Below are 57266 nucleotides of genomic sequence, written 5' to 3' on the forward strand. Positions count from 1 at the left end.
GAGTCAATTAATAAACTTTTTGGAATAGTTAGGTGATGAAAGTAAACTGTTTTTTAGCTTTTTATTCGCAGCTCGAACTTAACTTTTCTCAAATTCCTAATTTCTTTTAGTATCAGCAGTATTGTAAATCCAGTGACTATGGAAACTTGATTCTCTGGGGTGTACAAATATGGATATTTTGTTTTCACAATCCATAGCATTGAAAGGAGCAGTATTGTACCAACGGCAACATCTCTTAAAGCTCTGAAGCTCAGCCTCTTTTCCCCGGCAATCAACAAAGCTGTTCCCACGAGTAAGAGATGCTCATACAGCAATCCGGCCGCTAAAACAACTACTCCGATGAGCTGGAGCAAATTAAACTTTATTTTAAGCTCAGCTCCGCTTAAAATTTCCCTAAGCACGGGTATTGAAGGAACAATGATCACCAGAGCTTTTAAAGATTCATATGAGATAAAATCCCTTACATGAATTTCACCAATCAGCAGAACTCCATAGAAGAAATATATCAGCAGAGCCAAATCCCTGCTCTTTCTTGAAACTAAATACGCCACAACCAGTAATATCACAGCCCATGCTTTGAACGCTATTCCCCCAATGAGTGAAGCTATCAGCCAGATCATTGGTCTAACCCCTTTAAATTGTGTGCATAGCAACCTGAGGTTTTCACATTCCTTTCATAGTCTCCTCTTTCAGTTTTTCAGCGCTGTCAATTAGTACTATTCCCTCTCTTTTGCAGGGATACTCAAAATCGTCGTCAAGTGAAACTAAATATTTAACCCCGTAGAACTTGCAAGTTGCTAAAATCAAAGCATCATTTGGGAGCAAACCATATTTATCAATTAAATCGCGAGAAATGCGGTAAACGAACTCGTTAGCTTCTAAAAACTTGAAAAGATTCTTGATTGTTAATTCTTGTAAGAGATTTCTTGCATTCGGATTTCCCTTTAGATGCTCAATTAAGACACTTGAATCAATAAAGGCTTGAAAGCTCTTCATATAGATCAACCTTCAGTTCTTTTGCAGATTTTTTAGTTTTAATTAATCCAAAAGTCTTGTCCAAAATATCTTTCCTCCTTTTCAGCTCATTGATCATTCTCTTTGCCTCTTCTTCAAGACCTTCAGGAACAACAACCGTTATTTCTCCCATTTTTATACCACCTAAATAGTTCTCCCTTAGTACGTTTGGTCAAAGACATTCATAAACTTTGCTGGGATTTCAGAGCTTCCGGAAGAGAAGATTAATAAAGTGAAGGGGATTCTTAAACTTCATTTAAATAATTTCAACACACTTTTTCAGCTATAAAGTTTTCAACCAGTTTATTTTATCTGTTCATCGATTAATTAGAGCCTCAACAATTGAAATCATTCTTTCACGATTTTTAATCTAGGGTAGGCTTTTTGGATAAAATTAAAGTGCTTATCCCGGGTTGCGATGGTGAGATCTCTGTTCAGGGCAACTGCAGCCATCAAAGCATCAACTGCCGGAACAGGAGTACCTCTCTCCACCATTGTCTGTGAAATCTCAATAGCAAGGAGATAATCATCTAACGATGGAGTTAAAACTATCAGGTCAAGTTCTGAACCTCTGGGAAACTCTACAAGATTCAGAATTGTCGTGTATCCTTTGAGCCTTTCAGATGACTTTATGGCGTTTATAATTACATTCGTGTCGTAAAGCTTTTTAGGCGCTTCCATTCTGCTTCCCTCGCTTTTTTGTAGTATTCTTCATATTTTTCAACTGGTGTTTCCTTAATCCTTTTTCTAAAATCGTTTCCAAGCATTTTGAGGAGCTCTTCGCTTGGGATTTCAAGCCCCCCTTTTTCCACTTTCTCCAGGTACTCTATTATTGCTTTCCTTGCAACTTCGCTCCACTTAATCTCTTTGTGTTTCTTCATCTTTTCGTATATTTCGGGAGGGATTGATAAGGTCATATTGGGCATGATATCACCAGTACTGACTATGTGTATTCACTTATTTAAGTGTTTTCACTACAATATTAAGAGGCTTGTGAAAAGAGAAAGTTTGATATTATTAAACCATAACAATGATGATGCTGTAGAAATTATTATACTTTGCCATTATTTCTCCATCCTCCTAACAATCTCCCTCAAATAATCGCTCGGTCCCAAATCTATCGTTGGAATTACTGAATTAAACTTCTTGACGGTCTTCTCCCTCTCCAAGTACTTCTCGTATAAGAACTTCAAAGTTTCTTCATCAAGCTTATCTGAATAAAACAGAATTGGATTTGGAGACAATATTATTCCCTTGTGCTTCTTTCTTATCATGAGCATTAACCTATAAAGCTGAGATGTGTTGCTCATCAGGTCTGTTATTAGAATTAGATAAGAAGGGCTCTTAATGTTCAGCAGAGCCTCTGCAACACTCCTTCTTTTCCTCGGAAAGAGCTTATCCAGAAACTTCCTACCTTTTTCACTGAATTTTACAGTTATGCTTCCTTTGAGGCTCAAAAGGCCTTTTTCTGGCTTAAACCTTATTGCGTTCCTTATTTTGTTGAGCTGCTCTCTTCCTCTTGAGGGCTTAATTACCTTGAATCTGTCATCCCAATAGATTATCATTCCAACCCTGTAATTCTTCTTCAGCAGCAGGGTTGCTAGATGCAGAGCTAAAGTTGATGCATAATCAATCTTTGCCCTCTTTATTCCTTTCCTCATTTCCCTTGTAGCATCCAGTACAATGTAGACATCACCCTCCCTTTCCTTTAAGAACTCCTTAACTATTAGCTTCCCTAAACGTGAGCTCGCTTTCCAGTCTATCCTCCTCAAGTCATCTCCTGGCAGATACTCCCTCAGTCCATAGAGCTCCATACTCTCTAAACCTAAAAGAATGCTCTTCTTATATACTTCGCTGATCTTAAAGTTGTAATCTTCCTTGGCTGCTTCCCTTATGGAATCCACAGAAGGTAAAACTTCAATCTTGTACTTTCCAAGGACAATCTCTTCAAAATACAATTCACTCAAGTCATAAACATAAATTTTAGTCAGCAGCTCGTACTCTCCCTTCTTCTCCGGGATTACGGAATACTCTATGGATTTCTCTTCGCCAGGTTTTAGAACAACTTCATCAGGGATTTTAACTTTAACTTCCTTAGGAGCTTCTTCTTTTACTTTAACCTTGAGGGCACTTCCCAGATTTTTAACTTTCAGAACAACTCTGCACCTCTTCCCTTCTTCCAAGCTTCTCTCATATATCCTAGAAACCTCAACCTTTGGATTGAACCTTCTCTGAGAATAAATAATGTACGCACTAATACCCAGCCCAAAGATGGCACTGAATACATTACTTGCTAAATATCCATGCAGGAAGCTCAGCCCAGCTAGAGTCCACAGCACATCTTCCCTGTTCATACTGGCACCTCAACACTATCAAGGATTTCCTTAACTATGTCTTCGCTCTTCACTCCTTCGAGCTCATATTCCGCTCTAACTATGAGCCTGTGAGCCAGAACATTAACGGCAACTTCTTTTATGTCATCTGGAATCACATAATCCCTTCCTCTCAGAAATGCGAGGGCCTTTGAGGCATAAAGCAGATGTTCAGCAGCTCTTGGTGATGCCCCCACTAAAAGCCTTTCGTCTTTCCTTGTTCTCGTTACTATTTCATAGAGATAGTTCAGCACAGCCTCGCTTGTTTTAACTTTCTTGGCCTCCTTTATGAGGGCCAGTATCTGTGCAGGGGTGAATATCTGCTTGACTTCTCTGAAATCTCCCTTATCCTTTCTCAGCAACATGATGATTTCCTCGTCTCTGTTTGGGTATCCAACTTTTATTTGAAGCATGAATCTATCAACTTGAGCCTCTGGGAGGTTGTAAACTCCCTCGAACTCAAGCGGATTCTTGGTTGCTATCACTAGGAATGGCTGTGGCAGAGGTATTGTTTTGCCTTCTATTGTGACCTGCCTTTCCTGCATTGCCTCAAGTAAAGCAGACTGTGTCTTTGGCTGGGCTCTGTTTATTTCATCAGCTAGCACAATGTTAGCAAATATTGGACCTTTTTTGATTTTGAATTTTCCATCACGCTGATCATAGTATACAGTTCCGAGTATGTCAGCAGGAAGCAAATCCGGAGTGAGCTGGATTCTCGAAAACTCCAGGCCTGTAGCATTTGCAAAGCTCTTTGCAATTGTTGTTTTTGCAACTCCGGGGATTCCCTCAAGAATGACGTGACCCTCAGCCAGCAGTGCAACGGCTAAAAGCTCTATAACATCATCCTTACCAACAACAGCGTTATGCATTTCCTTTTTGAGCTTTTCAAGGAATTCTTTTCCGTTCATTTTAATCACCTAACTTTTTGCCGGTTGTTATTTCTCTTATTATCTTTTTCAAAATTTTTTCATCATAACCCTCATTTTTCAATTCCTCTATTATATCCTCTAAACTCTTCTCTTTTTCTTTAAAGAATTTGTCTAATAGGAAGGTTATTGTTCCGTTGAAAATTCCTACAGCGGCACCGCTTTCAATGAACAAAGCAAGGACTGCAACAATTAAAACAACATAAAATGCCTTCACTCTATCTAAACTTCTGTGTATGACTAAGGTTCCAATATGGTAGGGATTGAAGTTAGAATGATGTGCCTCGTCGATATATATCACATCCGAGTGTATGTAATCGGCAAAGTTCCTTATGAATGCCTCATTTTCGTCAAACATGTCATTTATAAAAACACTGGGATCTGAAAATAGGACTATTCTGCCTTTTCCATACTCTATCTCTGTCATTATTGGGTATTCTCTTTGATTTTTACCAAGCAGAGTTACTTTGCTCGTGTATATCTTTCCTTCTGCGTTTAATATAGCTGAAGGGACGTTCAAAATCAGCTTATCAACTCCAGCTCCGAGTTTGGGATCTAAAATCCTCACCAGCTCTGGAAAGTTGTAGTTTTTTGAGTAAAACACATCAATGAAACCTACTCTTGAAAATCTTGCTGTTAAGTTCAGCCCGTTCAATATCCGATTCCCTGTTCCAAAATCGTCTATCAACACTAAAGTTCCACCATTTTCCAGGAATTTTCTAATCTTCTCTATCTCAAGGTTTGAATAGCCCATGTCCGGCCCAATAATTAAAAGAGTTCCATTCATTTTCTCAAAATCTACCACATTAAAGGAAGATATTATCGGCACTATCTCTGATTTCTCATACAGAAGCTTCCCGAACTTTGACACACCATTCCAGTTTGTATTAAAGACGCTGAAATCAGCACTTGAAGTGAAGATAGGGATTGATAAGGGCATTATTAGGAGGAATATTCCGAAGGCTATCAGCAAACCATATATTACCCTTCTCATAACTCTCCCCTCACTATGAAGGAGACTATTATCCTTCCGGCGGATTTTATGTACTCAATTATCTCATTTCTTTTCAGTCTCTTCCTTCCATAAAAGTACTTCTCATGGAGTTGTGTGAGTCTTTCCAAATCATAGGAAAAGCTTTCATTTCGGAGCTTTCTTAATAATTCCCGGGGAGTCAAAGTTGGCTTTAGGTTATAATAGCTAATCAACTTGTAATAAACTTCTCTGTAAATATCGCGAAGTCTCTTGACTTTTTTACCTTCTTCTTTGACTTCTAACGCTTCCAAGGACTTAATAAGTTCCACAAACTCTTCATCACTTATTCCTTTTCTCCGCTCTTTCCTAGAGGATACAAAAACATAAATTACGAGGAGAGATATAAAAGCCAGTGCAATTATTAGAATTTCCCTAAAACTGTATTTGATGACACTAATTTTCAAAAGATTTGACCTAGCTGGAGCATAGTACTCGTCTCCAGGGAAATAGGCATAAATCTCGTGGGTTCCAGTGCTGTTGAAGCGCAGTTTAAAACCAAAGACGGTTTTAGTCAGCCACTGCTGATACAGCTTGCCATCAACATAGACTGAGATTAAAATTGGTCTTTTCGCTCCCTTTACCTCACCGAAGATATAGAGTTCTTGTCCTATTTTAACTCTGGCTTTATCAGTTTTTATTTTTATATCGATGGGATATCTCATAAAGTAAACATTCAAAGATGCAGAGCTCCCAGCATATATTTCGTTTCCTAGATAAGTGACATTAACTAAATATCTCCCTTCTTTTTTTCTGCTTACCTCAAAGGAAAAGCTTCCATTTTTCAGTGTTTTTAAGGTAAACTTTTTCCCGTCGAAATTTACCCTGATTTCTTGAGCTCCAACAGGATTTCGGTAATAATCCAAGAGAATTCCCTCTATCTTAAGCTTTTGATCAACGTATGCACTTTTTTCCGATGAGAGAATCAAACTTGTCGGGATCTTTGAAACATTTATCAGAAGAATATTTGAAGTTTCTAATTTGCCCTCCTTCATTCCAGTTGCGAAGACTTTATAACTTCCGACTTGTTTGAAAACATGCTTGAGTGAAAAATAGTTGTTCTCAATTGGAACTGTAAATGATTCATTCCCTATGTGTATTTCAACCTCATTAAATCCAAGGGCATATCCATAAAAGGTGACGCTCTCATAAACGAAGGGATTGAGTTTTGAAGCATAGATAGTTAGTTGCTTTGGAATTGGGATTATTTTGTTTTTTTCTAGGAATTCTTTTGTATCTACTGGTTTTCCTGTTTTCTCTTCTTCTCTTTTGATAAGTTTCTGTAACTCTTCCGGGGGCAACACCTTGTAGGCACTGAGAGTCTTCTCATAAACTAGATACACCCTCTTTATTTCTTCTAGCTTTTCTCTAAGCTGAGTGGTGTCCAGCTTCACAGTAATGTTGTTTTCATCGAGAAATTCCAGCACGTCTATTTCATCCAAAGCTTCCTCTGAGAGTGAAATACCCTCTTTTATGAGATTTAAACCTTTGGTGGCGTTCATATAGGCGTAGTAATCCTTCTCCAGTTTTACTTTTTCAATGTTATCTAGGAAAATCTTCTGCCCTTCTGCGATCTCTTTAATTCCCTCTCCTAACTTCAGAAAAGGAGGCAAGTATTTTTCGATTTTACTTTCAATTCCCATTGTTTTGTAAAATTCGACTTCTTCTTTTGTCATGTTGAGTCTTTCTTCTAGCTTTAGGGCATAGTTTATTGACTCATTATTTTCATTTATGATATTGTCCAGAGTAATGCCAGAATATAGCAAGATTGATTTTAAATAAATGTAAATGCCTTTGTCATTTTCACTCGCACTTTCATAAGGAACATGTCTATCTAGAGCCAACCCTAAGCCGTTTACAGCAATGAGGATGATTATCATAAAAACCAAAACTCTCTTCATTTTCCTCAACTTCAAAAGAGAATGGTAAACATTTTAAAGTTAATGGTTATAAAAGGGAGGGGAAAAGACATGAAGGTTGAACGTTTAACAAGTTTGATTCTAATCATGATAGGCTTAGGTATCTTGATATATGGTGCTGTGCATGCTAACCAAACCCAAGTTAATTTGGGGCTTGCTGGGATCTTTTTGGGCATTATAGTCTTCACTTTTAAAACATCTGAGTATGTAAAGAGGGAATCTTTAGACAATTTGGTTTTCCCCTATGTTAAAATGCTTCAAAAGATTGTTAGGGATTTGGGATTAGAAGGAAAGGCGGTATATATCCCCCCATATGAAAATTTGCCTGAAGGTGGGACTTTCATTCCCCTCCATGAAGAATTTGACTTAGATCTGGGAAGATTAGATGAAGAAACAGTTTTTCTAACAAATGTGGGCAATGAGAGACAGATGGGCCTTTCAATTAGGCCTCTAGGCTTGGACCTTCTCAGGAAATATGAAGAGCACCTGGAGTATTCCCTTGAGAACTCGAATTATAAGGAAGTGGAAAGCGTATCTTCTTCTGTTTTACGAGCTTTAGGACTTGCCAATACTTTATACATTGAAGAGCAAAACAATAGCTTCAGGATAATTGTATCTCCTACCAACAAGGACATCTGCAAAAAGAACATAGAGCACTGCGATCAGATAGCGTGTCCAATATGTTCCTCAATATTGTTAAGTCTCGCTAAGGCAACCAATGAGGTAATAATGAGCGAGAAGTTCTCATTTGGCAAACATGGAATTGAGATAAAAGCTAAGAGGCTCGGAGGGATTAGAGAGTGGATGTAGAGGATTATATTGTTCTCTTCCTATCTTTCTGGATTTTAATCTCTGCTTTAGCAACGAAAACTGTTGATGTATTCTTGACGTTAACATTGATAGGTCTCCTCATAACTTTGGAAGTTGGGGGATTATTCTTGAGCAAAGAGCAGAAAGAAAATATGAAGCCAATAGTCGAGCTTTTGCTGTTTATATTTGCATTGATTGTTATGAAAAAGGTGTATGAAGTATTATCAGGGTGAAGGCAATGAAGTGGAAAGATTACTGGGATTTAATAACAATTATTGCTCTTTCACTTCTGTTAGATTTCCTCATAGCATTTTTCCCGGACAGCTTGCTTAGAAAAGCCTTGGGCTTGGCATTTGTCCTCTTCTTTCCTGGTTATGTCTTTATAACAGCCCTCTTCCCAAATAGGAAAGAGCTTGACAACCTCGAGCGCTTGGCTTTGAGCTTTGGGTTGAGCATAGCAATCGTTCCCCTCATAGGCTTGGGCTTGAACTACACACCCTGGGGAATAAGATTAATTCCAATATTGGTCAGCTTAACGATATTCAACTTAGCATTTGGAGTTTTGGCAATCTACAGGAGAGCAAAAGCAATTGATCCGTGGATTCCAAGGATTGACATCGAAAAGCTCAAAGAAGAGCTCGAATGGGACAAAGCAAGCAAATTGGACAAAGCTTTGACAGTAATTTTGATAGTCGCAATAATTTCTTCAATTGCAACTCTCGGTTATGTTATAACCCATCCGAAGCCTGGAGAAAAGTTCACTGAATTTTACATCCTCGGCCCAAATGGAAAAGCTGCTGATTATCCAACGGAGCTCTTTGTTGGAGAGAATGCAACCGTCATTTTGGGAATAGCCAACCATGAATATAGAAACGTCACCTATTATGTTGAAGTCTGGCTTGTTAACTTAACCTATGATTTCAATACAAACACCACTCATATTTACAACATGTATCTCCTCGACCGCTTCAACGTTACTCTACCTCATAAACCAGTGAACATTGAAGGTAATTGGACACCTCAGTGGGAAATGAACTATACATTCAGCATTGATAAGCTTGGAAAATGGCAGCTCTGGTTTTTGCTCTTCAAAGATAAGGAACCTCCTTTGCCTCAGCCAATAAACGGCGACTATGCCCAAACAAATGCAACTCAGAGAATCCTTGATGCCATTGATGGAAAGATACTGAGCTTAAAGCTGAACATTGAAGTTAAGAAAATTTAATTCTTTTTGAATTTTATAGTCTCAAAATTACGAAATCTTTTTATATTGCTATTTTCTATTATTAATTGTAAGAAATTTGAATGGGTGAAGTTGTATGAGAAAAGTCTTAATGGTAGTGCTATTTGTTGGAATAATCTTAGGGGCAACAGGAATTCAAGTTGGAAATGCTCTTTTCAGTGACAAAAGCATCTCAGAAGACAATGAGATTTCAACCGGGGAATTTGATATCAGGATAAGCAAGGATGGAAGTAGATTCTATGATGATGTCAAGCTCTTTGAATTTTCCAATTTAAAGCCCGGTGACTCTAGAGAATTCAACTTCTATATAAAGAACAGTGGAGATATAAGTATCTCAACATTAATGCTTTCCTTCAACGTTGAGGATCTGGAAAATGGAAAATTGACAGATGCTGAATCCCTTGTTGATAACACCACTGACACAGGTGAGCTGAGCAAGAACATAGTTATAACAAAACTCTCCGTAACAAAAGAAGGTCAAACCTACACATTGGATCAATACATTGGGAAATCACTGAAAGAGCTTAACAACCAACCAATTTCTTTGCTTAAAGAATCTTTAGCCCCAGAAGAGCAGCTTAAAGTTGCCATTGGCTTTAAGCTCAAAGAAGAGGCTGGAAATGAGTGTCAAACAGATACAGCAAGAATAACTTTAAACATTTATGCCGAGCAGTGAATTTTTAAACCCTCTCCTCCTTTCTCTTTTGGTGTTGGCAATGCTTGGTATAATTTTTGATATGGACGGTGTGATTTATAGAGGAAACACTCTCATTGAAGGAGCCAAAGAAGTGATTGAGTATTTAAAATCAAAGAACATTCCCTTTGTATTTCTTACGAATAACTCCACTAGAAATGCGGAGATGTATAGAGAAAAACTCTTCAGTTTGGGAATTGATGTTGAAGAAGAGCGAATAATCACTTCTGGCTATGCAACCGCTCGCTATATGCAAAAGCACTTTAAAAAAGGCAAAGTTTTTGTAATTGGAGGAAAAGGTCTCGTTGAAGAAATTAAAAACATTGGCTGGGAGATAATAAGCGTTGAAGATGCTAAAGAGAGATGGAAAGAAATAGACTATGTTGTTGTGGGACTTGATACACAGCTGACTTATGAGAAGTTAAAGTATGGAACTTTAGCAATTAGAAACGGTGCAAGGTTCATTGGAACAAATCCAGATACAACTTACCCAAGCGAGGAAGGTCTCTTGCCTGGAGCTGGTTCAATTCTGGCAGCGTTAAAAGCGTCAACAGATGTTGAACCTTTAGTAATTGGAAAGCCAAATGAGCCTGTTTTTGAAGTGGTTAAAGAAAAGCTCACCGCGGATGAAATCTGGGTTGTTGGTGACAGATTGGACACGGATATAGCATTTGCAAAGAGAATTGGGGCAAAAGCAATAATGGTTTTAACTGGTGTCAGCACTCTAGAGGATGTTGAAAAAAGTGAGATAAAACCCGATTTAGTTCTGCCAAGTATAAAAGAGCTTTTGGGGTATTTAGAAGTTCACAATGATAGTGGTTAAGTATTTTAACTTCAACTGCAATATTCTAAACGAGGGGAGCAATTGTGAAAGACTTTGAAATTGAGAACGAGGTTGATGAGAAAGTTAACAGAATTTTGCAAGAACTTATCAAGGAACCCATTGATAGAATACTCAGCTATGCATTAAAGGGTGAAGAAGATGCTGTGCAGCTTTACACATTTCTATCTGAAAAAATCAATGAACCACATGTAAAGATGAGATTCAAGCAGTTTGTTAAAAGTGAAGAGCAACATAGAGAGACAATTCTTGATATTCTCAAAGAACTGTCTCCTGACAAAAAGCCACAAAGTGTAAAAGATGAATCATGGTTCGAAATTTCTATTAGAGACAAATGGGAAATAAAATCTGTTGAGGACTACTTGGATATTTTGAAAATTGCTATAGAGGGTGAAAGGCTAGCTGAAAAAACATATACCTTCATTGCTCAGAACATTCCATATGAAAAATACAGGGAGATATTCTTTTCATTGGCTAAGGATGAGAAGGAGCATTATGACTTTGTAAAAAATCAGTATAACTTTTATAAAAGAGCAAGAGTTGCAGATGATATGCAAGATCTTTTAAATAGATTGTTAAAGGAGTAGTTCAGGTGATCCAATGAACATTCATAAGCTATTAAAGAAGATAATCGAGCAGGAAAATGAACTGTACAATCTATATAAGCTCGGCGAGACTTTTGCAGTTTATGAAAATCCCCAATTGGCTGAGCATTTCAACTGGTTAGCAAGTGAAGAGCTTAGACACAGAAACACCATCCAAACATTCCTTGAAGAAAAAACACTAGAAAACACCAAAGTCATTGACTATCTAGATGCACTGAGCATTGAGCCTTATTTCACTGATGAAAGAGCTGAACCAGCTGATCTGGAAGACTTGATACTTGAAGCTCTCATTAGGGAGAAGCACAGCTATGAGCTGTTCCAAAAGCTCAGTGAAATTTTAGAAGGATCCCTCTCCCAAATCTTTAGGATGATGAGTCATGAAGAACTTAAACATGCCTATGTGCTTAAGCTCATGTATGAAATGGTGGATCAACAATCTGGATAAATTATCCGACATATGCCTTTTTCTACCCCTTCCTTTTACGACAGAGTATCAGCATAATATTTGTCATCTTGGCAAACTAGATATGGGCAAGGTATATTTACCCCGATTCCCTAATCCTTAGCACTGATATTTCTACTAACACGCATAATAACGCTCAATAATGTGACAGGGGTGTTTATATGGCAGTTGAAAAAGTGATGAAAAGAGATGGAAGAATCGTTCCTTTTGATGAAGGACGTATAAAATGGGCCATACAAAGAGCAATGTGGGAAGTTGGAGTACGGGATGAGAAGCTTCTGGACAAAGTTGTCAAAGATGTCGTCAGCAGAATAAACGAGCTCTATGATGGAAAGATACCACACATTGAGAATATTCAGGATATTGTGGAGCTTGAGCTAATGCGCAACGGTCTCTTTGATGTTGCTAAGGCTTACATTATTTACAGAAAGAAAAAGGCGGAAATCAGAGAAGAAAAGAAGAAGATACTCAACAAAGATAAGCTTGATGACATTGATAAGCGCTTTTCTATTAACGCCTTGAGAGTTTTAGCCAGCAGATATTTGAAGAGGAATGAGGAAGGAAAGATAATTGAAAGTCCTCGTGAATTGTTTGAGAGAGTTGCTATTCTCGCTGTAATTCCAGATTTGCTTTATGATGATAGAGTTTTCTCTAAAGAAGGAGGGTTTGTTCAGGATTTAAAGAGGGTTGACTACTATAGGGAACGCCTTGATGAATTTGATAAAAAGCTGAGTATTGGAAGATTTAAACTCAATAAGTACCACTTTGAGAGGCTTCTTTCGCTTTATCAGGAGCTTGCAGAAAAGGGGCAGATGAAGGTCAGCATTGATGAGATAGTTAGAATGCTTGAAAACGGTGCTTTTGATAAGTATGAGGATGAAGTTGAAGAGTATTTCCGCTTAATGACAAACCAAGTTTTCATGCCAAATACTCCAGCGCTCATAAATGCGGGCAGACCTCTGGGAATGCTCTCTGCTTGTTTCGTTGTCCCGATCGAGGATGATATGGAGAGCATAATGAAAGCAGCACATGATGTTGCTATGATACAGAAAATGGGTGGAGGTACTGGAGTTAATTTCTCAAAACTCCGCCCAGAGGGAGATTTAGTTGGAACAACAACTGGGGCAGCCAGTGGGCCTGTCAGTTTTATGCACCTCATAGATGGGGTTAGCGATGTAATAAAGCAAGGAGGGGTTCGTAGAGGAGCAAATATGGGAATTCTTGAGGTATGGCACCCAGACATTGAGAAGTTCATCCATGCAAAAGAGAAAAACATTGGAACCAATGTCTTGAGCAACTTCAACATTAGTGTGGGCATTTGGGAGGACTTCTGGGAGGCTTTAAAGGAAGGAAAGAAGTACCCCTTAATCAATCCAAGAACTGGTAAGAAAGTTAGAGAAGTTGATCCTAAAGCTCTCTTTGAAGAGTTGGCTTACATGGCATGGGCAAAAGCTGATCCCGGTGTCGTGTTCTTTGACATAATCAACAAGAGAAACGTTCTTGAAAAGGCGAAAGGTGGAAAGATAAGGGCAACCAATCCCTGTGTTGTTGGAGATACGAGGATTTTAACACCTAGTGGATATCTCAAGATTAAAGAGCTCTTTAAGATTGCAAAAGAGAAGAACGAAGAAAAAGTTGTCGCAGTTGAGGGAATAACTGAAGAAGGGGAGGAATTTGCATATCCAATAACAATCTTACTTCCAAATGAAGAAGAAAAGAAGAACATTATTTACGAAACTGTTCAGGGAAAACAGCTTGCTATAGCAGATCCCATTGAAGTCAAAGCCTATGTCTGGAAAGTTGGAAGGAAGAAGGTAGCGAGAATAAAAACAAAGGAAGGCTATGAACTAACAGCAACTCTTGATCACAAGGTAATGACAAAAGATGGCTGGAAAGCAGTTGAAGATCTCAAAGAGGGCGATTTAATAGCTTTGCCAAGATTTGAGGTTGAGAATGGTTTTGGAAGCGAGAGTATTGGTGAGGATTTGGCTTTCGCCTTGGGATGGTTCATCGGAGATGGGTACATTAACACAACCGACAAGAGGGTTTGGTTCTACTTCAACGCTGAAAAGGAAGAAGCCCTTGCTCAAAAAATCGCCGAAATACTTAAGAAGCACTTCGGCTCGAAGGCTGAACCGCACAGATATGGAAGTGAAATCAAGCTTGGAGTAAGAGGCGAAGCATACAAATTCTTTGAGGAAATTGTTAAAACCAACGAAAAGAGAGTCCCAGAAATTGTCTATCGCTTAAAGCCAAACGAGATCAGAGCATTTTTGAGAGGACTGTTCACGGCTGATGGTTACGTTGATAATGATAGTGCAATAAGGCTAACTTCAAGAGATAAAGAGCTTTTGAGGGACGTTCAAGATCTCCTATTGCTCTTCGGAATATTATCAAAGATTTATGAGAGACCTTACAAAGGTACATTTGAGTATACGACTAAAGATGGAGAAAAGAGGGTCTATGAAGCTCGGGGATATTATGAGCTTATTATAGCAAACTACAGCAGAAAGCTCTTTGCAGAAAAAATTGGCTTTGAAGGAGAAAAGCAGGAGAAGATAAGCCTCAAGAAAGTGAAGATTGACGAGCCTTATGTAAGAGTTGAAAGTATTGAGGTTCTTGGAGAAGAAATTGTCTATGATCTAACTGTTCCAGAAGTCCATACCTATATATCAAACGGCTTCATGAGTCACAATTGTGGCGAGGAACCTCTCTACGAATATGAATCCTGCAATCTAGCCTCTATAAACCTTGCAAAGTTCGTAAAATACGACGAGAGCGGAAAGCCGTACTTCGACTGGGACGAATATGCTTATGTCATTCAAAAGGTTGCCAAATACCTTGACAATTCAATTGACGTCAACAAGTTCCCGCTTCCAGAAATCGACTACAATACTAAGCTGACCAGAAGAATAGGCGTTGGAATGATGGGCTTAGCTGATGCTCTCTTCAAGCTCGGCATTCCATACAACAGCAAGGAAGGGTTTGACTTTATGAGGAAAGTCACTGAGTATCTCACATTTTACGCCTACAAATACTCGGTTGAGGCAGCAAAGAAGAGAGGAACGTTCCCATTATATGATAAGAGTGATTATCCTGAAGGAAAGCTCCCAGTTGAGGGTTTCTATCACAGGGAAATCTGGAATTTACCTTGGGATGAGCTTGCTGAGGAGATTAAGAAGTACGGAGTCAGAAATGCAATGGTCACAACTTGCCCACCAACAGGAAGCGTTAGCATGATTGCAGACACATCAAGCGGAATTGAGCCAATATTCGCTCTAGTTTACAAGAAGAGCGTAACCGTTGGCGAATTCTACTACGTTGATCCAGTGTTTGAAGCTGAACTCAAGAAGAGAGGCCTATACAGCGATGAACTGCTGGCAAAGATAAGCAACAATTATGGCTCAGTTCAAGGACTTGAGGAAATTCCAGAGGACATGCAGCGTGTGTTTGTTACAGCAATGGATGTTCACTGGCTTGATCACATTTTAGCTCAGGCATCAATACAACTCTGGCTTACGGATTCAGCAAGCAAGACCATAAACATGCCTAACGATGCAACAGTTGAGGATGTCAAAGCTGCTTATCTCTTGGCATACAAGCTGGGCTGTAAGGGTGTGACCGTTTACAGAGATGGTTCACTAAGCGTTCAGGTTTACAGCGTTGAGGGTGAAAGAAAGAAGAGAGTACCGGCAAAGCCGAGTGAATATGCAAAGAAAATCTTGAAGGAAATCGTCGAGAAAGAACCATGGCTTAGAAGGTTCATTGATGTTGAGGCAATACTCAATGGGACAAATGGAAAGAACAACGGTACAAACGGCTCATCATTTCAGCTTAATTTGACCATTGAGGTTCCTCATCAGAAGACTAGATCAAAAACATCTGAAGCACAAAGTGGTGTTTGCCCTGTTTGTGGTGCCAAAACTGTTTTTGAAAGTGGCTGCGAAGTTTGTAAGAACTGCGGCTGGAGCAAGTGTGTTATCTCCTGATTTTTTCTCTAACTTCTTAAAATTTCATTATTTGCAAAAAATATTTATTTGAGTTAGGTTTTATGTGATTTATGGGTGGTAAAGTGCCAGTTAAATATGAGCTTAATAATTTGTTAGACATAGTTGGTCATAATGAGAATCTCTCAATAATAGAGCGAGATTCACGTTCTCTGGGCTATGCTTTGGGACTTAACATGCTTAAAATTCTCATTGAGCGGGGAGAATTTGTGTGGCTTGTTCTTTTTGAGCCTCTCTCAGTTTTTCGTACAAACCTTAAGACCGTTGGATTGCATCTCGAAGAGCTTCTCCAGAGAGGAAATTTTTACATATTTGACATCTATGGGAGTGTTGCCAAAATTAAACGAAATTTACCTCACATATATCAAGTAAGGGGTGATATTACTGGAATAGGTTTTGTTGTAAAATATATGGAGGTTGCCTCTTCTGCACTCTTAGAAACTTTGAGGAATTTAGGAGTTGAGGAAATCAAACGAGTATGGACACTTGGATTCTTGGACTCCAGCATCGGTAGGTTCTTTGACAATCCTGTTGAAATCTACAAGAGAATGTGGCTTCTCAAGTATTCCCCAAGAATAAGACCACCTATAAAGGATATACGGAGTATAATCATCTACAACTCAGCAGAATTTCCTAGGCTGGAGAGCTTTATCTATGATATATCTGATTACGTTCTGGAAAGCTTTGTAGTGGGTGAAGATGAGCTGAAGCATTTAATAGTGGTCTCAAAGTCCAAGAAGCCAGAGCTGGATAATCTAGTGCTTGAGTATCTCTTCGGTGGAGGTGAAAATATTGACTAATCTTGGTATTCCTGAGCTTGACAAAATTATTGGTGACATTGAGAAGGGCTCTTTGATTGTGTTGATTGAAAGAGATCCACGTTCATTAGGAAGTTTAATCTCTCTCCTAGTTGCAAAGAAAAAGCTTGAGGGTGGTCACTTGGTTGCCCTTTTCAATAAATCTCTTCCACTTCCAGTTCTATTGAACAGATTGGAGAGCGTTGGAATTGATGTGGATAAATACTTGGAAAATGGTCAGCTTGCAATACTTGATGTCTTTGATAGCTATTATGAGGTCAGATATGATATTCCTGGCGTGTTTTACATCAGAGGTGGGGTTCAGGAAGGCTCATACCTTCAAAAGTCCGTGAAAGAAATATTAAATATTAAAAAAGAATGGGCTAGGAGAGGATTAATTGAAGAGAACACAGAACTTTGGGGAATTAACTATAAGCTTTCAGATTATCTTGACATATTCAGTGAACGTGGATTGATAAAAATCATTGAACTCACTTCTGAGATTAGATTTGTCCATGAGGCATATACGCACTATCCGAAAGGAACAAACATCTGGGTATTTTCTGGAGATAACCAAACAATAATCAACTTGCTCTACAGGAGAGCGGATTATGTAATCGAGACTAGGAGCATTCTTACTGAGGAAGGCGTAAAAAGGGAGTTATATTTAATTAAGATGCCAAAAATGGGAAGAATTAGGAAATTCACATATCAGATTAGGGGAAATGAGTTCAGGATATTTTAGACTGTTTTTGACAAGAATTTGTAAACGCTGAATTTTTAAATTATTACTCCTATCCTACATTTATCAAGGAGGTGGCAATATGGATAAGGTTTATCTCACGTGGTGGCAGGTTGATAGAGCGATATTCTCATTGGCTGATAAACTGAGGGAATACAAGCCCGATGTCATTGTTGGAATAGCGAGAGGTGGTTTGATCCCAGCGGTAAGATTAAGTCATATCCTGGGGGACATAGAGCTCAAGATAATAGATGTAAAATTCTACACAGACATCAATGAGCATGCAGAAATGCCGAAGATAACGATTCCGATATATGGAGACCTAAAAGATAAGAGAGTTGTTATCGTTGACGATGTCAGCGACACAGGGAAGACACTGCAAGTCGTCATAAATGAAGTTAAGAGACTTGGTGCAAAAGAAATAAAAGTTGCCTGTTTAGCTATGAAGCCTTGGACTTCAGTTGTGCCTGATTTTTATGTGTTTAGAACTGACAAGTGGATAGTCTTTCCATGGGAAGAATTCCCAGTGGTGGTGAGGGAATGAGGGCCTTCATAGCCATTGATATAGGCGACAACGTTAGAGAAAAGCTCGTTCAAGCTCAGGATAGCATTGCAAGAACAAAAGCTGCTAAAATAAAGTTTGTCGAGCCGGAGAATCTCCACATCACTCTAAAATTTTTAGGTGAGATAACTGAGGAGCAGGCTGAGGAAATAAAGGAAATTCTCCAGAAAATAGCGAGTAAGTATAAAAAACATAATGTTAAAGTCAAAGGTATTGGTGTGTTTCCAAATCCAAACTATATCAGAGTAATTTGGGCTGGTGTTGAAGGTGATGAAATCATAAAGAGCATAGCCAGTGACATAGAAAAAGAGCTGAGAAAGCTCGGCTTTAAAAAGGATAAGGACTTTGTTGCCCATGTGACAATTGGAAGGGTGAAGTTTGTTAAAGATAAGATTGGGCTTGCCGTTGTTTTAAAGGAGTTGGCAAACGAAGATTTTGGAATCTTTACTGTTGATGCAATTGAGCTAAAGAAAAGTACCTTAACTCCCAAAGGTCCAATTTACGAGACACTGGCAAGGTTTGAACTTAAGGATTAGAGCTGAACTAGGAACAGAGGCACAGGGATTATTGCGAGGTTCCTCTCTTCAATGAAGTCAAGTTTGCCTTTTGACAAAAGGATTTTGTTTTTAATCCCTACTCTTGGAAAATCACTCGGCTTAACTTTATTCTGCCATTTCACTTCAACGCCAAAATCTTTTGTTACAAAGTCAACTTCCTTTGCATTATGGAAGAAATACGTATCAAAGTTCCTCTTTATGTGCTCTCCCACAATTCCCTCTACTTTTTTTGCAATTTCAACTTCTATTCCAAACTTCCTTGAAAAGGTTTCTAAAATTAATGGATCCAAAAAGTAGAACTTTCTTTCTTTTCTGAAAAGCGGTGTCATTAAGTTTGGCTTTGTTTGAAAATAGTTCCTCCCAATAAAGAGCTCCTCAAATATTTCCAAATACTCCCTAACAGTTACATGCGAACCTATTTCCATTTCCTTTGAAAGGGTATTTAGAGAAAACTTCTCTCCATATCTCTTTAAAATACCTAAAATTATTGAAAGTGCTATCCTTTCACTTCTCCCAAGTTTTGTAACATCAAATATTGTCGCATTATAAATCATTTCATATGTGTCTGGGCTTATTTCACCACTCTCAAAGAGCTCAAATATCGATTTTGGATAACCTCCAGATGATAGGTAAAAATAAAATGCTTCAAAGAGTTCATCCATGTGGGGGTATAACTCTAAGGCATTTTCATAAAGGATTTTAGGAGAAGTTTCTAATGTTATCTTCTCTAACTCTCTTTTAATCTTTGGATTTAATAACTCAACAACTTTTTTAAAGCTCAATGGCAGGAATTCCTCGACTTTTATTGGTCTTCCAGGAAAGCTTTCCTTTTTCAAGCCAAGGGATGAGGAGCCAGTTATATAAAGGGTGGTATCCTTCTTTAGAGGAGAATCGAGGAAAAACTTTATCGCTCTCTCCCAGCCTTCAACAAACGTTACTTCATCAAGAAACACAAACTTCTCTCCTCTCTGCATTCTTGAGAAGAACTTCAGGATTTCAATTATGTCTCTGTAATCTTTAAGCAAATCACAAGAAAAGTAGAGAATACTCCTTGGGTTGGTTCCTCTTTCAATAAGATCAAGGATTATAAGCTTTAAATATGTGGTCTTTCCAACTTGCCTTGGACCAACAATTATCTTGTTCCTATTTTCAAATGTGTATCTTATAGGATTTCTTTTTGATAAGGCTTCTTTAACCTTTTCATCCTCATAAATAGCTTTTTTATCTCGCCACCATGGGTTTTGAAATCCCATCAGCTCTTCCATTTTTATCACAATTGATACTGCAGTATCAAATAATATATAAATATTTTGATACTAAAATATCAAACTGTAGATGAAAAGATAGCAACTTTAAAGAAAGATTAACAAAAACAAACACATACTAGAGGATAAAAGGTGAAGTCAAAATGAAAGAACTTTTAGACCAAGTTCTTAAAGAAATCAAGCCAAGTAAAGAGGAGAGAGAGCTTGTTGAGAAGATAAAAGGGGAAGTTGAAGGTATTGCAAGAGAAATAATAGCTGCCTTTGGTTATGATGTTGAGCCCTACTTCGTTGGCTCCTTAGCTAAAGATACCTATCTGGCTGGAGATCATGATATTGATCTTTTTTTAGCATTTCCTCCCGAAACTCCATTGGAAGAGCTGAGGGAGAGGGGTTTAGGACTTGCAAAAGCTATTGGGGAAAAGCTTGGGAAATATGAGGTTGCCTATGCTGAGCATCCTTATGTTAGAGCTCTTTATAGGGGATTTAAAGTTGACTTAGTGCCGTGTTATAATGTGAGAGACTGGAGGGAAGTGAAAACTGCTGTTGACAGGTCAATTCTTCACACAAAATGGATTTTAAAACATCTAAACAGTAAAAATGATGAAGTTAGGCTTTTGAAGAAGTTCTTCAAGGGTATTAATGTTTACGGTAGCGAGATTTATATCAAAGGATTTTCGGGTTATCTCACCGAACTCTTGATAATAAAATATGGCTCGTTTCTTAAAGTCCTTGAGAACCACGATTTCATGCTTAGGCAGAAGATCATTGATTTGGAAGGCTGGCTGAAGAAAGAGCCGGAGGTAGCGATGAAAACTGTGAAGAGAGAGGCTGATGCTGATGTTCCGCTAATAGTAATTGATCCCGTCGATCCAAGAAGAAACGTTGCCTCAGCTTTAAGCTGGGAAAAATTTGGGATCTTTTATTTTAAAGCCAAGCAGTTCCTAGAAAAGCCCACAAGAGAGTTTTTCTTCCCGGAACATAAGCAAATTGGGGACTATAAGAAAGTCTTAAGAGAAAAAGGAACAAAGCTTGTAACTTTGCTCTTTAAGAAGCCAGATTTAATCGATGATTTACTTTTACCCCAGCTGGAAAAGAGTGCGAAAGGATTTATGAAAGCCCTAGAGCTTCAAGGCTTTAGAGTGTTTGAGACTCACTGGGGATACAAAGACAAAGCGTTCATAATGCTCGAAGTTGATAGGGTTGAAAGGTCAAGAATTGAGATTAAACCTGGTCCGGAGTTCTTTACGGAGAGAGGGCTAAGGTTTTACTCAAAGAATCAGAAAGTCTGGATTCGCGGAAAGCGTTTGTATTCAGAGAAGGTGGTAAAGGAGGGTATAGTTGATGTCATTAGAGAGCTTTTGGAGAAAAATCAGGTTTCTTTAGGAAAACAAGTTAAGGAGTATATAATGAGAGCGGACATCCTAATTAATTTTGTCCCTCCAGAGCTTAGCGATGAGGCGTATCTGTTCCTAAGCAGAGAAAAATGGAATTTAAAAGGCTAGACACTTCTGTGCTCACACCATTCCTTGTTTTCCCATTCTCCGTGTCTCTCACCGGAAATGTGTCCTGTATCAGCTACTGCTTGCTTTAAATCATAGAGGCTTTCTATAGCACTCCTAATATCCTGCGGCAGATCTTCCTTTCCAATGTATAAGGCCGCTCTTGTAACTACGTTATACTTGCTGTTGGGGACTTCACTTTCAAGCGAAGCAAACCACGCTTCTTCACTTGTTTCCCATCCTTCCAAACCTTGCATTCTGAATAAATCATAGTCATAGTAAAGCTGTGGAAATGCTAACAGCTTCATGTATTCAAGCAGTAAAAAGTTTGCCCTTTCGCTATTTTCTTCAATGTAGATTTCTATTAGCTCAATTAGAGCTTTGCTTATAGCTACAACATTTCCAAAGGTCACCCTCGTGTCTATGTTCTCCCAGAATCTTGGACATGAGTGATTTGCCAAAAGCATTATGTAGTAAATCCTTCCAAGTTTTAGGCTTAAAGCTGGATCAACGTCTTTTATTGGTTCAGTTACGTAATCAACGCTTGTATCTAAATCAAAATACTCGTAGTGCTCCCTGAAAAATATTCTGGCATATCTTACTAGGAACTCTTCTATGCTGTCGTCATCAGCATTTGAGTACTTTTTGATCAAATCCATAACCCCAAAACGAACTGCCCTGTTAAGCTCTCGGAAGAGCTTTGTAAGTGCAAACTTCCAGAGCTGGGATACTTTTTTCCCTTTATGCCAGCGGTTTATTACTTTGTTATCTTCTCTCCTCACTCCGGTCCATCTCATATCACTAGTCCTTCCATCTATGCTCAAGTCGTAATAGTCGCTCCAGCTGGAGTAGTCTTTAACGTTTATTCTAAACTGCTCGCTGCATTCTCCCTCTAAACACTTATACTCTGCACTAAGCTTCTTCCTTACGAATTCAACGGCATTTACTGCCTCGACTCCCTTTTCCTTCAGCCCTTTGACCCATTTCAAAAATTTATCAAGTTGCTGCGGATTGCTGAGTAAAGCTTCCAAGTCGCTTGAAAGAAACACCAAGTAGGGAATTCCCTCTTTCTCTTTGAAAACATCCACTCTCCCTTCAGCAACCGCTCTTATGAGTCCCTCAGCGTCCAGGGTATTGAACGCAAAAGCATCACTCAGCTGGTGGTCTCTACCAAATAGGAATGCTGTTCTGCCATCACATTTGTACGTGTTGCATGAAAACTTTGCTTGGGGCAAGTTTAACCCTACAAATTGCCTCTCATCCAGCAGAAAAACAATCCCCTTATCCGTTGCTTCTGTAATTATTCCAGCAGTTTTTCTGGTTATCACATTCTCGGGAAGCCAGAAGCCAACGACGCTTTTGTCCTTTATAAATGGCTCATAAAAGTCAAAAGAAACCTTGGCTAAAATTTTCTGCTCAAAAATGCTTAAATGGGGCATTATTGGATGAAAAGGAACCGTTGGAACAGCTTCAACATAGTTTTGAAATGTTTCTACAATCTCCCCATAAATTTTGGGTTTATACCGTAGAACCATATACAATGTGAAAGGCTCAAAATCAACACTTACACTTCCTTTTTTGAGCAACATTAACGTATCATCCACGTATTCGTAAGCTTTAATGATTGCTCTTGTCCAGTTTCTGCCTTTGACTTCTATATCTCTGATTCTCAGCGATACTGGGCTTAATCTTTCGGAGTATTTTATCGGATCCCATCCAGAGCCGTCATGGATATAAATTATATCTCCGGGCTGATATGCGTGAAAGTGATACCCAAATTTTTGAAACATGATATCACCTTGAGTGAGTTGTTTTAGCTGGTATAAATTACTTTCTTTTCCAAACCTCGCCCTTTAGGGCGGGGTATAGGAAATCTTCCAACGAGCCCTTTAGCAGGAAAGCAAAAAGTATTTAAACTCCAAGTGCATATCATACATTAGAGGGTTCAATATGGAGGATAAACTACCAAAGTTTAGTTCAACTAGGCATGCAAAACACTTAATAATCTATCACTTTATATGGATACCAAAATACAGCAGGGATATTCTTGTTGGAAAAGTTGCTGAGAGATTAAAGCAAATGCTCAAGGAGTATGCTGAAGAAATTGGCTGTGAGGTAATTTCTCTCGAAGTGATGCCTGACCACGTTCACATTTTCCTCAGGGCAAAACCTAACCTCTCACCTGCACAAATCGTAAATCACTTGAAGGGGAAGAGTGCAAGAAAACTTTTAATGGAATTCCCCGAACTGAGGGCAAAAACTACTAGAGGAAGATTATGGTCTCGCTCTTATTTTGTTGCTTCAGTTGGATACATAACTGATGAGATTGTTAAACACTATGTCGAAACCCAATGGGAGCGTGAGTTAAAACGAAGAGGACGGTAACTGTAAAACTCCAAGCATCGAAAGAAGTTGAAAGAATTCTCTTCGAGTTAGCTGACACTGGAGCAAAAGTTTGGAATGAAGTGAATTATTTGAGGAGAAGACAATTCTTCAATCATGAAAAAGTTGATTTTAACAAAACGGAAAAAGTAGTCTATGAGAAATACAAAAAAGAAATTGGCTCCGCAACTGTTCAGCAGATTTGCAGAAAGAATGCTGAAAGCTGGAAGTCATTCTTCTCTCTAATCAAAAAGCGGAGAGAACTTCCCAAGTGGATGAAACCAAAACCACCAAACTATCAAAAGGAAAACGGGAAGAGAAAGCCGTTGATAGTTTTAAGGAACGACCAATACAAGATTGAGGAAAACAAGCTGATTTTGAAAGGTCTTGGTAAATTTAAGCAATTGGAAGTCCAATTCAAGGGTAGAATTCACTTGAGGGGCAAACAAGGAAGGCTTGAAATAATTTATGATGATGTCAAAAGGAAATGGTATGCTCACATAAGCTTTAACGTTGAGGAAAAGCTAATCCGTGGTGAATGGGTTAAACTTCCAAAAGAACCGTTAGGAAACCTTTCAGCGGGAATAGACTTGGGAGTGAACAACTTAATGGCAGTTTACGTCGAGAATGGAGAAAGTTTTCTGGTGAACGGAAGACCGCTAAAAAGCATTGTCTTTTACTGGCAACGCAAAATTGCCGAGTACCAGTCAAAACTCAACAAGTCAGGCTGTAAGGGGAGCAGAAGATTGAAGAGAATGCACGAAAAAGCTAAACTCCAAGCCAAGCATTACATTAACACTGTAGTTAGACAAACTGTTGAGAGGCTTTATCAATTAGGCGTTAGCAGAATCGTGATCGGTTATCCAAAAGAAATCGCAAGAAACTCTGACAAAGGGAGGAAGCAGAATTTCATTCTCTCCCACATCTGGCGTTTCAACACGGTGATTCAAAGATTGAAAGAAGTCTCGGAGGAGTATAGTATTCAAGTTGTCTTGGTTGATGAGGCTTTTACTTCTCAAACTTGTCCCCTCTGTGGGAAGCCCCACAACGGGGCTAGACTCGTTAGGGGATTATTCAAGTGTCCCGCAGAGGGGCTTGTAATGAATGCTGATTTAGTTGGTGCTTTTAATATTTTGAGGAAGGTTGTTAGAACGATAACCCCTAGCCTGGGTTAACGGCAGGTAGGGGTAATGGGCTCAAGACCGAGCCCGAGGGGTTCAGGGAACCCTTGAAAGGGTTCCCGATGGAGATCCCTCAAACCTTCCCGCCCATGGCGAGGGGTTAACTAGTTGGAACCCTCGCCCATCACGGCAGGGAGGAGGTCAGTTGTGCCCATGTCTTTAACTCGATAACTTAATAAGGGTGCCCTAATAAGTTTAGACTGGTGGAGTTCGTGGACAAGCTTGAGCTTAAAAACTATCTTACAATGCTGAGAGCTAGAATGAGCTTTGCTGAAGAGCTTTATGGAATTAGGATGAATTATCTTCCGCTTGTTGTTGAAGATGAGATAATAATCCTTGACAAGAACGATGGTAAAATCAAGAGACTAAGGGACAAAAAGCCTCTCAGTGAGAGCGAACTTGAGATGGTTTTACCCAAAATCAGGGAGAACATTGAGAAAGGTCTTGTGGATTTGTATCTGACGATGAACTTCCAGTGCATTCATGGTCCCGGGGAGTAGCCTCCATAAACCACTGGTAGGAGCTTTACATAGTCACTTTCCCTTAACCTATAGCTTTTTCCAACTTTGCGCTCGTTTACGAGTATATGGTGTTCCTCTGCACTTATCTTTAGCTTTCTAAGCAAATCTTCAACAGTAGAGCCTTCCTCAATTTCAATCTCGAATTCTGGAGAGAATTTTAATGCGAGCTCTCCATATAGTCTAATCTTTATCTTCATTTCTCAACCCCTGTAAAAAGCGATTGAGCTTTTCATAAACTTCTTTTGGGGCTTCTCTAATTGGGGACAGCTTTAGCTTTGGTTTTTCAAGCCCAACTACGAGTTTTTCAAAGAATTCAAGGGCATTTCTCATGGCTTCCTCTTGAGTCATGCCAGGAGGAATGTCATTGTCAAAGTAGTACCACGTGTCACTCTCCTTGTCATATAAAGCTAAGCTTGGCAAATATTCGCCGCATTCTCCTCCGATCGTGAGCTCAATGAGTATTTCATCGTTTTCAAGATAGCCTCTTTTTTCAAGTTCTTCTCTCCACATTTATCTCACCGATGGAAAAATAAGTGAGAAGAATAAAAGCCTTTTCTGAACCTAAGGTTAAAAAGAAAACAGCTAAGCTTTCTGAACTTCGATCTTAACTGGGGTAGGATTTGCTATAGTGTCGCTTACAGGACACCTTTCTTCAACGTGCTTGATCCATTCCTCTAAAGTCTTTTCATCGACCTCAGTGTCAACTATTAAGTTAACGCTCACTTCCTTATAACCTGCCTCTCGCCGCCCTTACCCATGAATTTGGTCGGGTCTAAAGTCCCTGAGATTTTAATTTTTAGTGAATTGATAGTAAATCCCATCTCTTTTGCTACTAAGTGTCCTACAACGTTTAAACAGCCCGCTAAAGCTACTAAAAGGTATTCCACTGGATTAGGCCCGGCATCTGTTCCTCCCAGACTGGGAGGTTCGTCAACGATAACTTCAAAGTTTCTAACTTTTGCGATAGTTTTCGTCGGGGATACACCTTCGCCTATGATTGAAAACTTCAAATCAGGCATTTGAAATCACCAATTTTGGTTTTATCGGGAATGCTTAATAAGATTTTTTAAATTAAAACTAAAAGTTAAACAAGAAAAATAAAAATGGTTAAACTCCCAAGCGTTTCTTTATTCTCCTAACTTCTCTTTTTGCTTCCTCTAAGCCAATCTCTTCGAGGACTTCTTCCTTAGGGATGCCGTTTTCATCATAGCCAATCTCTTCATAGTACTGCTTGAGCTTTTCTTTAATATCTTCTCTTGTGGGGGCTTTCCCTTTCACTGGTCCGCTTGGCAGTGGCTCATAGAATCTTGTTGGATTATCATCATCTTTTCTTGGATCCCAGTAAACATCTGGCCCTCCGAGTAAGAGGAGAATTCTCTGGAGGTGAATTATTCTCAGTCCAGTTTCATTGAACCACTTATCTGAGGTTAAGTCAAAGCCTGTGACTGCATTCCCAAACTCTATTATTCTCTCAAATCCGGGTTTTGTAACAAACATACATATCACTGCTGAGTCATAGAAAGCGTTGACCAATTCACCTTCATAGCTCCTCGCAGGCAGTCCAGCGGTTGCTGTGTGGTCTCCCCCTTGCACAGATGCAGCATAGCTTATATCTTTGGTATAATCGAGGTTACTTCTAATTCCATGTGCACCTACGCCAATGCCCTTAACATGAACCGCATATTTTAGGGCATCTGTACCTTTCATTTCACTTATCTTCAACGCCGCTCTGTAAGTTCCTTCAGCCAAGATTTTTCCTATTCCTTCTTTGTTCACAATCATCTCAATCAGCTTCGCAAATCCCTTTTCATCTCCCCACTTAAGCTCAAAGCCCAAGTCATCTTTCGTCAATATGCCTCTCTGATAAAGCTCAGCAGCAAAGCCTAAGGTGTTTCCGGCATTTATCCCATCTAGCCCATATTCGTCAACTAAATATGAGAGGTATACAATCTTTTCTGGCTCAAAGATTCCTAAATTGGTTCCCATATATGCCATGAGTTCATAATCAGGTGCATCTGTGATTGCGCCCTTGTATGGCCCATACCTTAAATATGAAATTTTCATACAGTTCACTGGACATCCATAATCTGCCCAGTACTTCTTTATCCATGCTTTAAGTTCAAAGTTCACGACACTAATTTCTTCATTATCATGATATTCCTCCTGCCAGTTCTTTATCGGCTCACTCGAGCGGTCTTTTCCAACGCTGTAGCCACCAGCCCCAGTTCCCCATTGTCTAAACGTTGTAAGTGTCAAAAGCTCTCTTTGAAACTCTCTCAGCATAGTTTTGAACTTCTCTTTATCATACACGGGAGGTAAAGCTTTGCTCCCCTTGACCACTACAGCCTTCAGCATCTTACTTCCCATCACAGCTCCAAAACCACCGTAGCCAGCAGCGTGCATCAGCTTGGTCATTATCGCCGCAAAGCGGACTTTATTCTCTCCTCCTCTACCAATGTACATAACCGTAGGCTCCTTGGGAATTCCTCTAAGCTTCTCCTTCTTTTTGAGTTCTTCATGAATGTCTTTTGTTAGGGTCTTAACGACTTCAACACCATTCATTCCCCAGTATTTGCTTGCATCCCTGATTTCAATTGTATCATCATTGACGAAGAGATAAACTGGCTCTTTCGCTTTTCCTCTGATGATTATTCCATCGTATCCTGAGGCTTTGAGCTCAAGCCCGACTTCACTACTTAAAACGCTCCCAACAACTCCATTACTTTCTGGAGACTTAGATACGACGGCAGTTTTCATTCCGGGGTAATAGCCTGTTAAAGGTCCTGTTAAAATTAGCAGGAGGTTTTCTTCACCAAGAGGATCAACTTTTTCCCATCTATCTCCAAGCTCTCTCCAGAGGATGTAAGTGCCTAATCCCCTCCCACCATAGAACTTCTTCAATATCTCTTCATTAATTTCGACAACCTCTATTTTTTCCCTGCTTAAATCAACATCAATGAGCTTTCCAGTATAGCCGTACATCCTATTCACCTCACAAACTCTTCTCCATACATTTTTCTCGCTAAATCCATGCTCTTCTCAATTGGTTCTTTTGCAAAAGTTCTGTATATTGAGCGGTAGTTGCCCTTGACAAGTGTTAGAGCATCATGACCAGCTTCATGACAGACTTCAACACACTTTGGATTCCCGCCGCATAAGTCGCAGATGACAACACTGCCTTTTCCAGTTGGAATTCTGGGAACTTTTCCAGGGCAAGCTAAAACACAGGCTCCGCACTCTGTGCACTTTTCCTCATCAACGAGAACAGCTCCGGTTTTTTCATCAATGCCTAATGCACCAAAATTGCAGGCGTTCACACAAGGATAATCAGGACACTGGACGCAAGTGTGTGGAACGTTTACACCCGGTAACAGCTCGTAAATCCTTATACGGGAGGCTTCTGGCCATATTATGCCTTCATGCTCTAAAGAACAAGCGACCTCACACAATCTGCAGCCACTGCACTTATCTGGGGTTATAAGAATCCAAATCCTTTCCTCATTTTTTGTTTCTTCTCCCATGGTATACACCTAAAAAGATTTTTATGCTTATGAGGTATATATCCTTTATGCCAATCAAAGCGTTTAAATTAGAATCTGAAAATACATTTATAACTTAAAGAGTGAGGTCATTTCGATGAAAAAAGCTGAAGCAGTACTTTTGGGCATCACTGCAATATGGGGATTCACTTTTCCAGCAATGAAGGTTAGTCTTGACTACATTTCCCCGATTCTTTTCTTAGCATATCGCTTTGGTATTGCATCACTCCTAATGCTTTTAATCTTTGGAAATAAAGTTCTGCGAAGAGACACACTTAAGGAGGGCTTTATTTTGGGTATAACTCTCTTTTTTGGGCACGGATTCCAAATAATCGGCTTAAAATATACGACAGCATCAAATTCTGCATTTATAACATCTCTCTATGTTGTATTTACTCCATTCATAGCTTATTTCATTCTTAAAGATAAGCTTGAGCTTAGGGATTTTGTTTCGTTAATTATCGCAGTTATAGGGCTCTATTTAATCTCTGGGGCAAGTCTAAAGTTCAACAAAGGAGATCTGCTTACTGTTTTATGCGCACTCTCTTTTGCTTTTCAGATAGTTTTAGTCCAAAAATTTGGAGAAAAGGATTACCTTAGCCTAGCATTTTGGCAAATATTCTGGAACTTTGTGTTCTCTTTTACGTATGCTGGAATTGTAGAAGGCTTTAAATTTCCAACCAATTATCTTCCTTGGGTTGGCATTCTTTACACATCGCTTTTTGCCACGGTTATAGCGTTTACGCTCCAAATTAAGTATCAGAAGGAGACGAAAGCTTATAAAGCAGCTCTGATTTATTCAGCGGAGCCGATATTTGGGCACATTGCATCTTTTATAACAATTAGAGAAGTGCTAAGCTTAAAGGGCTATGCTGGTGCAGGATTAATTCTAGCCGCTATATGGAATGAAATAAGAAATGAGAAGGATTAAACTGGGGTGGGGGTTCCACTTATATCTGAGGACACAGAAGATGCTGTCTTTGGATCTTTGATTCCAATCTGCATGACCTCTTTCACTCTTTCAATGTCAACAATAGTGTTTATGCACCCTGCCTTAAGAAGTGGAACCGCTTGGAGAGGTATTTTTAGAATAGAAAGCTTTTCTGCAGCTTCAGCTAGTTCAGGCCAGCAGGCAATTCCAATTGCTGCTTTTATCTCTCCCTTCGGAACTTTTTCCTTGAGAATCTTTTTGACCAAACTTCCTCCGGGAACTATGTAAAACTGCTTGTATCCGAGCTTTTCTCCATACTCAATTATCTCTCCAATTGAGCACTTTCCGCACTTGGTACATTTCCACCCATATTCACCGAATTCTGCTGGACATTCTTTAACGTTTCTTAAACATTGTGGGATGAAAACCGCCCTTTTTTCAACTGGAACTTTTGCAAAATCCTTTTTGTAGGCCTTATTCTTAAGCTCAACATAGATTTGATCCGTAAGTTCTTCGTCTTCGCTAATTAATGAAAGTGCTATTCTCACGGCATTTCTTGTACTCAAATCTGCACCTAATGCAAAGAGTTTGGCTATTGTGTTTTCTAAGCTCATGGTTTTCCACCACTGTGAAAAGCCTTAAATTTATAGGTGCATATAAACTTTTAGCCCTCCCCACTCACACCTTCGGGATAAATGACCGGAGGTCGGTCGGGGAGGGCACACTACTCTAAGAGCCTTTTTAGGAGCATCCATTCTTTTTTGCTCCAAGCTGAGGGATTAGTCACAATGATGAGGGAACCTTTGTATATGATTACAAAATCCCTTAACGAGCTTAGGAACTTGACTATAGACTCAAAGCTGTTATACATAATAAGATATTCAAGACAATCGATTACTATAACTCCTTGTTGATTTATCATAGCAGTGGCACGTAGATACCTGTTCGCCAATTCAGCCATTTTTGCTAAATTGGTTGGGGATATTGTTTTCATGTTCTTTCCAGGTATGTTAGTTATAAAGTATGCTTCCCACTTCTCTGGCACATCTGAGATGTCCCTTAAGAATGCAAGAACTTCAAAATCTCTGATTGACTCCTTTATCTGTCTGTATTCACTTTCATCAACAATTAAAACCCCAGTATTCACTTCAATTTTCTGCTCATCATTATCTTTCTTAAGTAGCTCCCGAAATCTTTCAGTTCTGACGAATTGGATTATTGAATAGGAAGCCATAAATGTAAAAAACGCGCCTAAAATGAACCCGAAGGGAGCGAACCATTCCACTGGTCTTAAAAGTGGATAGTCCATTTCATGGACCCCATACAGCATTAAAGAAATTGCTAGTAGTCTTGCCTTTTTGTGATAAATCCTAGAAAGAGAAACTGTTAGGACACCTGCAAGGAATATGTAAAAACCGGAGAGTCCGTATGGAACTCCTATAGAGATCATCCATTCTGAGGTGTCTCTGAGATTTGTCATACCTATTAAATACAAAGTCATTACAAGCGGTACTGATGCGACATAATAGAACTCTGAGGGTATTGGGTGGAATGTTTCTTCTTCACTCACTCTTAAAATCCCATAGAACAGTAGAGATGCAAAAAGGGCTTCAAAAATGGAGTTCAGATCCTGGATACCAATAATATCAAAAATAATTGAAAACGCTGCTGAAAGCCATGCTAATGCCAAAATGAGAGCAGATCTTCTGTTTCCAGTATAGAAAATGTAAAGTAAATATCCAGCCGCTATTAGCTTTATAGATAAACTTAGTCCTCTACCAATATCGAGAAATAACTTGTTCATAACTATCTTATCATTTATATATTACGACTTCAGAGTATTAAACAATTTCGGCTCATCAGGGCTAGACCTCATCATCTTCTTCAGCTTTTCCGGAGTCCAATCATTGCCCAAAATAGATCTCCTCATTTATCCTCGGTATCATTGCCATTAAAACTGCTAGTTTGTTCAACTCTTTTCTCAGTAACTTTCCTCTTGTTAAAAAGCCTATCGCCCCTATAGTCTTTTTTAACTCTATATCTCCACTTAGTTCACTCATTGGAACTGCAATTTCCTTTAAAACCTGTTCAACGGCATAGGGCGGGTACTCAAAGCCTGGCCCGTGACCTAGGGTTATTCTCCCTTCTCTATCAACAATCGCACAGAACTGAATGTCCATATATCCGGTTATGGTGTATGGGACTTCATAAAGTCCTGCTTCTATCCCAACACCTAAGTCTGCATTAGTCTTATTTAAAGCCTTCCTAGCTCTGTTAATAGCTCCTTCAATTGTTTTTTCTAGTCCTATTGGTTGATCTCCAACTTCGCTATCAACCTCAACTGCTATGACTTCAACATTTTCGTAAAATTCTCTCATAATTTCTTCAACAGCTTTGACTTTTGTTGGGTTTGTTGAACCAACTGCTACTCTCATGGGCCTCACCTTAGCAAGATAGTGTATATTACTCCTAGAATAAACAAAACGGCTCCAGGAACTAAAAGCTTTCTGTAAACTCTTTCTAATTCTGCTTTATAATATTCAGCTGAGAAAACTAGACAAAGATGCACTGGACTAAATAGCATCCCCATGTAACCGCTGAGATATGCGAGAGCGATTTTATCAAAGCTTGTGAAGAAAGGAAGTAAAAGCGGAAATGCCATTCCAACGTATGCAAAGCTTATTCCCGTCATTAACCCCACAATGAATGGTGTTAGAGTTATCACAAAGGTTACTGGGAGATTTAATTGAATTATTGCTTCTGGCAGTGCACTAACAGCCCCCGTTGTTTGAAGAAGATACTTGAAATACATAACAGCAAGAAGCAAAAATACTATTTTTGGCTGGACTCCACGCTTGAGAATCTGCTTTCTATCGAGATTCCTAAAATGGGGTGCTAATGCAGAAATAAACCCAATGAGCGCTCCATACACCATGTCATATCCCAAAATAATTGAAACTAGGATAATTACCAATATTGGATAAGTTGCTTTCAAAAGGAGTTTTGCCCCCTCCTTTCTGTTTCCAGTTTCGGATGTCTCATCTTTTATTGGTCTCAGCAATAGAACATATCCAATGATTATCATCAAAATAGTCAGCGGGAACATCTTTATGCTGAAATCTCTAACAGCTATTCCTAAAATGGCTGAGGCAATTATGATAGCTTGATACATTGGCCAGGAAAATTCCCAGACATGCCTAAACCAGTAGTTTACAACGGTTTTTTCTTCTGGCTTTAAGTTGAGCTTATTGGCGACTTCTTCAATCATTGGGGCTGAAACTAAAGCACCAGCTGGCATTGGCATTAAACCTATCAGAGCTGGGAGCATTGCAAGTGAATATTTAGCTTTAGGAAACAGCTCTTTGATAGCTTTCTCCATGTCTTTGAGATACCCGATTTGAGAGAAAACATTTGTCATTGCCATTATGAATACGATAATCAAAATCAACCTTACTGTGCTCCAGGCAGTTGAAGAGTAATAAAAGGCTTTAATTAGTTCCAATGGTGTCAAACCAAAAAGAATTCCCAGTAGAATTGAGCCGGCAAAGATTGAAATCCCCACATGGACTTTTAGGCGAATAAGAATTATTACAAGGACAAATGTTATGAGTAGCTTAAGTACCTCGATCATTCATTCCCACCGCCATATTAATGTTTAGATGCAAATCTAAAATGTTCCTTATAAGCTTATCTGAGCCAAATTTTTAGCAACAAAAAGTTAATAAACCTTTAGACCAAATTTTACAGTGGAGGTGACAATGTATGGTGCACCAATATATTAAGGAGAGAACTAAAGAGTTTACAAAAGAAGAAAAGGAAAAACGATGCAAGTATCTAGGAAAAGAGGTTATTGACTATGGGGATCCAGGATTGGACAGTATACCAGAGTTCTATGGTATAGCCAATGCAATCTGGAGGGATTGGAAAGAAGGAGAGATAAGCACAAAAACTGCTTTGGGAAGACTAGCTTTGCTTAAACTTCTCACCTACAAGACCAAAAATAAGAAAATCCAAGACATACCAGATGAAGAGCTTGAGGAAGTTAGAAAGTTCATTGATTACGTGATTCAGGTTATCAAGAATGAGAGCAGAAGAAAAGGTGAGCCAGAGGAAGAGAGAAAGGCAGAAGATAGTGCTTAGATATTTTTATATTTTCCCACTTCTTTAGGAGCAACAGACAACTATCCAAAAAGCTTATAAGTAAAGTTCTACAAAAATGGTGCGATGTCCATGAGGGGGGATTTATTTATCCTCAGCTTTGCATTTTGCCCATGATAACTTGGGCTGTTCTGTTAGCTTAGTCTATTCTACAAACTTTAGGAGGTTTTTAACATGATAAGGGAACCAGAATTTAGAGAATACAATGCCCAGCTATTGGAAGAAAAGATGGAGAAGTTTTGGGCTGAAAACAATATATACGAAAAGGTAAAGCAGAGCAGAGCCAATGGGCCGAAGTACTACTTTTTGGATGGACCACCATATGTTAGCGGTGCAATACACCTTGGTACAGCTTGGAACAAGATAATCAAGGACATGATAATAAGGTTTAGAACGATGCAAGGTTACAATGTGAGAAGACAGCCAGGTTTTGATATGCATGGTCTTCCAATTGAAGTTAAAGTGGAGCAGGCTTTAGGACTGAAGATAAAGAAAGATATAGAAGAGAAAATTGGCGTTGATAACTTCATAAAGAAGTGTAGAGAATTTGCACTCAAAAACCTCAAGATAATGACCGAGCAGTTTAAGATGCTCGGCGTTTGGATGGACTGGGATAATCCATATATGACAATAAAGAACGAATACATTGAATCAGCTTGGTTTACTCTTAAGAAAGCTTGGGAGAAGGGCTTACTTGAGAAAGACATGAGAGTTCTTCACTGGTGTCCAAGGTGTGAGACAGCTTTGGCTGAGCATGAAGTCAGAGGCGAGTATAAGATAAGGGAAGACCCAAGTATATATGTCAAATTCCCACTTGAAGGCAAAGAAAATGAGTATCTCCTAATCTGGACGACTACACCATGGACTCTGCCAGCCAACCTGGCCGTAGTGGCTCATCCAGAGTATGATTACGTTAAAGTTAAGGTCGAGCTTGACGGAAAAGAGGAGTACTGGTATCTAGCAAAGGCACTTGTGGATAAAGTTCTTGAGGAGATAGGAGTTAAAGGAGAGATTGTTGAGGAGTTCAAAGGAAAAGACCTTGAAGGACTCAGATACTTCCACATATTCCTTGAGGAGTATCCAAGGCAAAAAGAGTTTAGAGAGAAGTATGAATGGGCTCACCGCGTAATTCTTGGTGATTTTGTAACACTCGGGGAGGGTACAGGATTAGTTCATTCGGCACCAGGTCATGGTGAAGAAGACTTTGAGGTTGGAAGAAAGTATGGACTGCCAGTGTATTCCCCTCTTGATGATGAGGGAAGATATGTAGAAGGCAAGTGGAAAGGCATTTATGTCAAGGATGCAGACCCAGAGATAATAGAGTATCTCAAAGAGAAAGGTCTTCTCGTGAAAGCTGGAACCATAGAGCACAAGTATCCACACTGCTGGAGATGTAAGACTCCTCTCATATTCAGAGCAACAGAGCAGTGGTTCCTCAAGGTCAGTAAAGTAAAAGACCAGATAATCAAAGAAAATGATGAGAAAGTCACATGGTATCCAGATTGGGTTAAGATAAGGTTTGACAACGGCGTCAGAGACAGTGGAGACTGGGTCATCAGCCGTCAGAGATATTGGGGAATACCCTTACCAATATGGCAGAGCGAGGACGGTGAGATATACATTGTGGGCAGCTTTAGAGAGTTAGTTGAGCTTTCCGTTGCTATTGAAGTGAACGGCGAAAGGATTGAGCTTCCAGAGAGCTATGAAGAAAAGATCAAAGTCATAGAAGAGAAGCTTGGTCCAGAAGACTTGCACAGACCTTACGTTGATGCCTTCATAATAAAGGTGAACGGCAAAGAAATGAGGCGTGTAAAAGACGTCCTTGACGTGTGGTTTGACAGCGGAATAGCATCATGGGCTTCTCTCGGCTATCCGAGGGAGAAAGAGCTGTTTGAGAAGCTCTGGCCCGCTGACTTCATAGTTGAGGGTGAAGACCAAGTTACAAAGTGGTTCTACTCCCAGCAAGCTGCAAGCGTCATAGCTTTTGACACTGTTCCATACAGACATGTTGCAATGCACGGTTATGTTCTCGATGAAAAAGGAGACAAGATGAGCAAAAGCCTTGGAAACATCATAAGGCCAGAAGAAGTTGTACAGAAAGAGGGAAGAGATGCTTTTCGCTTTTACATGCTCTGGGCAACGACTCCTTGGGAGAACTTGAGATTCAGCTGGAAGGGACTAGCTCAAGTCAAGCGTATGTTGAACATACTCTGGAACGTCTACATACTTGCAGCAACTTACATGAGCCTTGACAAGTTTGAACCAGAGAAGGTCAACCCAGAAGAGTTGCCCTTCAGAGAAGAGGATAAGTGGATTTTAAGCAGGGTGAACAGCTTAGTTGAAACTGTTACAAACGGAATAGAGACATTCTATCTCACAAGAGCGACAAGGGGAATCTATGACTTCGTCGTTGAGGACTTAAGCAGATGGTATGTGAGATTGATAAGAAAGAGGCTCTGGGTTGAGGGAGACGATCCAGACAAATTGGCTGCATACTGGACTCTCTGGAAGGTCTTTGATGTGCTGTTGAGGCTTATGGCACCGTTCACACCATACATAGCGGAGGCAATCTACCAGAACATGGTTGCCAGAAAGGAGAGCGTTCACCTAGAGGACTGGCCTGTCAAAGAATTCACGGATGAAGAGCTTGAGAAGGAGATGGCAGTAGTTAGAAAGATAGTTGAGGCGGGAGCGGCAGCGAGACAAAAAGCAAAGATAAAGCTCAGATACCCGGTCAGACAGATTCTCATAGAGACAGAGGATGAGCTTACAAAGAAAGCTGTGGAAAGATTGAACAGAATTTTGAGAGCCCAGCTCAATGCTAAGGAAGTCAAAGTCGCAAAGGTAGAAAGAGAAATAAGGGTCAAACCAAACTTCGCAAAGCTCGGTCCGCACTTCAAAGGCGATGCAAAGCTCATAGCTAAGTGGATTGATGAGCAGAACGACAGAGAGCTTTATGAAAAGCTCATGAAGGGCAAGCTCAAAGTTGAGATTGAAGGCAAAGAATTTACTCTCGAGAGAGACCACATAGTTGTTGAAGAGCAACTCCCAGACTTCCTCGTTGGTGAAGAGTTCGATTACGGAAAGGTCTTTGTGGACAAGACGCTTACAAGAGAGCTCATGATGGAAGGACTTGCAAGAGAATTCATCAGAAGAATACAGGAGATGAGAAAGAGGCTTGACTTAGACGTCAACGACAGAATAAAGGTTTACATTGAGACAACCGAGGAGAACAAAGAGTTGCTTAAGGATATGCTCGACTACGTAAAGAGAGAAACGAGAGCGGTTGAAGTGTTCTTCGAGGAGCCAAAAGGCTACGTCGTTGATTGGGAGGATGTGAACGCAAAGATTGGAATTGAGAAGGTTGAGTGAGCTTTTGTTTTCCTAGTTTCTTTCCTCTTATATTCTACATTTTCTAAGTCAGCTTGTATAGCAACGCTAATTTATCGGCGTCCTTTCAACCTCAATTCTATCCCAAGTCGGATACTCCTCCAAGATATAAAACCTAACATCCCCCTCTATTGCATCAGCCAATTCAAGGGCAACTTCAATCGGCATTTCAATCCTTCTCTTTTTCCTGTTTAAGTAAAGCCACTCCTCTGGAACGTCAGCTTCTTCAACTAAAAGGTTGTAGAGCTCGTCCAAATCTTCATATTCCGCTATTGCAAACTTCAGCGTTCCATCTTCAGTTATCTCCATGTAAGGCTTAGCGACGTTTCTCGCCATCCTTTTCAGCCTGTTCTTGAGCTGAATCGCGTCCTTCAGCTTTGCAGTGCAGAGATGATAGCTAAGTGAGGTATTCTCTTCACCCCATCTGAGAATTTCAAGTCCGAGCTCTAAGCTCCCTTTAATTGCTGAACTCTCATTACTTATTGGTTGATATCCTCTGTTGATAAGCGCTCTCAGATTCGTCTCGCTGAACTCAAGCTCATTTATGTTTAGAAATTTAGCTCCAAGCTTATCTAAAAATTCTGCAAACCACCTTATTCTTTCCCCTTGTCCTGGAACAGCTGGAACTTCTCCGCCAACGTCCCAGTCAAAGTCAAAAGCGTTCTTTATGTTCTCAATCTCAACTTTGAAAAGCTTCGAGTTCGGATTAAATAAATCTGGGTGAAAGCGAATCTCATCTAAGCCAGCATCGTAAAGCTTCTTCAAATTTTCCTTTGTTGCTAAAACCCCAGTGGTGTAGAGATGGACGTGGAACTTTTTGCCAAAATTCTCCTTCAAAACTTTGATGTATTCTACTGTTCTATCCAGCCTCGCCAGAGGGTCTCCTCCGGTAACTCCAGCTCCTAAAGCTTCTTGGATTTTAGCTTCTTCTATAATGTCATCTATGCTTTTTATGGGTCTCTCATTTGCATAAGCTACATCCTCTCTACGCCAAGGGCTAAGAGGACAGTAGAAGCAGTCTCTTGGACATACACCTGTAGTAAAAAGCACTAACTTGGCCCCTTTAACACAGAGCTTGCATCCCTCGGGTAACTCACCAACGACATATGAGTAATACCTGCTCTCTCTCATTTTATCACCTTATGCCACATCAACCTGCTCATAATGCGGTAGATCTTTCTTGTGCCTTATGAGCATTTCGTAGAAAAACTCCTTCATGTCGGGGCTCATGTCATCATCCATCAGCAAATCAGCTTTTCCTTTGTATCCGCTCTTTTCTGCCTCTTGTATCAAATTGTTTAGAACTGGTATAAGTTGTTGGATTAATGCTCTTACAAGTTCTGGATACGCATCTTCATCAATTTCCTCATCGCTCTCAAGACCGAGGTAAATTATGTATCCTTTCATCTGCAAAGCTAAGACAAATTCAGTCTCTGTTATCTCAACAAATGAGAAGTTGTAGCTCTTTGAATCAGTTCTTGCAAGCATAACTCCCTTAATTGAAAGCGTAACAATATCATCGTCAATTTCAAAGATTAGATCTTTAGCTAAGTCTCTCTGAACTATTGCATAGAGGTTTATCATTCCACCACCTCCACTATATCCCCTTCTCCCGGCGGCAGAATTGCCATTAAATCTTCTTCAGCAACCTTATATCCCCATCTTTCAAGAATCTTCTTAATCTTCTTCACAAGCTCGCTCTTCTTCAAGTCGCCGGGTCTTATTACAATGTATCTCTTTGTGTGGGCTTTAACAGCATCAACTGGGCCGCACATTACCAAATCTTCTCCCTCGTAGTTTATTACCCCAACTGCCAGCTTGAGGGGAATTCCGTGATACCAGTTTCTCTTTCCATAAACCATAAATGCACCTTTGCCAAGATACTCTCCGCTTGGAGCTTTCTTTGTAACTTGATTTGGATACGCCCAGTAGGCATCTGCTGAATAAACGCCTTCGCTCCATGCTTTTGACATTGAAACGGCAAACTGACATGCCTCAAATATAGTCTTTTCACTCGCTTTTTGTCCGTCTTTGATTACAATGTGAGGTGCTCCGTGAACATCAGCGTGACAATACAAGTCATTTTCGTCCATGTGCTTTTTAACTACCATTTCATTGGTTGTTGCATCCTTCCCTCCTATAACGAGAAATCCTTCACTGCTTATAAACCATCTAAACTTTTCAAACCACTTCTTCTTTCTTTTCTCTAACTTTTTGACTTTGACCTCCTTTTTCATTTCTTCTTTAATCAGCTTTTCAATCTCTTGAAGTTTCTTCTTGGTGTCTTCATAAGCCTTCTTTGCTCCTTCGAGCTTGTGTTTGGCTTTTTTAGCTTTCTCATAATAAATCTCAGCATTTTCGCCAATACTTTTGTTGAGATACAGCCTAATTTTCTTGCCATCAATTTCAATTGTGACAGCCTTTTCCTTGGGGTCTATTGATTTAACCATCAGGGCTATCTTATTTCCAGCTTTCTTGCCTTCCTCTATGCGTTTTTTGAATTCTTCCCAGCCGAGCTTTTCAACAGCTTTTGAAAACTCTCTCAAAAGATTATCAATGAAAGTGAAATTCGCATATATTAAATCGCCAAGCTCTTGATTTTTCTTCATCTCGGCTTCAAAGCCTTTCATCTGCTCTTCCTGCCTTCTAAGCGTTGCTAATATCTGCCTCTTTTTCTCTTCTAAACGCTTAGTTCTCTCAATTTTTGCTTTTTCCACGGTTATCTTTCCAAAGTACTCATCTAGGGCTTCGCTGAATGTTTTAAAGTATTTTTTCTCATAATTTTCATACCATTTGAGCTCAATTGGGACTACGTCAATCATTGTCCCATCTTTATATATGATGTTTGGCTTCTTTGGAGCGTTAAATACCTCTTTCATCTTCTCAAAAATCAGTTTAAGCTCCTCTTCGCTCAGCTTGTTTGCTTTCTTTTTCTTGTCAATTTCAGCTCTCAGAAGAATTTCCTCTGCGTAGAGACCTCCCATGTTCAGCTTTCTTGCCAGTGCCCTTACAATCTCAACGTCTTCGCTTTTAATTAATTCAAGGAATCTTTCCCAGCTCACTTCTACAGGGCTCTCCCTTGCTGGGGGGAGTTTATACTCATGCTTTGGCTTTATTGCTCTGTCTCTAAATTCCTCATACCTCAAAGCGCCAATGATAATGTTGTTTTCATCAACTAGAACTATATTTCCTCTCCTAAAGAGCTCAGCTATGAGGGTATAGTTCCCAACCTTAATCTTTACAATTCTGTCAAAGTCATGCTGCTCAATATCATCAAAAAAGCCGCCGCTTAAGTGTTTGCGGAGAAGCATCGTGAACGATGAAGGCATCTTTGGAGCTTCTTTTATGTAGCTCGTCAAGTGAATTCTTTTGCCAGCCTCAATGATTAAATCTTTTCTCCCCTCGCCTGCTTTGTGGAGCTTAATCCTAATCTCACTCTCGTCATGATAAATCTTGTCAATTCTCGCGCCTTTAAGGGACTTAAGCTCTTCAACTATGTATTTGATGTCAACGCTGCTCATTTCTTCTTTCATAAGTCTCACCTAAGGGGAATCTGCTGGAGACAATATAAACTTTAGGAGAATTATTTCACCACCATAAACCATTTTTAAGCTATAAAAGGCATTTCCATTCCGAAATTGTTAAATACTCAAAAATAATTAATGATCAATGAAATTTAAGCTTGGAGGTGTATTTTATGGTGAGGGGATATTTTACGTTTGTACTGCACACTCACATCCCTTATGTGAGACAGCACGGCAAATGGCCGTTTGGAGAAGAGTGGATATTTGAAGCGATAGCAGAGAGTTATATCCCTCTTTTAATGGAATTTGAGCGCTTAAAAAAGAAAGGTGTTGAGTTTCAACTGGTTATCGGGATAACACCGATTTTAGCGGAGCAGCTTGCTGATGAGTATATGAAAGCTGAGTTTGAGGAATATATGGAGAGGAAGCTCAACGCTATGCGTGAGGATTTGAAGAAGTTTAAAGACGCTAAGTTAAAGAAAGCTGTCGAATACATGCTCAATTACTTTGAAGAAGTCTTTGAGTATTGGAAGAGCATCAATGGTGACATAATTGGGAAATTCAAGCAGTTTCAGGATGAGGGATACATCGAAATCATAACTTCGGCAGCAACTCACGGTTATCTGCCTCTCTTGGGAAGAGATGAAGCAATTGAAGGCCAGCTCATAAATGGAATATTAACTTATGAGAAGCACTTTGGAAGAAAGCCAAATGGTATATGGCTCCCAGAATGTGCCTATCGTCCAGAAGGCTTTTGGCAGAGCCCAAGCAGTGGAGAAATTTTGTGGAGAAAAGGTTTGGAGAAGTTCTTGGAAAAGTACAACCTTAAGTTCTTTTTTGTTGAAAGTCATCTCATTGATGAAGGGCCTGCAAGCTTTGGTTATGGAAAAATCCTTCCAGCCAAGACTCCGAAATCAACGTTGAGACCATACTTCATAAAAGGCACAAACATAGCGGTCTTTGCAAGGAACAGGGAAACAGGGTTGCAGGTTTGGAGTGCTGATATTGGATATCCTGGAGATTTCTGGTACAGAGAATTTCACAAGAAAGCAGAGAAGAGCGGAGGTCAGTACTGGCGTGTTACTGGAAAGCATATTGATTTAGGGGATAAAGAGCCCTATGTTCCAGAAAAAGCTTTGGAGAGAGTAGAAGAACATGCAAGGCACTTCGTTAGTTTGGTGAAGGAATTGCTTGAAAACTATGAGAAAGAGACGGGAGAGAAAGGCATAATAGTTGCTCCATATGATACTGAGCTCTTTGGTCATTGGTGGTTTGAAGGCGTCAAGTGGCTTGGCCGTGTATTGGAGTTAATGAGCGAAGAAGGAATAGAAACAACTACGATTTCAAGATTCCTTGAGAGTTATAAAGGGGAGAGGTATGAGATAGAACTCCCAGAAGGTTCATGGGGAATGTACGGAACCCATTACACATGGTGGAATCCTGAGGTTGAATGGATGTGGGGACACATACACAAAGCCGAGGACAGAATGGTTGCTTTAGTGAGCAAATACCTCCATGAAGATGAGTTTGGGGATAGGGTCTTAGAGCAGCTTGGAAGGGAGCTTTTGCTGATTGAGAGCAGTGATTGGCCATTCCTTATAACAACTGCTCAGGCTAAAGAGTATGGAAAGAGGAGACTCCTTGAGCATGTAAATGCCTTCCACCGTCTGGCAAATGCCTTGGAGGAGTACTTTAAGAATAATGAATTCAAGGAGATGAAATTCCTAGAGGAGATTGAGGAGAAAGACAATCCATTTCATCCGATAAACATTGAGGTCTATGTCAGTGAAGAACCTCCCACTCTTCCTGAATACATAGAACCTCCAGAGGTTCCAGAAGAAAAAGAGAGTTTCAAGGAAAAGAAAAATCTGGAATAAAGACGATTGAAGATTTGAGTCAAATTTAAATAAATCTCCCCTTTTTCTTAAGTCTTTGCAAAATCTTTATTGTAAAAAGGAAACCTTTATCTTTATCTAAGTTGAAACTATGTTGGTGATAATTATGAGAAAAGTTGAGGCTATTATTAGGGAAGAAGATTTTGAGAAAGTTAAAAGCGCTCTTAAGCAGCTTGGCATCATTCCCCTGACTGTATATCCTGTTAAAGGTAGGGGTGTTCAAGGAGGAGTTCCACCTTATGATTTGTTGCCAAAACTCAAGATTGAAATTGTGGTTAAAGATGAAGATGTTGAGAAAGTTGTTGATGCCATAGTAAGAAACGCGAGAAGGGGAATCCCTGGGGATGGAAAGATCTTCATTCTGCCAGTTTATGATGCCATAAGAATAAGGACTGGAGAAAAAGGAAACGAGGCTCTTTATTAGAGAAATGCATGCCTGTGCTTGTAAAGACCATAAGCTGCATAGCTCAACAGTGTAAACTCAAGTACGCTTAGAACAAGAAGGAGAATCAATGTAGCTTGTGCAAATCCTATGCTTTTCCCTAGTGCTTCAGCAACTTTTTGCACTTCCTGTTGATTCATTAATGCCCAGATGCTGTATCTGATTGTCATGGCACCCATTATCAGTGGGATTGGGATAACAGCATATGCCAGCATTAGTCCAAGGCTTCCCCTCTTTTTCATACTAAAGAGTGACAATAACGCTGGTATTACTAATATCAATGCAGTTATAGCATATGCTGGTCCGAAAACACCCGATATAATGAAGAACGGGACTAATCCATAGAGATATGCCTTATAAACTTTATTGAGTTCTTTTATCTTGCCTGAGAAGTCATAAGGAGCGGCTTTTGAGTATCTGTTTATCCTCTCTACATCTCTAACATACTCTTTCTCTCCAAGACGCTCTATCCTTTTGTCGTATGTGTTGTTCTTCAGCTCAACAGCTTTTCTGTGGAAGAACTCAGCAAGTTCTACATTGTCAATGACGACATCACTAGAAAGCTCTTCAAAATTCCTTGCAGCTTCATCTAATAATCTCAAAACTTTCTGCTTATTTTTTTCTGAAAGTGCTTTTAGGTTTAACACCCTTTCTTTCGTCTGTCTGAGAACCTCTGCAGTCTCCTTAAGAATTCCTGGGCTCTTCACAAAATACACCTCCTAAATTTAAAAAGGAAAAGAAGAGGCTTTAAGCCTTTTGCTGTTGCTCAGCCTTGAGGAGCTTGGTAATGCTCCAGTACATCATGAAAAATATTGAACCCCATGCAAAGAGTAGGAAAGCTAAAGCACTGGCCTTCATTTTTCACCACCTCACACCTTGATGATGACTTCGTTCTTCTCAAGCTCTTCTCCGTACTTCTTCTTGATTGCTAAGTATGCTTCGATAGCACCAATGATGAGGATTATGAGGATTACTATTCTTGCTTTAAGGACTAGTGGCACTGCATCTGGGTATGCACCACCAAGGACATTCTCGACATAAGCTTTTGAGACGTGGAAGCTTAACGCACCCATGCTGTAGTAGTCCTTTGTGTTTCCAATGAGCAATATGGCCATGAATATTGGGGCGATGTACATTATAATTGGCTTGAACCACTCTGGAACGTTGATAAATGCACCCTTGTGGAGCTCCTCCCAGAAGTTGTCTGGCTTGAAGAGCCATACACCTACGATGACATCGAAGAATCCAAGTAGCACTAGGAAGTATGAACCAACCCACATGTCTAGCTCACTCAGGTAGACTAAGCTGCTGTCTAATGCCACTGGCAGTCCGAGGAGGAACAGGAATACAAACACAACCCATGTACCAACTTTTCTGTCAATCTTTAGGTCTTCTTCAAGCATTGCAACCAGATAGTTGTATGTTGCGATGGCTGATGTGAACCCTGCGAACCAGAGTAAAAGGAACCACATTGCACCGAATATCCTTCCTCCAGGCATGTGCATGAAAACGTTTGGCAGTGCCATGTAAGCTAATCCGACACCACCCTTGACTGCTTGCTCTGGTCCTAAGTATGCGAATGCGATTGGGATAGCTAATGAACCACCAAGGATAACCTCAGCAAACTCGTTAAGTGATACTGTTGCCAAACCGGAGAGAGCAACATCATCTTCTGGTCCAAGATAGCTGGCATAGTTGTGAATGATACCCATACCTAAGCTTAACGTGAAGAATATCTGTCCTGCAGCAGCTAAGCTTATTTTGAAGAAGTTCTCCTTCAATGCTGTGAAGTTGGGTGTCCAAATGTATTCTAAACCTTTGATTGAGCTCCATTCTGGTTTAACTGGTGAACCAAGGGTTAAAGCTCTGATAACTAGTAAGATAGCAAATACATACAACAGTGGCATCATTACCTTAACCCATCTCTCAATACCCTTGCTGACACCCTGTCCAACTGCTATGCCTAAGAGAACCATCGTTATACCCCAGAAGAATATGACTGCCTTGGTGTTTGCCACATAGCTTAGGAAGAACTGAACTGTGTCTTTTCCAAAGTAGGCTCCAGTTAAGCTGTAGTATGTGTAAGCAGCTGACCATCCGATAACTTGGTAGTAGTATGAGCTTAGCAATGATGAAACTGCGAATGCTAGCATACCGCCGATGATACCAAAGATTAATGCACCCTTTGGCTTTAGGCTTTCTCTTGCCATCAGGTAGAACATTGGTCCCAATGTACCGTGTCCGTATTTTCCACCGTATCTTCCTGTTGTCCACTCAATCCACATGACTGGAATTCCAAGGAAGAACAGTGCTATGAAATACGGTATCATGAAGGCACCGCCACCGTTGCTGGCAAGCTGGTAGGGGAATCTCCAGAAGTTACCGAGTCCTATGGCGTTTCCCGCCATAGCTAAAATCAAACCAAGTTTGGTTGCCCATCTATCTCTTTGCTCCATAGTGCTTCACCCCAATCTTTATATACCAAAATACTGCAGCAATGCTCAAATATTTGCAATTACATTATACTCTTGTACCCATTAATAAAGCTTTCTCTTTTTTGATTTCGGCAAAAGACGATTTACTCAAGCTTAAAAGTAAGTAAATGGCATCTTTGTCATTTTTTCAATACCATAGAGAAAAGTAAAAGATTTTTGGTCTTTTCGGTGGGATTTCCAGACCGTTTCGATATTTGTTCAACTATATGCATAAAAACTTTTAACATTCAATCCATAATTCCGTACTGCCCGATGATTGGAACGAGAGTGAGCTGAGCAATGATGACCGACTTCTCTCTGAGGGCTCATATTTTGTTATTTGTCAAAAAATTTCATATATTTGAAATTTTAGAGCATTAGTAATCTTTCATGTACATCGATGTATGTAAAATTAAATCTTCAAGCGTTTTTTTCAGCCGAAAAGTTTTGGAAATTTTTTAGTTTTGGCTGAAATTTCCTTATATAACCTTTTGTTTAGAAATAAGAGTTTTCCAGGCTTTTTCGGCGAAAGGTTTATATAGGTAATTGCCCAAAAATGTATCGCCAATCACCTAAATTGGAGGGATGAACATGGTTGAACAAGACCCATTTGAGATTGCTGTTAAGCAACTTGAAAGAGCTGCTCAATATATGGACATAAGTGAAGAAGCTTTGGAATTTTTAAAGAGACCCCAAAGAATTCTTGAAGTAACAATTCCAGTTGAGATGGACGACGGTTCTGTCAAGGTCTTTACTGGTTTTAGAGTCCAATACAACTGGGCTCGTGGTCCAACAAAGGGTGGAATTAGATGGCACCCCGAGGAGACACTCAGTACTGTTAAGGCTCTCGCTGCTTGGATGACCTGGAAGACTGCTGTTATGGATCTCCCATATGGTGGAGGTAAGGGTGGTATAATCTGTAATCCAAAGGAGCTCTCCGATAGAGAAAAGGAGAGACTTGCAAGAGGTTATATAAGAGCTATTTATGACATTATCAGCCCATACACAGACATTCCAGCTCCAGACGTTTACACTAACCCACAGATCATGGCTTGGATGATGGATGAGTATGAGATGATTTCAAGAAGAAAGACCCCAGCCTTCGGTATCATCACAGGTAAGCCACCAAGCGTTGGTGGTATAATAGCAAGAATGGACGCAACAGCTAGAGGTGGAGCCTTCACAGTCAGAGAGGCAGCCAAGGCTCTTGGATGGGACACCCTCAAGGGCAAGACAATCGCAATCCAAGGTTATGGTAACGCTGGTTACTACATGGCCAAGATCATGAGCGAAGAGTATGGAATGAAGGTTGTTGCTGTCAGCGACAGCAGAGGTGGAATTTACAACCCAGATGGACTCAACGCTGACGAAGTCCTTGAGTGGAAGAAGAAGACTGGTAGCGTTAAGGACTTCCCAGGAGCAACAAACATCACAAACGAAGAGCTCTTAGAGCTTGAAGTTGATGTCCTTGCACCAGCTGCTATTGAGGAGGTCATCACTAAGAAGAACGCTGACAACATCAAGGCAAAAATCATAGCGGAGCTTGCTAACGGTCCAACCACACCAGAGGCTGACGAGATACTCTTCGAGAAGGGCATTCTCGTAATCCCAGACTTCCTCTGTAACGCCGGTGGTGTTACAGTCAGCTACTTCGAGTGGATCCAGAACATAACCGGCGACTACTGGACAGTTGAAGAGACAAGAGCAAAGCTTGACAAGAAGATGACCAAGGCATTCTGGGACGTCTACAACACCCACAAGGAGAAGAACATCAACATGAGAGACGCAGCTTACGTCGTTGCCGTCAGCAGAGTTTACCAGGCAATGCTCGACAGAGGATGGGTCAAGAAGTGATCTTCTTCCTCTTTTCTTATTGTTCTTAGCTTATGAAATTAGCTTTTCTTTAGGATTAACATAAAATCAAAGAGAGGAATTAGGCCTTTGCCCAGTATTCCTTTTCTTCAATCATTGCGCTAATCATTTCATCTTCATCTTTGAACATAGTTCTCCTTGACGGATTTTGCATCCCATAGAACTCCATAAATGGGCTTGGTCTCCTCTTAAATGGATAGTAGAGGTAAATTGCTGCCAAAGTTCTGTAAGCCTCTGCCATTTCACTTATAACTCCAGCTGAAATTCCTTCAGCATAGTGATAGACAGCTATCGCCTTGCTTACGTCAACTAAATTAAAGTCCCTTTCTACTAACTGTCTTCTTAAAATGTCGGTTGCCTGCTCTATGTCTTCTCTATCAAGTTCCTCAACTTCTTCTCCATCAAAGATGTTCTTGATTTTGATTTTCCTTATTTCTGGATTCTTTTCGACTTGGTTGTCGTACTCTGCAACAATCCACCAGTCATCCAAAGCACCAGGATCGAGAACAGTAAAGTGCTTGCTGAGCTTTTCATAGAATCCTCTAACGCGGTGATAATACTCCTCTTCATGCCCAGTCATCGGGTAGCTGAGGTAAACGAGGGGCTTCTCTTTCTCGTGGAATATTAAATCTATGAACGTTTGATAGGGATGTCTTATTCCAAACTGAATGATATAGCGTACTTCTATCCCCTCTTTTTTCAGTTCGTGGATTAGGGTTTTAACGTGGTTTATTGCATCCTCACGCCACATAACTAAGGTGGTCAGCTTTATGTTATCCTTTTCATTTCCAAATCGTTCGAACCATTCTGGGTCGTTTATAATCCTTCTTCTGACGCTTAGAATATCATCAAGCATTATTACAACCCTATCTGGTTTCAACAGTTTTAAATTACTCAGTGTGAAGCCCAAAACGCTCCCGCTTCCCCACCTGAAGAGAGAAGGTGTTGAGACTAGGTGAAACTTTTTGTCACTTTCGTCTATATCTTTTCTGATTTTCTCAAAAGCTTCATCTCTAATGTCATTCATTAAATCTGGATGGCTTATTGCAAAGTCGAGAACATTTTTTCTTGTAATTTTAACCCCTCTGTCCTTTCCTACTTCTTTGAGGTATTCAAAAACATGATAATAAGCATAATTTTCTCCTTCCGCAAGTCTTAGGGCTTCCTCAATGTACTCATCTCTGCCGTTTAATGGCGGCCCGGTTAAAAGAATAACTTCTTTCATTTTCCCACCTCCATTGAAGATATTTGAATTTTTGTTAATCAGGTTTATAAATGAAATCCTAAAATGCGAAAACTTTAAATAGTATTTAGAGTTAGGGGGTTTTGTAGGAGTTCTATCTGTTCTACCATTGCTAAAGGGGTGTTGCACTTGAGTAAATTTAAAGGAACAACGACAGTAGGCATTGTTTGTAAGGGTGGAGTAGTGCTAGCAGCAGATATGAGAGCAGCCCTTGGAAACATGATTATGGCAAAGAATGTTACAAAAATCTTCCAAATTGATGAGCACTTAGCATTAGCAGGGGCAGGAAACGTTGGGGATATCTTGAGCCTTGTCAGAATGCTCAGGGCAGAGGCTAAGCTTTACAGAGCAAGGGTTGGTAGGGAGATGAGTGTTAAGGCTTTGGCAACATTAACAGCGAACATTCTCAATGGAACAAAGTACTTCCCGTATTTTGGTTGGTTCTTAATTGGAGGCTATGATAAAAAGCCGAGGATTTATTCTGTTGATATGGCTGGAGGAATGACTGGAGACAATTATGTTTCAGCTGGTTCTGGTATGGAGTTCGCCTATGCAGTTTTAGAAAATGAATACAAAGAGGGCATGAACATTAATGAGGGTGTTAAATTAGCGGTTAAGGCTATAAATACTGCTATTAAGAGAGATGTTTTTACAGGAGATGGAATAATGGTTGTTAAACTCACAAATAGAGGATACAAGGAACTTAGCAAAAACGAAGTTGATAAGATTCTTAAAAGTCTTTAGCTTCAGAGGTGAGTGAAGTGATAAAGAGGGAGAGCTTTGTAGATGACATATTGAAGGAAATGAGAGAGATTATAAACCAGATAGTCCCAAGAGAAGCAAAGATAACAGATATTGAATTTGAAGGTCCTGAGCTCGTTATTTATGTTAAAAACCCGGAGGCAATAATGCAAGACGGAGATTTAATTAAGAACCTTGCTAAGGTTCTTAAAAAGAGAATTAGTGTTAGACCTGACCCCGATGTTCTTCTTCCACCTGAGAGAGCTGAAAAATTGATAAAGGAGATTGTTCCAGCTGAAGCTGAAATCACGAACATAAGTTTTGATCCCTCTGTTGGTGAGGTTATTATCGAAGCTAAAAAGCCAGGACTGGTTATTGGAAAGAACGGCGAGACATTAAGAAAGATAACTCAAAAAGTTCACTGGGCGCCGAGAGTTGTTAGAACTCCACCTCTACAGTCCCAGACAATCTATTCAATCAGACAGATACTCCAAACGGAGAGCAGAGATAGAAGAAAGTTTCTCAGAAACGTTGGAAGAAACATCTACAGAAAACCAGAGCTTAAGAGTGAGTGGATTAGGATTACCGGCCTGGGAGGATTCAGAGAAGTTGGGAGGAGTGCTTTGCTCTTGCAGACAAATGAAAGCTTTGTATTGGTTGACTTTGGTATAAACGTTGCGACATTAAACGATCCTAAAAAAGCATTTCCCCACTTTGATGCCCCAGAATTTAGATATATTTTGAATGAAGGACTTTTGGATGCCATAATCATTACACACGCTCACTTAGATCACAGTGGATTATTGCCATACCTTTTCCGCTACAACTTATTTGATGGGCCAATTTACACAACACCACCAACGAGAGATTTAATGGTTTTGCTTCAGAAGGATTTCATTGAAATACAGCAGAGCAATGGTATTGAGCCTCTTTATAGACCTAAGGATATCAAGGAGGTTGTAAAACACACAATTACACTTGATTACGGAGAAGTCAGGGATATTTCCCCGGATATGAGACTCACATTGCACAATGCCGGACACATCTTAGGTTCCTCTATAGTTCACCTTCATATAGGAAATGGACTTCACAACGTAGCTGTCACTGGAGACTTTAAGTTTATTCCAACAAGACTATTTGAGCCCGCTAATGCAAGATTTCCAAGACTTGAGACATTAGTCATGGAGTCAACATATGGTGGTAGCAATGATTACCAGATGCCAAGGGAAGAGGCAGAGAAAAAGCTCATAGAAGTAATTCACCAAACAATAAAGAGGAAAGGAAAAGTGCTTATCCCGGCAATGGCAGTTGGTAGAGCTCAGGAAATTATGATGGTTCTCGAAGAGTACGCTAGAGTTGGTGGAATTGACGTGCCAATATATTTGGATGGTATGATCTGGGAAGCAACAGCAATTCACACAGCCTATCCAGAATACTTAAGCAAAAGCCTAAGGGATCAAATATTCCATGAGGGGTACAATCCATTCCTGAACGAGATATTTAAGCCAGTTGCGAACTCAAAGGAAAGGCAAGATATAATTGACAGCGAAGAGCCTGCAATCATAATAGCTTCGTCTGGTATGCTTGTTGGAGGACCAAGTGTTGAATACTTCAAGCAACTCGCTCCAGACCCAAGGAATGCCATAATTTTCGTCAGCTATCAGGCAGAGGGAACACTTGGCAGACAGGTGCAGAGAGGTCTTAGAGAGATTCCAACAATTGGAGAAGGCGGAAGGACAGAAGTGATAAAGGTAAACATGGAAGTTTACACAATTGATGGATTCTCAGGTCACGCTGATAGGAGAGAGCTCATGAGCTATGTCGCAAAGGTTAGGCCAAGACCTGAAAGGGTGATCACAGTCCATGGTGAGCCTCAGAAATGCCTTGACTTAGCATCCAGCATTCACAAGAAATTCGGACTCTCAACAAGGGCACCAAACAATCTGGATGCAATAAGGTTAAAGTAACCTTTTCACTATTTATCTTTTGGTGATAGCATGAGATGTCCAAACTGTGGGAGAGAGTGGATTTCTTTTGTTCCCCCTCAATGCTTATGCGATGAGCTACTTGAGATAACATATGATTACTCCAATGTTGATCCTAGAAAATGGAAAAAACGCGAGAAAGGAGTATGGAGGTATAAAGAACTTTTACCTGGAGTTAATGAGATTATAACCCTTAAAGAGGGAGGAACTCCCTTAGTGAAAGCTAAAATCGGTGAAGAGCTAAATCTTAACATCTACATAAAAGACGAGACCCGAAACCCTACGGGCTCTTTTAGGGATAGGCTTGTAACTGTTGGAGTTTCTTATGGTCTTCCTCATGCTGATAATGGTTTTATAGTTGCAAGTGATGGAAATGCTGCCGCTTCTTTGGCTGCTTACGCTGCAAGAGCTAACAAAGAGGCTTTTGTTGTAGTGCCAAGGAGGGTTGATAAAGGAAAGCTCATCCAGATGATAGCTTTTGGTGCGAAGATAATTCGCTATGGGGAGAGTGTTGATGAGTGCATAGATTATGCTAAAGAGCTTGCAAAGCTCAATGGTTTGTATGATATAACTCCAGAGAACAACATCATTGGATTAGAGGGGCAAAAAACTGTGGCTTTTGAGCTTTGGGAGGAAATAAACCCAACACATGTTGTTGTCCCAACAGGAAGCGGGAGCAACCTCTACAGCATTTATAAGGGCTTTAAAGAGCTTTGGAATATTGGAGCAATTGATGAGTTGCCGAGACTAATAGCTGTTCAGACAGATAGGTGCAATCCAATAGCAAGTGAAATTCTGGGGATAAAACCGAAGAGAGAGTTCACGAAAGCCCTGGGGCTTTATGTTAAAGACCCAGTAAATCGAGAGAGAGCAGTTAAAGCTGTGAAAGAAAGTGGTGGAACAGCTGTTATAGTGGGGGAAGATGAACTTGACTTAGGGGAGAGGATGTTAGCCAAAGAGGGAGTTTTCGCTGAATATGCTTCTGCTGTTGTAGTTCCAGCTCTCCTTAAGCTCAATGATGATGGATATTTTGAAAAAGATGACAGAATTGTCCTCATTGTCACTGGCTCTGGGCTCAAGAGCTACTACATAGAGGAGCGTGAGAAGTTTTCAATTGGTGGGACCAAACTTAAAATCCTAAAATTGCTGAAAGAAAAACCTATGTATGGTTATGAAATATGGGAGAATTTAGAAAAGCCAATGAAATATCAGGCTGTTTACCAGCACATTAAAGAGCTTGAGAGCTTAGGGCTCATAGAAGAAGCGTATAAGAAGGGAAGGAGAATTTACTATAAATTGACTGAGAAGGGACAGCGTTTATTGGAGAACTTTGAAGAATAGAAAGAATTTTAAAGACCTTTAAATACTAAGCCTTTTAGGTGGGAAACGTGAGAGTTGAAAATAAAGTGTCACTCGTCATCTATGCAATGGGAGCTTTAGGTGGAGTAATCAGTGGTGTGCTTTCTGCTAACGCTAATCTCGGCTACGTTGCTGGTTTACTTCTGTATTTCCTGACTCCCAAAGTGATTAAAGCAACCATTAAGGACCTCCCTGGAGAGCTGCAAGACGACAATGTTCTCCTTAGGAAATCATTTTGGGGCTTCCTGTTGTTCTGGTTCTACTTCACAATACTTGTATACAACATAGTGCTTCCACAACAACCTGTGTTCTACTCAAATCAGAGCTTATTGTATAACGCAACAAAGGGATGAATGATGAATACTGAGGAGATGAAAAAGCTGGTTGCAAAGGAGGCTTTGAAATATATTGAGGACGACATGATAGTTGGATTAGGTACTGGTTCCACAACAGCGTATTTCATCAAAATGTTGGGCAAAATGATTATGAACGAAGAGCTTTTTGATGTTTATGGATTGCCAACTTCATATCAAGCGAGAATTTTGGCTTTGGAAAGTGGAGTTCCTGTTGTCAGCTTAGACGAAGTTGATGCAATAGATATAGCCGTTGATGGGGCAGATGAGGTTGACCCGCATTTGAATCTAATTAAAGGCAGGGGAGCAGCTTTAACAATGGAGAAAATTATCGAGTACAGAGCTGGAACTTTTCTCGTTCTCGTTGATGAGTCCAAGCTTGTAGAATATCTCGGCCAAAAAATGCCTGTTCCGATTGAGGTAATTCCAGCAGCTTGGAGGGTTATAAAGGAAGAGCTTGAAGTTTTCAATGCTACAGCTGATCTCAGAATGGGTGTTAAGAAAGACGGCCCTGTAGTTACGGACAACGGAAACTTCATACTTGATGCTAAGTTTGAAAGGATTGAAGACCCTCTGGATTTAGAGATTGAACTCAACAATATTCCTGGCGTTGTGGAGAATGGAATCTTCGCAGATATAGCTGATATTGTCTTAGTTGGCACTAAAGAGGGAGTTAAGAAATTAGAGCGTTAAAAAGAGAAAATTAAAAAGACTTGGGTTTTGATTATTCTTAACCTGTCCATTTGGATTATGGGTTCAGTCACATAAAGAATTCATCTCCGCTCTTGTTTTCTAGGCCAGGGTGTATATCAAATCTAACAACACCTACTGGCACTTTGCCTCCTACAGCTTCAGCGATTTTTGCTACCCCAACATGTCCAAATCCGCCGCAAAGTTCAATTGCGGCAATTCCTTCATCCACAAGTTCTTTTGCCACCTCACAAGCTTCATTATAATTTTTAACTCCAACTACGTGGAGTTCTACAATCGGTGTTGCAACTACAGCTCTGTGCTTTTTAGGGTCTGCCTTAGGAGCTACAAATATAAAAGCAGCTTTCAACGCCATCTTTCCACCACCAAAAATTAAATAGGAAAGGTCAAAGAATTTCTTTGACAGCTTTTTCGATCTTTTCAGCACTTGGAATCCATTCTTTTTCTAGGGCCGGACTAAATGGAATTGGGGTTGCTGGGGGAGTTACAAGTTTAACAGGAGCCTTTAAGTATTCAAATGCTTTACTTGCAGCTATTGCCGCTATATCTGTTGCAAAGCTACATCTTGGATAACCTTCATCGACAACAACTAACCTTCCAGTCTTCTTTATTGAATTGACTATTGTATCGACATCTAAAGGAACTAAAGTTCTTGGGTCAACCACTTCGACGCTTATTCCTTCTTCCTCAAGCTTCTTTGCGGCTTCTAATGCTTTGTGAACCATTGCCGCTGTTGCAACAATTGTAACATCTTTTCCTTCCTTCTTAACGTCAGCTTCTCCCAATGGGATTGTGTATGGTTCTTCAGGAACTGGTCCTTTAATCCCGTAAAGGCCTTTATGTTCTATAAAGATTACGGGGTCGTCGTCCTCTATTGATGAAATTAGCAACCCTTTTGCGTCATAGGGTGTGGATGGCATGACCACTTTTAGTCCAGGGACATGAACAAAGAGGGCGTGAAGTGATTGTGAGTGTTGAGCTGCAGCTGCAAAGCCGGCTCCACAGGTTGTTCTTAGAACCATCGGAATTTTTGCTTTTCCACCAAACATATACCTCATTTTTGCTGCTTGGTTGAATATCTGATCGAATGTAACTCCGAGGAAATCTATAAACATGAGTTCTACTACCGGTCTTAGAAGACCTGTAGCAGCGGCTCCTATAGCGGCTCCAATAAAACCAGCCTCACTTATTGGTGTGTCTCTTACTCTTTCGGGACCGTATTTCTCATAAAGCCCTGCAGTTGCTCCAAAAATTCCTCCATATCTTCCTACATCTTCACCCATAATTATTACTTTTTCATCTTTTGACATTTCGTAATCCAATGCTTCGTTTATAGCTTGAGCGAAGGTAATTTCTCTCACCATTGCCATACTAACACCCCCTTAGTTGGGGTAGAAAACACGTCTTCCGTTAAATCCTCCTTTGTGGGCCATGGACTTTCCTCTGCAAATTTCACGGCTTCTTCAATTTCTTTCCTTGCTCTTTCCCAAACCTGCTCAAGTTCTTCTTTTGTAAATATTCCCTTTTCTAAGAGAACTTTCTCAAAGATCTTTATTGGGTCTTTGTTTTCTTTCCACCATTCAATTTCTTCTTTTGACCTGTAAACTTGTGGATCACCCTCAAAGTGTCCTCTAAACCTGTAGGTCTTTACTTCTATCAGTGTTGGACCTTCCCCTCTTCTTGCCCTTTCAATGGCCTCTTTTGCAACTTCATAAACTGCTAAAACATCCTGGCCATCAACAGCAACTCCAGGAATTCCATATGCCTTTGCTCTTTCAGCGATGTCTTTAACATTTGTATGCTCTTTTGCTGGAAGGGATATTTGGTATTGGTTATTCTCACAAACAAAAACAACTGGAAGTTTCCATATCGATGCTAGGTTCAAAGATTCATGAAAAGTCCCTTGGTTAGCTGCACCATCCCCAAAGAATGCAACTGCCACGCTATCGAGACCATTTAGTTTTATCCCCAATGCTGCTCCCACTGCATGGGGGATTCCACCACCGACAATACCATTTGCTCCTAATTCTCCTACATCTAGATCGGCAATATGCATTGAGCCACCCTTGCCCTTACAGCTTCCCGTCTTTTTTCCAAAAAGCTCAGCCATTGAGGCTTTAATGTCTCCTCCCTTTGCTATATAGTGCCCATGTCCTCTGTGGGTGCTTGTAATAAAGTCGTCTTTTCTCAAATGGGCCATAATTCCTGCTGCAATGGCTTCTTCTCCAGTGTATAGGTGTACAAAGCCTGGAACTTTTCCTTGAGCAAAGAGTTCTGCTACTCTTTCTTCATGAACCCTTATCCTAACCATAGTCTCGTACATCCACAAGAGAGTCTCTTTTGGGATTTCTTCCACTGGCATTTCGTTTCCCTCCAGTAGGTTTAGATTATACCCAAGAATAGATTTTACCAATGTCATTATCTGCAAAATTTATATATACGTTTTTCGCAAGAATTATATACAAATCACGAGTCAGTAACCTAAGAAAATTGTTATTTCGAGGTGACAACAATGAAAAAAGTAAATGTTATCATGCCAAAATTTGGTCTAACAATGACGAAAGGAACAATAGTAGAATGGAAAAAGAAAGTAGGTGAAAGAGTAGAAAAAGGAGAAGTTATTGCAACAGTAGAGTCAGAAAAAATAACTGGGGAAGTGGAATCCCCAGCAAGCGGTATTTTAGTTGAGATTTTACATGATGTTGGAGATGAAGTTCCTATAGGAGAACCTATTGCAATTATTGAAGTGGAAGAGTGATAGTGATGGAGAATATTAATGAACAAATTAGGATAATAGCAGAGCAATATGACATAGATTTGTCTAAGATAAAGGGTTCTGGACCAAATGGAGAAGTTACCCTCCACGACCTTGAAGCTTACATAAAAGAGCACTACTTTCCAAAAGTGAAGCAAGAAGTCAAGATTTTTGGAATTAGAAAGGTTATAGGGGATAGGCTTTCCAGAAGCTACAGAGAAGCAGTTCATGTAACTCTTAACATGGAGGTTGAGATGGACAAGATTATTGAAATAAGAGAAAAATTAGCAAAAAAACTTGAGAAGAAACCCTCATACACTGTTTTAATGCTTAAGTGTATTGCAAAAGCAATTAGAGATTTCATAGAGATAAATGCAACAATGGAAGGCAACAAGATAATGATTTACGACAATATAAACATCAACATAGCTGTTGATAGTCCAATAGGTCTTATCACACCTGTT

General features: G+C 39.9%; 58 protein-coding genes and 1 pseudogene (1 of these 59 running past the window's edge). 29 read left to right on the plus strand and 30 right to left on the minus strand.

The annotated features are described in order from the left end of the window. Positions 1 to 53: 53 nt before the first annotated feature. The 9 genes from TES1_RS10695 to TES1_RS00040 all read right to left on the minus strand — a co-directional run bounded on the left by TES1_RS10695 (position 54) and on the right by TES1_RS00040 (position 7243). The gene (locus TES1_RS10695; protein WP_051408146.1) at positions 54 to 620 is read right to left on the minus strand and encodes a hypothetical protein; all 567 of its coding nucleotides are present in this window, start codon (positions 618 to 620) and stop codon (positions 54 to 56) included. A gap of 43 nt (positions 621 to 663) precedes the next feature. Further along, a complete protein-coding gene (locus tag TES1_RS00010; protein ID WP_042679059.1) occupies positions 664 to 996 on the minus strand; it encodes a PIN domain-containing protein in 333 nt (110 codons plus the stop codon). After that, a complete protein-coding gene (locus TES1_RS11010; RefSeq protein WP_144080580.1) occupies positions 971 to 1147 on the minus strand; it encodes a DUF3684 domain-containing protein in 177 nt (58 codons plus the stop codon). The genes TES1_RS00010 and TES1_RS11010 overlap by 26 nt, the downstream gene beginning before the upstream one ends. A gap of 215 nt (positions 1148 to 1362) precedes the next feature. Then, positions 1363 to 1695, minus strand: coding sequence for a type II toxin-antitoxin system VapC family toxin (locus TES1_RS00015; protein ID WP_042679061.1), 333 nt, complete (start codon positions 1693 to 1695; stop codon positions 1363 to 1365). After that, a complete protein-coding gene (locus TES1_RS00020) occupies positions 1659 to 1940 on the minus strand; it encodes a hypothetical protein (protein ID WP_042679063.1) in 282 nt (93 codons plus the stop codon). The genes TES1_RS00015 and TES1_RS00020 overlap by 37 nt, the downstream gene beginning before the upstream one ends. A gap of 138 nt (positions 1941 to 2078) precedes the next feature. Next, a complete protein-coding gene (locus tag TES1_RS00025) occupies positions 2079 to 3368 on the minus strand; it encodes a DUF58 domain-containing protein (protein WP_042679066.1) in 1290 nt (429 codons plus the stop codon). Further along, entirely contained in the window at positions 3365 to 4294 is a 930-nt protein-coding gene (locus TES1_RS00030; protein ID WP_042679068.1) for an AAA family ATPase, read from the minus strand. The genes TES1_RS00025 and TES1_RS00030 overlap by 4 nt, the downstream gene beginning before the upstream one ends. Before the next feature lies 1 nt (position 4295). Next, a complete protein-coding gene (locus tag TES1_RS00035) occupies positions 4296 to 5306 on the minus strand; it encodes a DUF4350 domain-containing protein (protein WP_042679070.1) in 1011 nt (336 codons plus the stop codon). Further along, entirely contained in the window at positions 5303 to 7243 is a 1941-nt protein-coding gene (locus TES1_RS00040) for a hypothetical protein (RefSeq protein ID WP_042679071.1), read from the minus strand. The genes TES1_RS00035 and TES1_RS00040 overlap by 4 nt, the downstream gene beginning before the upstream one ends. Before the next feature lie 69 nt (positions 7244 to 7312). On the opposite strand from TES1_RS00040, the gene TES1_RS00045 reads away from it, so the two are divergent. The 12 genes from TES1_RS00045 (at position 7313) to thpR (ending at position 18561) form a co-directional block, all read left to right on the plus strand. Beyond that, positions 7313 to 8071, plus strand: coding sequence for a hypothetical protein (locus TES1_RS00045; protein WP_042679072.1), 759 nt, complete (start codon positions 7313 to 7315; stop codon positions 8069 to 8071). Beyond that, positions 8062 to 8304 (plus strand): hypothetical protein, encoded by a 243-nt coding sequence (locus TES1_RS00050; RefSeq protein WP_042679074.1) that lies wholly within the window; start codon positions 8062 to 8064, stop codon positions 8302 to 8304. The genes TES1_RS00045 and TES1_RS00050 overlap by 10 nt, the downstream gene beginning before the upstream one ends. Positions 8305 to 8309: 5 nt before the next feature. Further along, on the plus strand, positions 8310 to 9296 hold the full coding sequence (locus TES1_RS00055; protein WP_042679076.1) for a DUF1616 domain-containing protein: 987 nt from the start codon (positions 8310 to 8312) through the stop codon (positions 9294 to 9296). Between the two features lie 94 nt (positions 9297 to 9390). After that, positions 9391 to 9990, plus strand: coding sequence for a TasA family protein (locus TES1_RS00060; protein WP_042679078.1), 600 nt, complete (start codon positions 9391 to 9393; stop codon positions 9988 to 9990). Positions 9991 to 10030: 40 nt separating this feature from the next. Beyond that, positions 10031 to 10831 (plus strand): HAD-IIA family hydrolase, encoded by an 801-nt coding sequence (locus TES1_RS00065; RefSeq protein WP_042679080.1) that lies wholly within the window; start codon positions 10031 to 10033, stop codon positions 10829 to 10831. Between the two features lie 44 nt (positions 10832 to 10875). After that, the gene (locus tag TES1_RS00070; protein ID WP_051408148.1) at positions 10876 to 11436 is read left to right on the plus strand and encodes a ferritin family protein; all 561 of its coding nucleotides are present in this window, start codon (positions 10876 to 10878) and stop codon (positions 11434 to 11436) included. A gap of 13 nt (positions 11437 to 11449) precedes the next feature. Continuing rightward, positions 11450 to 11899: a ferritin family protein gene (locus tag TES1_RS00075; protein ID WP_042679084.1), complete on the plus strand. Its 450-nt coding sequence runs from the start codon at positions 11450 to 11452 to the stop codon at positions 11897 to 11899. A 179-nt stretch (positions 11900 to 12078) separates the two neighbouring features. Next, positions 12079 to 15906, plus strand: coding sequence for an adenosylcobalamin-dependent ribonucleoside-diphosphate reductase (locus tag TES1_RS00080; protein ID WP_042679086.1), 3828 nt, complete (start codon positions 12079 to 12081; stop codon positions 15904 to 15906). 83 nt (positions 15907 to 15989) lie between these two features. Further along, positions 15990 to 16724: a hypothetical protein gene (locus TES1_RS00085; RefSeq protein ID WP_042679088.1), complete on the plus strand. Its 735-nt coding sequence runs from the start codon at positions 15990 to 15992 to the stop codon at positions 16722 to 16724. Then, positions 16717 to 17466, plus strand: a complete 750-nt coding sequence (locus tag TES1_RS00090) for a P-loop NTPase family protein (RefSeq protein ID WP_042679093.1) — start codon at positions 16717 to 16719, stop codon at positions 17464 to 17466. The genes TES1_RS00085 and TES1_RS00090 overlap by 8 nt, the downstream gene beginning before the upstream one ends. A 79-nt stretch (positions 17467 to 17545) precedes the next feature. After that, positions 17546 to 18007, plus strand: coding sequence for a phosphoribosyltransferase (locus tag TES1_RS00095; RefSeq protein ID WP_042679095.1), 462 nt, complete (start codon positions 17546 to 17548; stop codon positions 18005 to 18007). Continuing rightward, positions 18004 to 18561, plus strand: coding sequence for an RNA 2',3'-cyclic phosphodiesterase (thpR, locus tag TES1_RS00100; RefSeq protein ID WP_042679097.1), 558 nt, complete (start codon positions 18004 to 18006; stop codon positions 18559 to 18561). The genes TES1_RS00095 and thpR overlap by 4 nt, the downstream gene beginning before the upstream one ends. On the opposite strand, the gene TES1_RS00105 is transcribed toward thpR, so the two are convergent. Further along, positions 18558 to 19847 carry an ATP-binding protein gene (locus TES1_RS00105; protein ID WP_042679099.1) on the minus strand — a complete coding sequence of 430 codons (1290 nt, stop codon included), beginning with the start codon at positions 19845 to 19847 and terminating at the stop codon, positions 18558 to 18560. The genes thpR and TES1_RS00105 overlap by 4 nt on opposite strands. Before the next feature lie 143 nt (positions 19848 to 19990). On the opposite strand from TES1_RS00105, the gene cca reads away from it, so the two are divergent. After that, on the plus strand, positions 19991 to 21349 hold the full coding sequence (cca, locus tag TES1_RS00110; RefSeq protein WP_042679100.1) for a CCA tRNA nucleotidyltransferase: 1359 nt from the start codon (positions 19991 to 19993) through the stop codon (positions 21347 to 21349). On the opposite strand, the gene TES1_RS00115 is transcribed toward cca, so the two are convergent. Then, positions 21346 to 23136: a polysaccharide deacetylase family protein gene (locus TES1_RS00115; protein WP_042679102.1), complete on the minus strand. Its 1791-nt coding sequence runs from the start codon at positions 23134 to 23136 to the stop codon at positions 21346 to 21348. The two genes, cca and TES1_RS00115, sit on opposite strands and share 4 nt — an antisense overlap. A gap of 160 nt (positions 23137 to 23296) precedes the next feature. Here TES1_RS00115 and tnpA point away from each other — a divergent pair, with 160 nt between their 5' ends. The 3 genes and pseudogenes from tnpA (at position 23297) to TES1_RS00130 (ending at position 25409) form a co-directional block, all read left to right on the plus strand. After that, positions 23297 to 23731 carry an IS200/IS605 family transposase gene (gene tnpA, locus TES1_RS00120; RefSeq protein WP_042679104.1) on the plus strand — a complete coding sequence of 145 codons (435 nt, stop codon included), beginning with the start codon at positions 23297 to 23299 and terminating at the stop codon, positions 23729 to 23731. Positions 23732 to 23766: 35 nt separating this feature from the next. Next, positions 23767 to 25013: pseudogene (locus TES1_RS00125) on the plus strand (RNA-guided endonuclease InsQ/TnpB family protein). Between the two features lie 141 nt (positions 25014 to 25154). Then, positions 25155 to 25409, plus strand: coding sequence for a hypothetical protein (locus tag TES1_RS00130; RefSeq protein ID WP_084340053.1), 255 nt, complete (start codon positions 25155 to 25157; stop codon positions 25407 to 25409). On the opposite strand, the gene TES1_RS00135 is transcribed toward TES1_RS00130, so the two are convergent. The 6 genes from TES1_RS00135 to TES1_RS00155 form a co-directional block, all read right to left on the minus strand. Then, positions 25391 to 25627, minus strand: coding sequence for a MoaD/ThiS family protein (locus tag TES1_RS00135; protein WP_042679110.1), 237 nt, complete (start codon positions 25625 to 25627; stop codon positions 25391 to 25393). The genes TES1_RS00130 and TES1_RS00135 overlap by 19 nt on opposite strands. Next, positions 25611 to 25940 (minus strand): hypothetical protein, encoded by a 330-nt coding sequence (locus TES1_RS00140; protein ID WP_042679112.1) that lies wholly within the window; start codon positions 25938 to 25940, stop codon positions 25611 to 25613. Before TES1_RS00140 ends, TES1_RS00135 begins: the two co-directional genes overlap by 17 nt. Before the next feature lie 72 nt (positions 25941 to 26012). Beyond that, positions 26013 to 26153 carry an OsmC family protein gene (locus tag TES1_RS11210; protein WP_320406864.1) on the minus strand — a complete coding sequence of 47 codons (141 nt, stop codon included), beginning with the start codon at positions 26151 to 26153 and terminating at the stop codon, positions 26013 to 26015. Further along, on the minus strand, positions 26150 to 26449 hold the full coding sequence (locus tag TES1_RS00145) for an OsmC family protein (protein ID WP_320406865.1): 300 nt from the start codon (positions 26447 to 26449) through the stop codon (positions 26150 to 26152). Before TES1_RS00145 ends, TES1_RS11210 begins: the two co-directional genes overlap by 4 nt. Before the next feature lie 88 nt (positions 26450 to 26537). Next, positions 26538 to 28412: an aldehyde ferredoxin oxidoreductase family protein gene (locus TES1_RS00150; RefSeq protein WP_042679114.1), complete on the minus strand. Its 1875-nt coding sequence runs from the start codon at positions 28410 to 28412 to the stop codon at positions 26538 to 26540. 5 nt (positions 28413 to 28417) lie between these two features. Continuing rightward, positions 28418 to 28951: a 4Fe-4S dicluster domain-containing protein gene (locus TES1_RS00155; protein WP_042679116.1), complete on the minus strand. Its 534-nt coding sequence runs from the start codon at positions 28949 to 28951 to the stop codon at positions 28418 to 28420. Between the two features lie 115 nt (positions 28952 to 29066). Between TES1_RS00155 and TES1_RS00160 the strand changes: the two genes are divergently transcribed. Continuing rightward, positions 29067 to 29900, plus strand: coding sequence for a DMT family transporter (locus tag TES1_RS00160; RefSeq protein WP_042679118.1), 834 nt, complete (start codon positions 29067 to 29069; stop codon positions 29898 to 29900). On the opposite strand, the gene TES1_RS00165 is transcribed toward TES1_RS00160, so the two are convergent. The 4 genes from TES1_RS00165 to TES1_RS00180 all read right to left on the minus strand — a co-directional run bounded on the left by TES1_RS00165 (position 29897) and on the right by TES1_RS00180 (position 33531). Continuing rightward, positions 29897 to 30514 (minus strand): DUF116 domain-containing protein, encoded by a 618-nt coding sequence (locus TES1_RS00165; RefSeq protein WP_042679120.1) that lies wholly within the window; start codon positions 30512 to 30514, stop codon positions 29897 to 29899. The genes TES1_RS00160 and TES1_RS00165 overlap by 4 nt on opposite strands. A 110-nt stretch (positions 30515 to 30624) precedes the next feature. Continuing rightward, complete coding sequence (locus tag TES1_RS00170) at positions 30625 to 31704, minus strand: DUF835 domain-containing protein (RefSeq protein WP_042679123.1); 1080 nt, start codon at positions 31702 to 31704, stop codon at positions 30625 to 30627. Positions 31705 to 31804: 100 nt separating this feature from the next. Further along, complete coding sequence (yjjX, locus tag TES1_RS00175) at positions 31805 to 32335, minus strand: inosine/xanthosine triphosphatase (protein ID WP_042679125.1); 531 nt, start codon at positions 32333 to 32335, stop codon at positions 31805 to 31807. A 5-nt stretch (positions 32336 to 32340) separates the two neighbouring features. Then, positions 32341 to 33531: a TIGR00529 family membrane protein gene (locus TES1_RS00180; RefSeq protein WP_042679127.1), complete on the minus strand. Its 1191-nt coding sequence runs from the start codon at positions 33529 to 33531 to the stop codon at positions 32341 to 32343. Positions 33532 to 33662: 131 nt separating this feature from the next. Between TES1_RS00180 and TES1_RS00185 the strand changes: the two genes are divergently transcribed. Then, positions 33663 to 34040, plus strand: a complete 378-nt coding sequence (locus tag TES1_RS00185) for a hypothetical protein (protein WP_042679129.1) — start codon at positions 33663 to 33665, stop codon at positions 34038 to 34040. A gap of 192 nt (positions 34041 to 34232) precedes the next feature. Beyond that, positions 34233 to 37430, plus strand: coding sequence for an isoleucine--tRNA ligase (gene ileS / locus TES1_RS00190; RefSeq protein ID WP_042679130.1), 3198 nt, complete (start codon positions 34233 to 34235; stop codon positions 37428 to 37430). A 66-nt stretch (positions 37431 to 37496) separates the two neighbouring features. Here the strand turns inward: ileS and TES1_RS00195 are convergent, their stop codons facing one another. From TES1_RS00195 to rqcH, 3 genes are read right to left on the minus strand one after another with little or no spacing between them, the layout of a single operon-like run. Further along, on the minus strand, positions 37497 to 38579 hold the full coding sequence (locus TES1_RS00195; RefSeq protein WP_042679132.1) for a radical SAM protein: 1083 nt from the start codon (positions 38577 to 38579) through the stop codon (positions 37497 to 37499). Between the two features lie 9 nt (positions 38580 to 38588). After that, positions 38589 to 39032 (minus strand): hypothetical protein, encoded by a 444-nt coding sequence (locus TES1_RS00200; RefSeq protein ID WP_042679134.1) that lies wholly within the window; start codon positions 39030 to 39032, stop codon positions 38589 to 38591. After that, on the minus strand, positions 39029 to 40981 hold the full coding sequence (gene rqcH, locus TES1_RS00205) for a ribosome rescue protein RqcH (protein ID WP_042679136.1): 1953 nt from the start codon (positions 40979 to 40981) through the stop codon (positions 39029 to 39031). The genes TES1_RS00200 and rqcH overlap by 4 nt, the downstream gene beginning before the upstream one ends. A gap of 167 nt (positions 40982 to 41148) precedes the next feature. Between rqcH and TES1_RS00210 the strand changes: the two genes are divergently transcribed. Continuing rightward, the gene (locus TES1_RS00210) at positions 41149 to 42849 is read left to right on the plus strand and encodes a 1,4-alpha-glucan branching protein (protein ID WP_144080619.1); all 1701 of its coding nucleotides are present in this window, start codon (positions 41149 to 41151) and stop codon (positions 42847 to 42849) included. Between the two features lie 124 nt (positions 42850 to 42973). After that, positions 42974 to 43291: a P-II family nitrogen regulator gene (locus TES1_RS00215; RefSeq protein ID WP_042679137.1), complete on the plus strand. Its 318-nt coding sequence runs from the start codon at positions 42974 to 42976 to the stop codon at positions 43289 to 43291. Here the strand turns inward: TES1_RS00215 and TES1_RS00220 are convergent. Next, entirely contained in the window at positions 43288 to 44016 is a 729-nt protein-coding gene (locus TES1_RS00220) for a hypothetical protein (RefSeq protein WP_042679139.1), read from the minus strand. The two genes, TES1_RS00215 and TES1_RS00220, sit on opposite strands and share 4 nt — an antisense overlap. A gap of 162 nt (positions 44017 to 44178) precedes the next feature. Then, positions 44179 to 45765 carry a sodium-dependent transporter gene (locus TES1_RS00225; protein WP_042679141.1) on the minus strand — a complete coding sequence of 529 codons (1587 nt, stop codon included), beginning with the start codon at positions 45763 to 45765 and terminating at the stop codon, positions 44179 to 44181. A gap of 609 nt (positions 45766 to 46374) precedes the next feature. On the opposite strand from TES1_RS00225, the gene gdhA reads away from it, so the two are divergent. Further along, positions 46375 to 47637 (plus strand): glutamate dehydrogenase, encoded by a 1263-nt coding sequence (gene gdhA / locus TES1_RS00230; protein WP_042679143.1) that lies wholly within the window; start codon positions 46375 to 46377, stop codon positions 47635 to 47637. 79 nt (positions 47638 to 47716) lie between these two features. On the opposite strand, the gene TES1_RS00235 is transcribed toward gdhA, so the two are convergent. Further along, a complete protein-coding gene (locus tag TES1_RS00235) occupies positions 47717 to 48880 on the minus strand; it encodes a hypothetical protein (RefSeq protein WP_042679145.1) in 1164 nt (387 codons plus the stop codon). A gap of 138 nt (positions 48881 to 49018) precedes the next feature. On the opposite strand from TES1_RS00235, the gene psmB reads away from it, so the two are divergent. Genes psmB through rpiA form a run of 5 tightly spaced genes read left to right on the plus strand, consistent with a single transcriptional unit; the run spans position 49019 to position 54029 of the window. Further along, positions 49019 to 49642 (plus strand): archaeal proteasome endopeptidase complex subunit beta, encoded by a 624-nt coding sequence (gene psmB / locus TES1_RS00240; protein WP_042679147.1) that lies wholly within the window; start codon positions 49019 to 49021, stop codon positions 49640 to 49642. A 17-nt stretch (positions 49643 to 49659) separates the two neighbouring features. Beyond that, a complete protein-coding gene (locus TES1_RS00245) occupies positions 49660 to 51606 on the plus strand; it encodes a beta-CASP ribonuclease aCPSF1 (protein WP_042679148.1) in 1947 nt (648 codons plus the stop codon). Between the two features lie 30 nt (positions 51607 to 51636). After that, the gene (gene thrC, locus TES1_RS00250; protein ID WP_042679150.1) at positions 51637 to 52965 is read left to right on the plus strand and encodes a threonine synthase; all 1329 of its coding nucleotides are present in this window, start codon (positions 51637 to 51639) and stop codon (positions 52963 to 52965) included. Positions 52966 to 53012: 47 nt separating this feature from the next. Continuing rightward, entirely contained in the window at positions 53013 to 53336 is a 324-nt protein-coding gene (locus TES1_RS00255) for a hypothetical protein (RefSeq protein ID WP_042679154.1), read from the plus strand. A gap of 3 nt (positions 53337 to 53339) precedes the next feature. Further along, positions 53340 to 54029, plus strand: coding sequence for a ribose-5-phosphate isomerase RpiA (gene rpiA, locus TES1_RS00260; protein WP_042682605.1), 690 nt, complete (start codon positions 53340 to 53342; stop codon positions 54027 to 54029). 67 nt (positions 54030 to 54096) lie between these two features. Here the strand turns inward: rpiA and TES1_RS00265 are convergent, their stop codons facing one another. From TES1_RS00265 to TES1_RS00275, 3 genes are read right to left on the minus strand one after another with little or no spacing between them, the layout of a single operon-like run. Beyond that, on the minus strand, positions 54097 to 54402 hold the full coding sequence (locus TES1_RS00265; protein ID WP_042679156.1) for a DUF6506 family protein: 306 nt from the start codon (positions 54400 to 54402) through the stop codon (positions 54097 to 54099). A gap of 31 nt (positions 54403 to 54433) precedes the next feature. Then, a complete protein-coding gene (locus tag TES1_RS00270) occupies positions 54434 to 55417 on the minus strand; it encodes an alpha-ketoacid dehydrogenase subunit beta (RefSeq protein WP_320406866.1) in 984 nt (327 codons plus the stop codon). Further along, the gene (locus tag TES1_RS00275) at positions 55405 to 56409 is read right to left on the minus strand and encodes a thiamine pyrophosphate-dependent dehydrogenase E1 component subunit alpha (RefSeq protein ID WP_042679158.1); all 1005 of its coding nucleotides are present in this window, start codon (positions 56407 to 56409) and stop codon (positions 55405 to 55407) included. The genes TES1_RS00270 and TES1_RS00275 overlap by 13 nt, the downstream gene beginning before the upstream one ends. Positions 56410 to 56559: 150 nt before the next feature. On the opposite strand from TES1_RS00275, the gene TES1_RS00280 reads away from it, so the two are divergent. Continuing rightward, entirely contained in the window at positions 56560 to 56805 is a 246-nt protein-coding gene (locus TES1_RS00280; protein ID WP_042679160.1) for a biotin/lipoyl-containing protein, read from the plus strand. Positions 56806 to 56810: 5 nt separating this feature from the next. Further along, positions 56811 to 57266 carry the 5' portion of a dihydrolipoamide acetyltransferase family protein gene (locus tag TES1_RS00285; RefSeq protein WP_042679162.1) on the plus strand. It continues 369 nt past the right edge of the window, so only the first 456 of its 825 coding nucleotides appear in the window; the start codon lies at positions 56811 to 56813; the stop codon falls past the right edge of the window.

Origin of the sequence: Thermococcus paralvinellae (genome assembly GCF_000517445.1) — an archaeon.
Lineage (GTDB): Archaea > Methanobacteriota_B > Thermococci > Thermococcales > Thermococcaceae > Thermococcus_B > Thermococcus_B paralvinellae.

What these genes read in the sequence shown, in the direction of transcription:
- TES1_RS00280 (WP_042679160.1), top strand. Translation starts at nt 56,560, where the DNA reads ATGAAAAAAGTAAATGTTATCATGCCAAAATTTGGTCTAACAATGACG.
- TES1_RS00025 (WP_042679066.1), bottom strand. Translation starts at nt 3,368, where the DNA reads ATGAACAGGGAAGATGTGCTGTGGACTCTAGCTGGGCTGAGCTTCCTG.
- TES1_RS00075 (WP_042679084.1), top strand. Translation starts at nt 11,450, where the DNA reads ATGAACATTCATAAGCTATTAAAGAAGATAATCGAGCAGGAAAATGAA.
- thrC (WP_042679150.1), top strand. Translation starts at nt 51,637, where the DNA reads ATGAGATGTCCAAACTGTGGGAGAGAGTGGATTTCTTTTGTTCCCCCT.
- TES1_RS00150 (WP_042679114.1), bottom strand. Translation starts at nt 28,412, where the DNA reads ATGTACGGCTATACTGGAAAGCTCATTGATGTTGATTTAAGCAGGGAA.
- TES1_RS00035 (WP_042679070.1), bottom strand. Translation starts at nt 5,306, where the DNA reads ATGAGAAGGGTAATATATGGTTTGCTGATAGCCTTCGGAATATTCCTC.
- TES1_RS00030 (WP_042679068.1), bottom strand. Translation starts at nt 4,294, where the DNA reads ATGAACGGAAAAGAATTCCTTGAAAAGCTCAAAAAGGAAATGCATAAC.
- TES1_RS00130 (WP_084340053.1), top strand. Translation starts at nt 25,155, where the DNA reads ATGCTGAGAGCTAGAATGAGCTTTGCTGAAGAGCTTTATGGAATTAGG.
- TES1_RS00040 (WP_042679071.1), bottom strand. Translation starts at nt 7,243, where the DNA reads ATGAAGAGAGTTTTGGTTTTTATGATAATCATCCTCATTGCTGTAAAC.
- TES1_RS00135 (WP_042679110.1), bottom strand. Translation starts at nt 25,627, where the DNA reads ATGAAGATAAAGATTAGACTATATGGAGAGCTCGCATTAAAATTCTCT.
- TES1_RS00080 (WP_042679086.1), top strand. Translation starts at nt 12,079, where the DNA reads ATGGCAGTTGAAAAAGTGATGAAAAGAGATGGAAGAATCGTTCCTTTT.
- TES1_RS00140 (WP_042679112.1), bottom strand. Translation starts at nt 25,940, where the DNA reads ATGTGGAGAGAAGAACTTGAAAAAAGAGGCTATCTTGAAAACGATGAA.
- ileS (WP_042679130.1), top strand. Translation starts at nt 34,233, where the DNA reads ATGATAAGGGAACCAGAATTTAGAGAATACAATGCCCAGCTATTGGAA.
- TES1_RS00095 (WP_042679095.1), top strand. Translation starts at nt 17,546, where the DNA reads ATGGATAAGGTTTATCTCACGTGGTGGCAGGTTGATAGAGCGATATTC.
- TES1_RS00180 (WP_042679127.1), bottom strand. Translation starts at nt 33,531, where the DNA reads ATGATCGAGGTACTTAAGCTACTCATAACATTTGTCCTTGTAATAATT.
- TES1_RS00170 (WP_042679123.1), bottom strand. Translation starts at nt 31,704, where the DNA reads ATGAACAAGTTATTTCTCGATATTGGTAGAGGACTAAGTTTATCTATA.
- TES1_RS00235 (WP_042679145.1), bottom strand. Translation starts at nt 48,880, where the DNA reads ATGAAAGAAGTTATTCTTTTAACCGGGCCGCCATTAAACGGCAGAGAT.
- TES1_RS00145 (WP_320406865.1), bottom strand. Translation starts at nt 26,449, where the DNA reads ATGCCTGATTTGAAGTTTTCAATCATAGGCGAAGGTGTATCCCCGACG.
- TES1_RS00055 (WP_042679076.1), top strand. Translation starts at nt 8,310, where the DNA reads ATGAAGTGGAAAGATTACTGGGATTTAATAACAATTATTGCTCTTTCA.
- TES1_RS00215 (WP_042679137.1), top strand. Translation starts at nt 42,974, where the DNA reads ATGAGAAAAGTTGAGGCTATTATTAGGGAAGAAGATTTTGAGAAAGTT.
- cca (WP_042679100.1), top strand. Translation starts at nt 19,991, where the DNA reads ATGAAAGAACTTTTAGACCAAGTTCTTAAAGAAATCAAGCCAAGTAAA.
- TES1_RS11010 (WP_144080580.1), bottom strand. Translation starts at nt 1,147, where the DNA reads ATGGGAGAAATAACGGTTGTTGTTCCTGAAGGTCTTGAAGAAGAGGCA.
- rqcH (WP_042679136.1), bottom strand. Translation starts at nt 40,981, where the DNA reads ATGAAAGAAGAAATGAGCAGCGTTGACATCAAATACATAGTTGAAGAG.
- TES1_RS10695 (WP_051408146.1), bottom strand. Translation starts at nt 620, where the DNA reads ATGATCTGGCTGATAGCTTCACTCATTGGGGGAATAGCGTTCAAAGCA.
- TES1_RS00060 (WP_042679078.1), top strand. Translation starts at nt 9,391, where the DNA reads ATGAGAAAAGTCTTAATGGTAGTGCTATTTGTTGGAATAATCTTAGGG.
- TES1_RS00265 (WP_042679156.1), bottom strand. Translation starts at nt 54,402, where the DNA reads ATGGCGTTGAAAGCTGCTTTTATATTTGTAGCTCCTAAGGCAGACCCT.
- TES1_RS00015 (WP_042679061.1), bottom strand. Translation starts at nt 1,695, where the DNA reads ATGGAAGCGCCTAAAAAGCTTTACGACACGAATGTAATTATAAACGCC.
- TES1_RS00200 (WP_042679134.1), bottom strand. Translation starts at nt 39,032, where the DNA reads ATGATAAACCTCTATGCAATAGTTCAGAGAGACTTAGCTAAAGATCTA.
- thpR (WP_042679097.1), top strand. Translation starts at nt 18,004, where the DNA reads ATGAGGGCCTTCATAGCCATTGATATAGGCGACAACGTTAGAGAAAAG.
- TES1_RS00225 (WP_042679141.1), bottom strand. Translation starts at nt 45,765, where the DNA reads ATGGAGCAAAGAGATAGATGGGCAACCAAACTTGGTTTGATTTTAGCT.
- TES1_RS00275 (WP_042679158.1), bottom strand. Translation starts at nt 56,409, where the DNA reads ATGCCAGTGGAAGAAATCCCAAAAGAGACTCTCTTGTGGATGTACGAG.
- TES1_RS00160 (WP_042679118.1), top strand. Translation starts at nt 29,067, where the DNA reads ATGAAAAAAGCTGAAGCAGTACTTTTGGGCATCACTGCAATATGGGGA.
- rpiA (WP_042682605.1), top strand. Translation starts at nt 53,340, where the DNA reads ATGAATACTGAGGAGATGAAAAAGCTGGTTGCAAAGGAGGCTTTGAAA.
- gdhA (WP_042679143.1), top strand. Translation starts at nt 46,375, where the DNA reads ATGGTTGAACAAGACCCATTTGAGATTGCTGTTAAGCAACTTGAAAGA.
- TES1_RS00155 (WP_042679116.1), bottom strand. Translation starts at nt 28,951, where the DNA reads ATGGGAGAAGAAACAAAAAATGAGGAAAGGATTTGGATTCTTATAACC.
- TES1_RS00105 (WP_042679099.1), bottom strand. Translation starts at nt 19,847, where the DNA reads ATGGAAGAGCTGATGGGATTTCAAAACCCATGGTGGCGAGATAAAAAA.
- TES1_RS00165 (WP_042679120.1), bottom strand. Translation starts at nt 30,514, where the DNA reads ATGAGCTTAGAAAACACAATAGCCAAACTCTTTGCATTAGGTGCAGAT.
- TES1_RS00010 (WP_042679059.1), bottom strand. Translation starts at nt 996, where the DNA reads ATGAAGAGCTTTCAAGCCTTTATTGATTCAAGTGTCTTAATTGAGCAT.
- TES1_RS00045 (WP_042679072.1), top strand. Translation starts at nt 7,313, where the DNA reads ATGAAGGTTGAACGTTTAACAAGTTTGATTCTAATCATGATAGGCTTA.
- TES1_RS00270 (WP_320406866.1), bottom strand. Translation starts at nt 55,417, where the DNA reads ATGGCAATGGTGAGAGAAATTACCTTCGCTCAAGCTATAAACGAAGCA.
- yjjX (WP_042679125.1), bottom strand. Translation starts at nt 32,335, where the DNA reads ATGAGAGTAGCAGTTGGTTCAACAAACCCAACAAAAGTCAAAGCTGTT.
- TES1_RS00195 (WP_042679132.1), bottom strand. Translation starts at nt 38,579, where the DNA reads ATGAGAGAGAGCAGGTATTACTCATATGTCGTTGGTGAGTTACCCGAG.
- TES1_RS00185 (WP_042679129.1), top strand. Translation starts at nt 33,663, where the DNA reads ATGGTGCACCAATATATTAAGGAGAGAACTAAAGAGTTTACAAAAGAA.
- TES1_RS00115 (WP_042679102.1), bottom strand. Translation starts at nt 23,136, where the DNA reads ATGTTTCAAAAATTTGGGTATCACTTTCACGCATATCAGCCCGGAGAT.
- TES1_RS00020 (WP_042679063.1), bottom strand. Translation starts at nt 1,940, where the DNA reads ATGCCCAATATGACCTTATCAATCCCTCCCGAAATATACGAAAAGATG.
- tnpA (WP_042679104.1), top strand. Translation starts at nt 23,297, where the DNA reads ATGGAGGATAAACTACCAAAGTTTAGTTCAACTAGGCATGCAAAACAC.
- TES1_RS00065 (WP_042679080.1), top strand. Translation starts at nt 10,031, where the DNA reads ATGCTTGGTATAATTTTTGATATGGACGGTGTGATTTATAGAGGAAAC.